Origin of the sequence: Citrobacter sp. Cb031, assembly GCF_030336725.1 — a bacterium.
GTDB classification, from domain to species: domain Bacteria; phylum Pseudomonadota; class Gammaproteobacteria; order Enterobacterales; family Enterobacteriaceae; genus Citrobacter; species Citrobacter braakii.
In genome coordinates this window covers 1-55,728 of record NZ_JAOWDA010000032.1, presented here as the reverse complement: position 1 = coordinate 55,728, position 55,728 = coordinate 1, and the positions used below count along the sequence as shown (strand labels likewise).

60 protein-coding genes and 1 tRNA gene are annotated in these 55,728 nt (G+C 51.2%); 40 read left to right on the top strand and 21 right to left on the bottom strand.

The features are described 5' to 3' along the window. Positions 1 to 30: 30 nt before the first annotated feature. The 7 genes from OGV93_RS13450 to mdtH form a co-directional block, all read right to left on the bottom strand. Positions 31 to 144, bottom strand: a complete 114-nt coding sequence (locus OGV93_RS13450) for a YceO family protein (RefSeq protein ID WP_003036148.1) — start codon at positions 142 to 144, stop codon at positions 31 to 33. Between the two features lie 52 nt (positions 145 to 196). Continuing rightward, entirely contained in the window at positions 197 to 1,315 is a 1,119-nt protein-coding gene (gene solA / locus OGV93_RS13445; protein ID WP_049269882.1) for an N-methyl-L-tryptophan oxidase, read from the bottom strand. A 114-nt stretch (positions 1,316 to 1,429) separates the two neighbouring features. After that, positions 1,430 to 1,684, bottom strand: a complete 255-nt coding sequence (gene bssS / locus OGV93_RS13440) for a biofilm formation regulator BssS (protein ID WP_003036154.1) — start codon at positions 1,682 to 1,684, stop codon at positions 1,430 to 1,432. A 339-nt stretch (positions 1,685 to 2,023) separates the two neighbouring features. Then, a complete protein-coding gene (dinI, locus tag OGV93_RS13435; RefSeq protein WP_003036157.1) occupies positions 2,024 to 2,269 on the bottom strand; it encodes a DNA damage-inducible protein I in 246 nt (81 codons plus the stop codon). 65 nt (positions 2,270 to 2,334) lie between these two features. Beyond that, positions 2,335 to 3,381, bottom strand: a complete 1,047-nt coding sequence (pyrC, locus tag OGV93_RS13430; protein ID WP_137381091.1) for a dihydroorotase — start codon at positions 3,379 to 3,381, stop codon at positions 2,335 to 2,337. 105 nt (positions 3,382 to 3,486) lie between these two features. After that, entirely contained in the window at positions 3,487 to 4,047 is a 561-nt protein-coding gene (locus OGV93_RS13425) for a lipoprotein (protein WP_016152618.1), read from the bottom strand. A gap of 114 nt (positions 4,048 to 4,161) precedes the next feature. Further along, positions 4,162 to 5,370: a multidrug efflux MFS transporter MdtH gene (gene mdtH, locus OGV93_RS13420; RefSeq protein WP_287109615.1), complete on the bottom strand. Its 1,209-nt coding sequence runs from the start codon at positions 5,368 to 5,370 to the stop codon at positions 4,162 to 4,164. A 259-nt stretch (positions 5,371 to 5,629) separates the two neighbouring features. Between mdtH and rimJ the strand changes: the two genes are divergently transcribed. The 4 genes from rimJ (at position 5,630) to murJ (ending at position 9,580) form a co-directional block, all read left to right on the top strand. Beyond that, on the top strand, positions 5,630 to 6,214 hold the full coding sequence (gene rimJ / locus OGV93_RS13415; protein ID WP_006685101.1) for a ribosomal protein S5-alanine N-acetyltransferase: 585 nt from the start codon (positions 5,630 to 5,632) through the stop codon (positions 6,212 to 6,214). Positions 6,215 to 6,248: 34 nt separating this feature from the next. Then, positions 6,249 to 6,896 (top strand): YceH family protein, encoded by a 648-nt coding sequence (locus OGV93_RS13410; RefSeq protein WP_049040969.1) that lies wholly within the window; start codon positions 6,249 to 6,251, stop codon positions 6,894 to 6,896. A gap of 1 nt (position 6,897) precedes the next feature. After that, a complete protein-coding gene (locus tag OGV93_RS13405) occupies positions 6,898 to 7,821 on the top strand; it encodes a Gfo/Idh/MocA family protein (protein ID WP_049282342.1) in 924 nt (307 codons plus the stop codon). Between the two features lie 223 nt (positions 7,822 to 8,044). Continuing rightward, positions 8,045 to 9,580 carry a murein biosynthesis integral membrane protein MurJ gene (gene murJ, locus OGV93_RS13400; RefSeq protein WP_016152622.1) on the top strand — a complete coding sequence of 512 codons (1,536 nt, stop codon included), beginning with the start codon at positions 8,045 to 8,047 and terminating at the stop codon, positions 9,578 to 9,580. A gap of 85 nt (positions 9,581 to 9,665) precedes the next feature. Here murJ and flgN read toward each other — a convergent pair whose 3' ends face one another. From flgN to flgA, 3 genes are all read right to left on the bottom strand, one after another. Continuing rightward, a complete protein-coding gene (gene flgN, locus OGV93_RS13395; RefSeq protein ID WP_016152623.1) occupies positions 9,666 to 10,088 on the bottom strand; it encodes a flagella biosynthesis chaperone FlgN in 423 nt (140 codons plus the stop codon). Positions 10,089 to 10,091: 3 nt separating this feature from the next. Beyond that, positions 10,092 to 10,385: a flagellar biosynthesis anti-sigma factor FlgM gene (gene flgM, locus OGV93_RS13390; protein ID WP_016152624.1), complete on the bottom strand. Its 294-nt coding sequence runs from the start codon at positions 10,383 to 10,385 to the stop codon at positions 10,092 to 10,094. Positions 10,386 to 10,478: 93 nt separating this feature from the next. Beyond that, complete coding sequence (gene flgA / locus OGV93_RS13385; RefSeq protein ID WP_016156187.1) at positions 10,479 to 11,138, bottom strand: flagellar basal body P-ring formation chaperone FlgA; 660 nt, start codon at positions 11,136 to 11,138, stop codon at positions 10,479 to 10,481. A 157-nt stretch (positions 11,139 to 11,295) separates the two neighbouring features. On the opposite strand from flgA, the gene flgB reads away from it, so the two are divergent. From flgB to flgL, 11 genes are all read left to right on the top strand, one after another. After that, positions 11,296 to 11,712: a flagellar basal body rod protein FlgB gene (gene flgB, locus OGV93_RS13380; protein WP_016152626.1), complete on the top strand. Its 417-nt coding sequence runs from the start codon at positions 11,296 to 11,298 to the stop codon at positions 11,710 to 11,712. 3 nt (positions 11,713 to 11,715) lie between these two features. Continuing rightward, on the top strand, positions 11,716 to 12,120 hold the full coding sequence (gene flgC, locus OGV93_RS13375; RefSeq protein WP_006685091.1) for a flagellar basal body rod protein FlgC: 405 nt from the start codon (positions 11,716 to 11,718) through the stop codon (positions 12,118 to 12,120). Between the two features lie 12 nt (positions 12,121 to 12,132). Beyond that, entirely contained in the window at positions 12,133 to 12,831 is a 699-nt protein-coding gene (flgD, locus tag OGV93_RS13370; RefSeq protein WP_016152627.1) for a flagellar hook assembly protein FlgD, read from the top strand. Positions 12,832 to 12,857: 26 nt separating this feature from the next. Next, complete coding sequence (flgE, locus tag OGV93_RS13365) at positions 12,858 to 14,111, top strand: flagellar hook protein FlgE (protein WP_016152628.1); 1,254 nt, start codon at positions 12,858 to 12,860, stop codon at positions 14,109 to 14,111. 20 nt (positions 14,112 to 14,131) lie between these two features. After that, positions 14,132 to 14,887 (top strand): flagellar basal body rod protein FlgF, encoded by a 756-nt coding sequence (locus OGV93_RS13360; RefSeq protein ID WP_016156188.1) that lies wholly within the window; start codon positions 14,132 to 14,134, stop codon positions 14,885 to 14,887. Positions 14,888 to 14,900: 13 nt separating this feature from the next. After that, positions 14,901 to 15,683, top strand: coding sequence for a flagellar basal-body rod protein FlgG (gene flgG, locus OGV93_RS13355; protein WP_003036202.1), 783 nt, complete (start codon positions 14,901 to 14,903; stop codon positions 15,681 to 15,683). Between the two features lie 57 nt (positions 15,684 to 15,740). Then, positions 15,741 to 16,439 (top strand): flagellar basal body L-ring protein FlgH, encoded by a 699-nt coding sequence (gene flgH / locus OGV93_RS13350; RefSeq protein WP_016152630.1) that lies wholly within the window; start codon positions 15,741 to 15,743, stop codon positions 16,437 to 16,439. A 33-nt stretch (positions 16,440 to 16,472) separates the two neighbouring features. Then, the gene (locus OGV93_RS13345) at positions 16,473 to 17,549 is read left to right on the top strand and encodes a flagellar basal body P-ring protein FlgI (protein WP_019076467.1); all 1,077 of its coding nucleotides are present in this window, start codon (positions 16,473 to 16,475) and stop codon (positions 17,547 to 17,549) included. Next, entirely contained in the window at positions 17,549 to 18,499 is a 951-nt protein-coding gene (flgJ, locus tag OGV93_RS13340) for a flagellar assembly peptidoglycan hydrolase FlgJ (protein WP_016152632.1), read from the top strand. Before OGV93_RS13345 ends, flgJ begins: the two co-directional genes overlap by 1 nt. A 64-nt stretch (positions 18,500 to 18,563) precedes the next feature. Beyond that, positions 18,564 to 20,222 (top strand): flagellar hook-associated protein FlgK, encoded by a 1,659-nt coding sequence (gene flgK, locus OGV93_RS13335; RefSeq protein WP_046274758.1) that lies wholly within the window; start codon positions 18,564 to 18,566, stop codon positions 20,220 to 20,222. A 14-nt stretch (positions 20,223 to 20,236) separates the two neighbouring features. After that, entirely contained in the window at positions 20,237 to 21,190 is a 954-nt protein-coding gene (flgL, locus tag OGV93_RS13330; RefSeq protein ID WP_016152634.1) for a flagellar hook-associated protein FlgL, read from the top strand. A 242-nt stretch (positions 21,191 to 21,432) separates the two neighbouring features. Here flgL and rne read toward each other — a convergent pair whose 3' ends face one another. Then, complete coding sequence (gene rne, locus OGV93_RS13325) at positions 21,433 to 24,681, bottom strand: ribonuclease E (protein WP_287109614.1); 3,249 nt, start codon at positions 24,679 to 24,681, stop codon at positions 21,433 to 21,435. Between the two features lie 698 nt (positions 24,682 to 25,379). Between rne and rluC the strand changes: the two genes are divergently transcribed. Continuing rightward, entirely contained in the window at positions 25,380 to 26,333 is a 954-nt protein-coding gene (gene rluC / locus OGV93_RS13320) for a 23S rRNA pseudouridine(955/2504/2580) synthase RluC (RefSeq protein WP_049259723.1), read from the top strand. 91 nt (positions 26,334 to 26,424) lie between these two features. On the opposite strand, the gene OGV93_RS13315 is transcribed toward rluC, so the two are convergent. After that, on the bottom strand, positions 26,425 to 27,009 hold the full coding sequence (locus OGV93_RS13315) for a Maf family protein (protein WP_016152637.1): 585 nt from the start codon (positions 27,007 to 27,009) through the stop codon (positions 26,425 to 26,427). Between the two features lie 197 nt (positions 27,010 to 27,206). Here OGV93_RS13315 and yceD point away from each other — a divergent pair, with 197 nt between their 5' ends. The 14 genes from yceD (at position 27,207) to ptsG (ending at position 39,699) form a co-directional block, all read left to right on the top strand. Next, entirely contained in the window at positions 27,207 to 27,728 is a 522-nt protein-coding gene (gene yceD / locus OGV93_RS13310; protein ID WP_003036239.1) for a 23S rRNA accumulation protein YceD, read from the top strand. A gap of 16 nt (positions 27,729 to 27,744) precedes the next feature. Next, a complete protein-coding gene (rpmF, locus tag OGV93_RS13305; RefSeq protein ID WP_003036242.1) occupies positions 27,745 to 27,918 on the top strand; it encodes a 50S ribosomal protein L32 in 174 nt (57 codons plus the stop codon). 122 nt (positions 27,919 to 28,040) lie between these two features. Then, positions 28,041 to 29,120 carry a phosphate acyltransferase PlsX gene (plsX, locus tag OGV93_RS13300; RefSeq protein ID WP_071601761.1) on the top strand — a complete coding sequence of 360 codons (1,080 nt, stop codon included), beginning with the start codon at positions 28,041 to 28,043 and terminating at the stop codon, positions 29,118 to 29,120. Positions 29,121 to 29,197: 77 nt separating this feature from the next. Further along, entirely contained in the window at positions 29,198 to 30,151 is a 954-nt protein-coding gene (gene fabH, locus OGV93_RS13295; RefSeq protein WP_016152639.1) for a beta-ketoacyl-ACP synthase III, read from the top strand. Positions 30,152 to 30,166: 15 nt separating this feature from the next. Then, positions 30,167 to 31,096, top strand: a complete 930-nt coding sequence (gene fabD, locus OGV93_RS13290; protein ID WP_019076478.1) for an ACP S-malonyltransferase — start codon at positions 30,167 to 30,169, stop codon at positions 31,094 to 31,096. A gap of 12 nt (positions 31,097 to 31,108) precedes the next feature. Further along, on the top strand, positions 31,109 to 31,843 hold the full coding sequence (fabG, locus tag OGV93_RS13285; RefSeq protein WP_016152641.1) for a 3-oxoacyl-ACP reductase FabG: 735 nt from the start codon (positions 31,109 to 31,111) through the stop codon (positions 31,841 to 31,843). 155 nt (positions 31,844 to 31,998) lie between these two features. After that, complete coding sequence (gene acpP / locus OGV93_RS13280) at positions 31,999 to 32,235, top strand: acyl carrier protein (protein WP_000103754.1); 237 nt, start codon at positions 31,999 to 32,001, stop codon at positions 32,233 to 32,235. A gap of 85 nt (positions 32,236 to 32,320) precedes the next feature. Next, complete coding sequence (fabF, locus tag OGV93_RS13275) at positions 32,321 to 33,562, top strand: beta-ketoacyl-ACP synthase II (RefSeq protein WP_003036260.1); 1,242 nt, start codon at positions 32,321 to 32,323, stop codon at positions 33,560 to 33,562. 135 nt (positions 33,563 to 33,697) lie between these two features. Further along, entirely contained in the window at positions 33,698 to 34,507 is an 810-nt protein-coding gene (gene pabC / locus OGV93_RS13270) for an aminodeoxychorismate lyase (protein ID WP_200084568.1), read from the top strand. 2 nt (positions 34,508 to 34,509) lie between these two features. After that, positions 34,510 to 35,532, top strand: a complete 1,023-nt coding sequence (yceG, locus tag OGV93_RS13265) for a cell division protein YceG (RefSeq protein ID WP_019076480.1) — start codon at positions 34,510 to 34,512, stop codon at positions 35,530 to 35,532. Then, positions 35,522 to 36,163 carry a dTMP kinase gene (gene tmk / locus OGV93_RS13260; protein WP_016156195.1) on the top strand — a complete coding sequence of 214 codons (642 nt, stop codon included), beginning with the start codon at positions 35,522 to 35,524 and terminating at the stop codon, positions 36,161 to 36,163. Before yceG ends, tmk begins: the two co-directional genes overlap by 11 nt. Beyond that, positions 36,160 to 37,164: a DNA polymerase III subunit delta' gene (gene holB, locus OGV93_RS13255; RefSeq protein ID WP_016152653.1), complete on the top strand. Its 1,005-nt coding sequence runs from the start codon at positions 36,160 to 36,162 to the stop codon at positions 37,162 to 37,164. The genes tmk and holB overlap by 4 nt, the downstream gene beginning before the upstream one ends. A gap of 10 nt (positions 37,165 to 37,174) precedes the next feature. Next, positions 37,175 to 37,972: a metal-dependent hydrolase gene (locus OGV93_RS13250; RefSeq protein WP_016156196.1), complete on the top strand. Its 798-nt coding sequence runs from the start codon at positions 37,175 to 37,177 to the stop codon at positions 37,970 to 37,972. Between the two features lie 293 nt (positions 37,973 to 38,265). Then, positions 38,266 to 39,699, top strand: a complete 1,434-nt coding sequence (gene ptsG / locus OGV93_RS13245; RefSeq protein WP_016152655.1) for a PTS glucose transporter subunit IIBC — start codon at positions 38,266 to 38,268, stop codon at positions 39,697 to 39,699. Positions 39,700 to 39,754: 55 nt separating this feature from the next. Here ptsG and OGV93_RS13240 read toward each other — a convergent pair whose 3' ends face one another. The 5 genes from OGV93_RS13240 to OGV93_RS13220 all read right to left on the bottom strand — a co-directional run bounded on the left by OGV93_RS13240 (position 39,755) and on the right by OGV93_RS13220 (position 44,988). Continuing rightward, positions 39,755 to 41,533 carry an aminopeptidase P family protein gene (locus tag OGV93_RS13240; protein WP_019076481.1) on the bottom strand — a complete coding sequence of 593 codons (1,779 nt, stop codon included), beginning with the start codon at positions 41,531 to 41,533 and terminating at the stop codon, positions 39,755 to 39,757. 15 nt (positions 41,534 to 41,548) lie between these two features. Beyond that, entirely contained in the window at positions 41,549 to 43,003 is a 1,455-nt protein-coding gene (locus tag OGV93_RS13235; RefSeq protein WP_019076482.1) for an AMP nucleosidase, read from the bottom strand. Between the two features lie 118 nt (positions 43,004 to 43,121). Beyond that, positions 43,122 to 44,438 carry a shikimate transporter gene (shiA, locus tag OGV93_RS13230; protein ID WP_287109613.1) on the bottom strand — a complete coding sequence of 439 codons (1,317 nt, stop codon included), beginning with the start codon at positions 44,436 to 44,438 and terminating at the stop codon, positions 43,122 to 43,124. Between the two features lie 208 nt (positions 44,439 to 44,646). After that, positions 44,647 to 44,722 (bottom strand) — tRNA-Asn (locus tag OGV93_RS13225). Positions 44,723 to 44,835: 113 nt separating this feature from the next. Next, a complete protein-coding gene (locus OGV93_RS13220; RefSeq protein ID WP_016156199.1) occupies positions 44,836 to 44,988 on the bottom strand; it encodes a hypothetical protein in 153 nt (50 codons plus the stop codon). A 60-nt stretch (positions 44,989 to 45,048) separates the two neighbouring features. Between OGV93_RS13220 and nac the strand changes: the two genes are divergently transcribed. From nac to OGV93_RS13190, 6 genes are all read left to right on the top strand, one after another. Then, a complete protein-coding gene (nac, locus tag OGV93_RS13215; protein ID WP_016156200.1) occupies positions 45,049 to 45,966 on the top strand; it encodes a nitrogen assimilation transcriptional regulator NAC in 918 nt (305 codons plus the stop codon). 101 nt (positions 45,967 to 46,067) lie between these two features. Beyond that, positions 46,068 to 47,018 carry an HTH-type transcriptional regulator Cbl gene (cbl, locus tag OGV93_RS13210; RefSeq protein ID WP_016152661.1) on the top strand — a complete coding sequence of 317 codons (951 nt, stop codon included), beginning with the start codon at positions 46,068 to 46,070 and terminating at the stop codon, positions 47,016 to 47,018. Positions 47,019 to 47,361: 343 nt separating this feature from the next. Next, the gene (locus tag OGV93_RS13205) at positions 47,362 to 48,204 is read left to right on the top strand and encodes a DUF6387 family protein (RefSeq protein ID WP_131381090.1); all 843 of its coding nucleotides are present in this window, start codon (positions 47,362 to 47,364) and stop codon (positions 48,202 to 48,204) included. Positions 48,205 to 48,380: 176 nt separating this feature from the next. Then, the gene (locus OGV93_RS13200) at positions 48,381 to 48,599 is read left to right on the top strand and encodes a helix-turn-helix transcriptional regulator (RefSeq protein ID WP_103928095.1); all 219 of its coding nucleotides are present in this window, start codon (positions 48,381 to 48,383) and stop codon (positions 48,597 to 48,599) included. Between the two features lie 24 nt (positions 48,600 to 48,623). After that, the gene (locus OGV93_RS13195; RefSeq protein WP_103928096.1) at positions 48,624 to 48,929 is read left to right on the top strand and encodes a hypothetical protein; all 306 of its coding nucleotides are present in this window, start codon (positions 48,624 to 48,626) and stop codon (positions 48,927 to 48,929) included. A 140-nt stretch (positions 48,930 to 49,069) separates the two neighbouring features. Then, the gene (locus OGV93_RS13190) at positions 49,070 to 49,363 is read left to right on the top strand and encodes a hypothetical protein (RefSeq protein ID WP_103928097.1); all 294 of its coding nucleotides are present in this window, start codon (positions 49,070 to 49,072) and stop codon (positions 49,361 to 49,363) included. Between the two features lie 47 nt (positions 49,364 to 49,410). Here the strand turns inward: OGV93_RS13190 and OGV93_RS13185 are convergent, their stop codons facing one another. From OGV93_RS13185 to OGV93_RS13175, 3 genes are all read right to left on the bottom strand, one after another. Beyond that, positions 49,411 to 49,863 (bottom strand): DUF4756 family protein, encoded by a 453-nt coding sequence (locus OGV93_RS13185; RefSeq protein ID WP_131381092.1) that lies wholly within the window; start codon positions 49,861 to 49,863, stop codon positions 49,411 to 49,413. Positions 49,864 to 49,968: 105 nt separating this feature from the next. Next, positions 49,969 to 50,214 carry a hypothetical protein gene (locus tag OGV93_RS13180; RefSeq protein ID WP_230852498.1) on the bottom strand — a complete coding sequence of 82 codons (246 nt, stop codon included), beginning with the start codon at positions 50,212 to 50,214 and terminating at the stop codon, positions 49,969 to 49,971. Next, positions 50,211 to 50,633: a hypothetical protein gene (locus OGV93_RS13175; RefSeq protein ID WP_230852499.1), complete on the bottom strand. Its 423-nt coding sequence runs from the start codon at positions 50,631 to 50,633 to the stop codon at positions 50,211 to 50,213. Before OGV93_RS13175 ends, OGV93_RS13180 begins: the two co-directional genes overlap by 4 nt. A 923-nt stretch (positions 50,634 to 51,556) precedes the next feature. Here OGV93_RS13175 and OGV93_RS13170 point away from each other — a divergent pair. The 4 genes from OGV93_RS13170 to OGV93_RS13155 all read left to right on the top strand — a co-directional run bounded on the left by OGV93_RS13170 (position 51,557) and on the right by OGV93_RS13155 (position 54,526). Next, on the top strand, positions 51,557 to 51,826 hold the full coding sequence (locus tag OGV93_RS13170) for a hypothetical protein (RefSeq protein WP_103928099.1): 270 nt from the start codon (positions 51,557 to 51,559) through the stop codon (positions 51,824 to 51,826). A 203-nt stretch (positions 51,827 to 52,029) separates the two neighbouring features. After that, complete coding sequence (locus tag OGV93_RS13165; RefSeq protein ID WP_206164821.1) at positions 52,030 to 53,565, top strand: S-type pyocin domain-containing protein; 1,536 nt, start codon at positions 52,030 to 52,032, stop codon at positions 53,563 to 53,565. A 3-nt stretch (positions 53,566 to 53,568) separates the two neighbouring features. Continuing rightward, positions 53,569 to 54,015, top strand: coding sequence for a hypothetical protein (locus tag OGV93_RS13160; RefSeq protein ID WP_103928100.1), 447 nt, complete (start codon positions 53,569 to 53,571; stop codon positions 54,013 to 54,015). A gap of 97 nt (positions 54,016 to 54,112) precedes the next feature. Further along, entirely contained in the window at positions 54,113 to 54,526 is a 414-nt protein-coding gene (locus tag OGV93_RS13155; RefSeq protein WP_131381094.1) for a hypothetical protein, read from the top strand. Positions 54,527 to 54,537: 11 nt separating this feature from the next. Here OGV93_RS13155 and OGV93_RS13150 read toward each other — a convergent pair. Further along, a protein-coding gene (locus OGV93_RS13150) for an IS3 family transposase (RefSeq protein ID WP_103928102.1) occupies positions 54,538 to 55,649 on the bottom strand; the annotation gives its coding sequence in 2 pieces (ribosomal slippage) (positions 54,538 to 55,388 and positions 55,388 to 55,649; 1,113 coding nt in all). Positions 55,650 to 55,728 lie beyond the last annotated feature (79 nt).

The following is a 55,728-nucleotide window of genomic DNA, read 5'->3' as shown; positions in this document are numbered from 1 at the left end:
TTTATGTCAATTAGTGTCAGCGTTGCGGGTTCAGAAAAACATAATATATATCACATCCATAATTGCCAGCAGCGACCATAAAATAATGTAGAGCATAAGATGCTCGCGAATATTATTAACCAGATAGTGAAAGATGCGGCGCATCAACGTTATTCCTGTCATTAAAAATGGCCTCACCAACGAGGCCATTCATTTATTATCGCTTAAAACGATTTAGCCTGAAGGGAGTCAGGTCAAAGTCAGACGGTTTGTCCTGGGCGAAGTCTGCCGCAATCTCTCCGAGGACGGAGGCAAACTTAAAGCCATGTCCGCTCAGCCCGGTGATGATCAACGTGTTGTCATGCTCCGGTAGAGTATCAATAATAAAGTCTTCATCTGGTGAGTTATCATAGGTGCAGGACGCACCGTGCAGACAGCAGCCCACGCCTGGCAGAATTGTGCGCAGGAATGGGAAGGCTTCAGAACCATCGCTGGCTACAGCGGCAAACGGCTTGCGCTCTTCTGCCGAATGAATTACCTGTCCGCCATTGTGTTTACCAATTTTTAGCTCGTCGTTTTCTGCCGGGAAACCGTAGAATTGATCGCCATTTGGTAGCTCTCCGGTGAAGGCAGGGAAGTTATTCTTAACGCTGTAACGCCCATCGGCTTGATACCAGGCGAACACTTTGCGTACCGGTTGTATCGGTAGTTCAGGGACTAATGCCTGTACCCAGGTTCCGGCGCTGATCACCGCTTTTTGCGCGTGATAGTCACCATCGGCGGTTTCTACCGTGACGCCATCATCACTATGACGAATTGCGCTGACCGGGCATTTAAATAGCTGCGCACAGCCTGCTTCTTCCGCCAGACGGATCCAGGTTTTAATCGCTAACTCACTACGTAAAAAACCAGACTCCGCTTCAAACAGACCGATATAGTTTTCAGGTACGCGAATCTCTGGCCAGCGCGCCATAATGGCTGCTGCATCCAGTTGTTCAACATTGAGTTGCCACTGTTTTGCGCTTTGCGCCGCGGTCGCTAAGAAGGTTGAATCTGCCGGACCAAGGTTGATGACACCAGAGCGCACAAAAATCGGTTCTTCATTTTGGGTGGATAATTCATCCCATAATGTTTGCGCACGCAGCACCAGCGGAACATATTTTTCACCTTCGCCATAGGCATGACGAATTAATCGAGTGTCGCCGTGGTGGCTGCCCTGCTGATGCGGTGGCATATGCGCATCGATCATCAGAACCTTCAGACCGGCGCGAGTGGCATAGTATCCGGCTGCGGCGCCCACGGAACCGCTGCCAATTATGATTAAGTCGTATTTCATCCGCTTCTCTCTGCAATCGCGATAGTAGCAGGGTAAATAAGTGACCCGGAATATTCAACCTGGAAATAAGAAAGGCACCGGAAAGGTGCCTTTTGATGGTTGGATGTATCAGATTTAATGTCGCTGATACTCATTTACCTGGTAATCGCCGGATTCAATTTTAGCGATTCCTGCTTCTAATATCGAAATAAATTGCCTGGCAACATCAGTGGTTAACCAGAGCGTTTGACCAACTTCAGTCCCATCCGGGTCTGGACGATTCGGGGTCTGGTAGTGCAAACGCAGCATCAGCGCATCGTAGCTATCAACAGTGCTGATGTCCCATCCTACTAACGGATGAGTCTGAATGACTTCATTATTCTTTTCCATCATGCCCCCTAATTCGTGTTACTAGACAACGGTTTTCGAGGTTCAATGCGTTTTTTCTGAAGCAACTTCAGTATATCAATAAATAAGGGTATTCATTGAAAATTTAAAGAGGTAAGCACATAAAATTTTCGTTTTCAGCGTTATCTGACTAACAAACCGACATGTTATTCATTTTTTTTAAGCATGTTGCACAATTATTTTGGTGTTGTGGTTAAAAGATAGCCAGGAATTTATTATTAAAATATCAGTTTGCCAGAAGGAATGAACTATTGATTAAAAGATGGTGTGTATAAAAAAGCCGGGGCGACCCGGCAAACAAACATCACTGCATATCATTATTTATTCATTGATGAACCAGTCATCCGCGCTTTCCCAGGTCTCCTGGAGGATCTCGCTGATGCGTTCTTTATCCTCTTTGGTGGCACCAATAACCGACAGATTGTTTGCGCCGGCATAACGGACGGTAACGTTACCTTCGTTATCCGGAAAATGGTGCTGAATACGGCGGGAGAGTTCACCTGCCAGCGCGTCAATTGCACCAGCAGGTAAAGGTGAAGTTTTGGCAATAGTGACTTCAATACGCATAGTAGCCCCCTGTGGAATATACTGTTTATTTATACAGTTATTCTCACCAGTTGGCTACACTTTTTTTAGCTTTTCACGGACCAGTGTACCGTTTCACCCCCCAGGAAAGGCACCAGCGTATCATCTTGCAGCGCAATGCTCTCCGGGACCTGGTGCTCCACGCGTTCCAGCTCAATAAAGGTTTCATTCACCGACAAACCGTAGAACTGTGGGCCATTAAGTGAGCAGAAGGCTTCAAAATGGTCCAGTGCATTCATCTCTTCAAACACGGTGGCATAACTGCCCAGTGCGGTCGGCGCATTAAAGCAGCCCGCACAGCCACAGCTTGACTCTTTGCGATGACGCGCATGCGGCGCTGAGTCGGTACCGAGGAAGGCGCGGTTAAACCCGCTGGCGACCAGCTCACGCAGCGCCTGTTGATGGACGTTACGTTTGAGGATCGGCAGGCAGTACAGATGAGGGCGAATCCCGCCGACCAGCATGTGGTTGCGGTTAAACATCAGGTGCTGCGGCGTAATGGTCGCCGCCAGAAGGTCATTGCCGTCGCGCACGTATTCGGCAGCATCTTTAGTCGTGATATGTTCAAACACCACTTTCAGCGCAGTTAAGCGCTGACGCAGTGGTTCCATCACCGTTTCAATAAAGCGCGCCTCGCGATCGAAAATATCGATATCCGCATGCGTCACTTCGCCGTGCACCAGCAGAGGCATACCCAATTTTTCCATCCGTTCCAGCACTGGCATGATGGCATCAATAGAGGTTACGCCATGCGTCGAGTTGGTGGTGGCATTGGCCGGATAGAGTTTTGCGGCGGTGAACACGCCTTCGTTGAATCCACGTTCCAGCTCATTGGGATCCAGCGTATCCGTTAAGTAGCAGGTCATTAATGGCGTGAAGTCGTGTCCGGCAGGTACCGCGTCAAGAATTCGCTGGCGGTAAGCGATAGCCGCGTCCACCGTGGTGACGGGCGGAGCCAGGTTCGGCATGACAATGGCGCGGCCATAAACTTCGCTGGTATAGGGCACGACAGTTTTTAACATGTCGCCATCGCGAAAGTGAAGATGCCAGTCGTCTGGGCGGCGGATCTTTAAAACCTGGGATGGTGCAGTCATCAATATGCTCCGGCTGAGGATAGTCTTTTTTGCCGGAAACAAAGGATAAGCGGAAACGTTTTCGTTTGCACGAAAAAAAAGGGCGCATCGGCGCCCTCTGTCATATTAGTCGGTGAACGGGATAATGATTTCTCCCGGTTTCACCTCAATGCCTTTCGCCAGTTTTTTCGCCAGCGCTTCCCCCTGGCTGCTGTCATCCCGCAGAATGTATGCCGGCTGCTGGTTGAAATAGTTGCGCAGCGACTGATTTAAATAAGGCATCAGCGTTTGCAGTACCGACTGCATTTTTTCCGGCGTGACGGTAGCGTCCACGACTTCCATTTCTTGCAGATAAATCGCGCCTTTTTCTTTATTGAAAACCGGTAAGGCTTTTAGCTTCAACTTCATGGTTGCTTTCTGACTGCCAAACAGGGAGTTCATGTCCAGATTGGCGTCTCCGGTCAGCGTCACTTTATTGGGTTCTTCACGGCCTATCTGGCTGGCGAGATTGTTCAGTACGATATGTGCTTCAGCGACGCCAGGCAAACCGATATCTTTTGAAAAGTTATTATTCTTCGCCAGGGCCTGATTAATCTCTTGCTCGCTAACCGTGTATTGCGTGAGTTGATTACAACCAACCAACAGGCCGCTGACAATTAGTGCAGCGGCAAAAAAAAACTTTTTCATGGGGTTCCTCAACATGATGCTTGTGGTGTAATCGTGACACAAAGCATCATCGAGCACCAGCGCTGCGGGTAACAGCAGAAAAAACTGAAAAATGCGCGTACACCAGATTGGCTATCAGGCGTCAGGCTCCAGCATACCACGCGTTGGGCGTTTGAGACTGAATTGCCACCCCAGCGCCAGGAAAGTGATGAAGCCGATAATGCCGAGCATCATCCAGGGCAGCTCCGGTTGTGCCAGGGCTTTACCCATGTCAAACAGCCAGCCGCCGCCGATATAACCAATGGCGCCGCCGATGGCGAGTCCCAGTCGACTGAAACCCATATAGCTTCCCCGGGCCCGTGCATTCGCCAGCGAGGCGCTCAGGGTTTCACGCGCCGGTTCGGCGATGATTGAGCCAATATAGAACGTGCAAATCAGGGTGAACAACTGCTGTAAATTCCCGACCAGGCCGATGGGCATCATGCTTAAAGACATCACCAGCAGACCGGCCATCAGGCGATGCTCAAGGCGAAAGCGTTTTTCACTCCAGCGGGCAATCGGGTAGAGCAACGTTAAAGAGAGGCACGCCTCGATGGCATACATCCATTTCACTGCGGCCGGTGACCCAGCGATGTCGTTTACCATTATTGGCAGCATCAGCATCACTTGTACCGCCAGCATGTAATAGCCCGCCAGCGTCAGCACATAAGTGACAAAGCGCTTGTCATGCATCACATGGCTCATTCCTTCGCGCACCGGAATTTTCACCGTTGACAGCTTCCATGCCGGAAGCAGCCAGGCGTTAAACGCCGCGCACAGAACGAACAAAATTGCGCCGGTGGCACACACCAGACGGAAATCGTATTGCAATAACCAACTGCCGAGCAACGCGCCAACCACTGCCCCGGCGCTATCCTGCATCATCAGAATAGAGAAAAAACGCCCGCGCTTTTCCGGACGGATCAGTTTGACCACCAGCGCCGAGCGGGGAGGGTCGAACAACGTGCCGCCCAGCCCGGAAAGAAAGCAGGAAAACCACAGCAGCCACGGTTCATGGGCCATGCCCATGGTGGCGAATCCGGCAGCGCGCATCAGCATGCCGGTGACGATCATCGGTTTTGCCCCGAAACGGTCAGCAATAGCACCGCCGAAGATACCTAAACCTTGCTGGATAAATTGACGTAATCCTAGCGCGATACCGACCATCACGGCGGCCCAGCCCATTTGATCGACGAAACGAATTGAGATCAGCGGGAAAACGACGAAGAAACCCAGCACGACCAGCATGTTATCGATAAGAAGGAAGTATTTACCCAGGTTCCTTGCCTGCGAGACTTGCGACATTTCCCCTCCAGGGAAAAACTCGTCACTCTGGATAGAGTTTAAAAGATAAGCACCTCCTATTCTGCGGTGTCGTCATCGCTTTTCCCACCCTTCGCGGGACAATATTTTTTTATCAAAAGTCCGTCTTGATAGAGAGTTTTCATCAAAATGTGTGAATAATTCAAAAAATGGCATTTTGCTCTTTTCACAGGGCGTATTTGCGCAGGTATAGTAATGCGAATAGCGTATTGAAGACGTTACGGGAAGGAGTAGGTATAGAATGTTTGGCTATCGCAGTAACGTGCCAAAAGTGCGCTTAACCACGGACCGCCTGGTCGTGCGTTTAGTGCATGAGCGTGATGCCTGGCGTCTGGCAGATTATTACGCAGAAAATCGTCATTTCTTAAAGCCCTGGGAGCCTATTCGCGATGAAAGCCACTGTTATCCATCAGGCTGGCAGGCGCGTCTGAGCATGATCTCTGAGTTTCATAAACAGGGCACCGCTTATTACTTTGCGCTGCTCGATCCGGAAGAAAAAGAGATTATTGGCGTCGCGAACTTCTCGAACGTCGTGCGGGGATCTTTCCACGCCTGTTATCTCGGTTACTCCATTGCGCAGAAGTGGCAGGGGCAGGGGCTGATGTATGAAGCCTTAACCTCGGCCATCCGCTATATGCAGCGCACGCAGCATATTCACCGCATTATGGCTAACTACATGCCACATAATAAACGCAGCGGTGACCTACTGGCGCGACTGGGTTTTGAAAAAGAAGGGTATGCCAAAGACTACCTGCTGATTGACGGGCAGTGGCGCGATCACGTGCTGACGGCGTTGACCACATCAGAATGGACCCCCGGCCGCTAAGTTTCAGATGCAGCCATGATTAATGGAGAAGACGATGAAATACGAATTAACCGCCACCGAAGCACGGGTGATTGGCTGTTTATTAGAAAAACAAGTGACTACACCTGAACAGTATCCGCTCTCCGTTAACGGAGTCGTAACCGCCTGCAATCAAAAAACGAATCGTGAACCCGTGATGAACCTGTCGGAATCCGACGTGCAGGATCAGCTTGATAACCTGGTGAAACGGCATTTCCTGCGTACGGTGAGTGGCTTTGGTAATCGCGTCACGAAATATGAGCAGCGTTTCTGCAACTCTGAGTTTGGTAATCTTAAGCTCAGCGCGGGGGAAGTCGCGCTCATTACCACGCTGTTGCTGCGCGGCGCTCAAACACCAGGTGAACTGCGTAGCCGCGCCTCCCGGATGTACGAATTCAGCGACATGGCCGAAGTAGAGTCGACACTGGAGAAACTGGCAACCCGGGAAGATGGTCCTTATGTCGTTCGCCTGGCGCGTGAGCCGGGCAAACGTGAAAGCCGTTATATGCACCTGTTTTGCGGTGACGTTGATGAAGCGATGACAACGGTAGATGAACTTCCGGCAGCTTCGGGCGATCTACAGGCGCGCGTTGAAGCGCTGGAAACAGACGTCGCGGAGCTTAAGCAACGGCTTGATTCCTTGCTGGCGCACCTGGGAGACTGATGTGAATAAATTACGTATCGGCGTTGTCGGGCTCGGCGGGATTGCGCAAAAGGCCTGGCTGCCCGTGCTGGGCGCTAGTGCAGACTGGACGCTGGAAGGGGCATTTTCACCTTCGCGGGAAAAAGCGCAGCGTATCTGTGATACCTGGCGGATACCCTACGTTGATTCACTGGTTAATCTGGCGCAAACCTGCGATGCGGTTTTCGTCCATTCCAGTACCGCAACGCACTATGCGGTGGTCAGCGAACTGCTGAATGCCGGGGTTCACGTGTGCGTGGATAAACCGCTGGCGGAAAACCTGCGCGAGGCTGAACAATTGGTGGAGCTGGCCGAGCGGAAAAAGCTGACGCTGATGGTGGGGTTTAACCGTCGATTTGCGCCGCTGTATCAGGATCTCAAATCCCAGTTGGGCAATGCGGCGTCCGTACGCATGGATAAGCACCGGACGGACAGCGTCGGGCCGCACGATCTGCGCTTCACTCTACTGGACGACTATCTGCACGTTGTCGATACCGCATTGTGGCTGGCGGGAGAGAAAGCGCAGTTAAATAACGGTACGCTGTTAACCAATGAATCCGGCGCGATGCTCTATGCGGAGCACCATTTTTCTGCCGGGCAAATGCAGATAACGACCAGTATGCATCGCCGCGCCGGTAGCCAGCGCGAGAGCGTGCAGGCGGTGACGGATGGTGGCCTGATTGACGTCACGGATATGCGGGAATGGCGGGAAGAACGCGGGCAAGGAGTGGTGCACAAGCCGGTAGCAGGCTGGCAAACTACCCTGGAACAGCGTGGTTTTGCCGGATGCGCACGTCATTTCATTGAGTGCGTGCAAAATCAGACGGTTCCCCAGACGGCAGGTGAGCAGGCGCTCCTGGCCCAGCGCGTTGTCGAAAAGCTGTGGCGGGAGGCAATGGCTGAATAATCCCCTGTAACATCTGGCGGTAGTAATTCATTGTAATCCAGGTACTATATGCCAACTCAAAAATAACACCTCTTTTCAACCATAGGCTGGTTTGTCGGCCTGATAAGACGCTACGGCGTCGCCATCAGGCACAGCAAAAGTGCCGGATGGCGGCGATCATGCCTTATCCGACCTACGGGCAGGTTTGTCGGGGTTTTGCCTCAGAGTCTGGAATACAACATAGATGAATTTATTAAAGTCGCTGGCAGCCGTCAGCTCGATGACGATGTTTTCACGTGTGCTGGGTTTTGCGCGTGATGCGATTGTCGCCAGAATTTTTGGCGCAGGGATGGCGACTGATGCCTTTTTTGTGGCGTTCAAACTTCCTAACCTGCTGCGCCGAATCTTTGCTGAGGGCGCTTTTTCGCAGGCGTTTGTGCCTATTCTTGCCGAATATAAAAGTAAGCAGGGGGAGGATGCGACCCGCGTCTTTGTCTCTTACGTTTCCGGGCTGTTGACTCTGGCGCTGGCCGTGGTGACGGTCGCCGGGATGCTGGCTGCCCCGTGGGTGATTTTAGTCACCGCGCCTGGGTTTGCCGACACAGCGGACAAATTTGCGCTGACCACTCAACTGCTACGGATCACCTTTCCGTATATTCTGCTGATCTCACTGGCTTCGCTGGTGGGTGCGATCCTGAATACCTGGAATCGCTTTTCCATTCCGGCGTTTGCGCCGACCTTTCTGAATATCAGCATGATCGGTTTCGCGCTGTTTGCTGCGCCTTATTTTCACCCTCCGGTGCTGGCGTTGGCGTGGGCCGTTACCGTTGGCGGCGTGCTACAGCTGATTTATCAGCTTCCGCACCTGAAGAAAATTGGCATGCTGGTGCTGCCGCGCGTGAACTTCCGTGATGCGGGGGCGATGCGCGTCGTCAAGCAAATGGGCCCGGCGATCCTTGGGGTATCTGTCAGCCAGATTTCACTGATCATCAATACGATTTTCGCTTCGTTTCTGGCCTCTGGCTCAGTGTCATGGATGTATTATGCTGACCGTCTGATGGAGTTTCCGTCTGGCGTACTTGGTGTCGCGTTGGGGACTATCCTGCTGCCCTCGCTATCCAAAAGTTTTTCCAGCGGTAATCATGATGAGTATTGCCGTCTGATGGACTGGGGCCTGCGTTTGTGTTTTCTGTTGGCATTACCGAGCGCCGTGGCGTTGGGGATTCTGGCCAAACCGCTGACGGTTTCTCTGTTCCAGTACGGTAAATTTACCGCCTTTGACGCAGCGATGACGCAGCGCGCGCTGGTGGCATATTCGGTAGGTTTGATTGGCTTGATCGTGGTGAAAGTGTTGGCCCCTGGTTTTTATTCGCGCCAGGATATTAAAACGCCAGTCAAGATTGCCATTGTCACGCTGATTATGACCCAGGTAATGAACCTGGCATTTATTGGGCCGCTGAAACATGCAGGGCTGTCGCTGTCGATTGGTCTGGCGGCGTGTCTGAACGCTTCACTGCTGTACTGGCAACTGCGTAAACAGAAAATTTTTACCCCACAACCGGGTTGGGCCTGGTTCCTGGCGCGACTGGTGATTTCTGTGCTGGTGATGTCGGCGGCGCTGGTTGGGATGCTCTACATCATGCCGGACTGGTCGCAGGGAACGATGTTATGGCGTCTGCTGCGTCTGATGGCCGTTGTGGTGGCCGGTATTGCTGCTTACTTCGCTGCGCTCGCGGTGCTGGGCTTTAAAGTGAAAGAGTTTGTGCGCCGGACGGCGTAACAGATTAATGCCGGATGGCGGCATGACGCCGTATCCGGCCTACAAAACGCGTAGGCCTGATAAGCAAAACGTTATCAGGCTAGCATCAGATAGAGAATTTTTTCCCGCCGCGGTGCGCAGCAGAGGTTTGACCGTTTGCGCCATACAGCGCCGGTTCCTGGTGCGGTTTCAGCACTTGAATCGCTTGTTGATTGCGCTCGATCTGCCCTTCCAGCAGCCAACCGTTGTGCTGGTTGAGTTCGCGTAGGTCCTGTGTTTTTCGGGTAATGGTCTGCCAACGCTCGGCAATTTCATCATTGGCGCTGCGCGTGGCGTCATGCTCCAGACGGCGCTGCTGCTCCAGGTAATCAAGGGTTGCCAGCAAAGAGCTTTTTTCTTCTGTAATACGCTGTAGCTGGCTGCCGTTAATATATCCTGCGGAAAGCTGCTGCTGTTCAGCATCCATTACCGTTTTCAGGTCATTGAGGACGGTCGTCATCTGGTCAAGTATTTCTGACAAACGAGTCATACTTTATTTACTCTGTAAGTAGCTCTGCGCCTCGCGGATCAGCGAGTCGGCAATTTTTCCGGTGTCCATTTTCAGCTCGCCATTACGGATTGCGGTTTTGAGTGCTTCCACGCGTTCCATATTGATGTCATTGGTGCCGGGCTGCATCAGTTTGGCCTGGGCGTCGCTCAGCATGACGCTGGTGCTGGTGGTGGCGGTGGTTTTTTCCTTCCGCGTTTTTTGTACCGGCGCATCGCTGGTTTCACGTGGCTGAACGGTACTTACTGGCTTCAATGGTGAGGTACGATCAATGCTCATTTTGTTTATCCTCATCGAGGGGTTACGCTATAGCGGCCCGCTGTAATCATTGGTTGTTTATCTATCGGCACACGCTAAAAAATCTTTAACCTATTATAGGTTAATAAGAATATTCCCATCAGAATCGACGACACCGCTCACCACCTGGCCTGAAATCATCCGTACTCGGGCATTCTGGGCGACGGCGGCATTGTTCAGCGCTTTACCTTCGGCATTCACCCGAAAGCCATCTCCGTTGGCAATAACCAGGACGCGCTGACCGGCCTTGATTCGCCATGCCTGGCGCAACATGGAAAGCTGTATCGGCTGACCTGGCACCAGATCGCGCAAGCTTACGGCATCCTGCACCTGATTCATATCCAGCACGGCGCGCGGAGGGAGTTGGTCCAGTCGACCTCGTTTTAGCGTTACGCTGGCCGAAGTCAGGGCGCTACCCCGAGCGACGGGCGCGGCGGCAACAACGTAGTTTCCCGTGGCCTGCACGTTCACCTGCAGATAACGTTTCTCGTTGGCGCAGCGCGCCAGCACGTTCACATTACCCCACAATTTTGCACTCCCGGACACGCTTAATGCTGGTTGTTCGCAGCTCGGCAATAAGTTTGGCGACGTTCGGATAGTAACGACGACCTCATCGCTAAATCCGGCCAGTCGCTGGGAAAACCATGCCGTCAGCTGTGAATTCAGGTCTTGCGCCAGCGTCATAGGACTGAACAGCAGTGCTGCCACGACGACTCCACGTTTAAACGTTTGCATCAAAACCTCGCGCTTTTTCAGGTAGTGACAGGATTCTACCTGTGTGACGCAGTCATCAACGCAACAAATAGCGACGCATTTTGCGTTTATTCCGGCGATAACGCGCGCGTAATGGGATTTAAGCTGTCGGCTGAATTTTGTCATTTGCGGAGGAGATATGCTCGATAAGCTCGACGCCGCCTTACGTTTTCAACAGGAAGCGCTGAATTTGCGCGCCCAACGCCAGGAAGTATTGGCGGCCAACATAGCCAATGCCGACACGCCGGGGTATCAGGCGCGCGACCTGGATTTCGCCAGTGAATTAAAAAAAGTCATGGTGCGAGGACGGGAAGAAACCGGCGGTGTCTCGTTGACGCTGACCTCTGCACAACACATTCCGGCCCAGACCGTTTCCGCTCCTTCTACGGAACTGCTCTACCGCATTCCTGATCAGCCGTCTCTCGATGGCAACACGGTAGATATGGACCGGGAGCGTACGCAATTTGCAGACAACAGCCTCAAGTATCAAATGGGGCTGACCGCGTTGGGTGGACAAATCAAAGGCATGATGAACGTGCTGCAAGGAGGGAACTAATTCGTGGCGCTGTTAAATATTTTTGATATCGCAGGCTCTGCGCTGACGGCTCAGTCTAAGCGCCTGAACGTGGCGGCCAGCAACATGGCGAATGCGGATAGCGTCACCGGACCTGACGGTCAGCCCTATCGCGCGAAGCAGGTTGTGTTTCAGGTTGATGCCGCGCCAGGTGCGGCAACCGGTGGCGTAAAAGTCGCTGACGTCATTGAAAGCCAGGCGCCGGATAAGCTGGTTTATGAACCCGGTAATCCGCTGGCCGATGCGAACGGTTACGTAAAAATGCCGAATGTGGACGTCGTCGGCGAAATGGTCAACACCATGTCAGCCTCGCGTAGCTACCAGGCAAACGTCGAAGTGCTCAATACGGTGAAAAGCTTGATGCTCAAAACGCTGACGCTAGGCCAGTAAAAGGAGGCGCACATGTCTATTGCTGTAAAAATGAATGACCCGAGCACGACGGGTGTGAATGACGCAACGGGGAAGAGTTCGCTGACGGGCAGCAACGCCGCGGACCTGCAAAGCAGCTTCCTTACGCTGCTGGTTGCACAGCTGAAAAACCAGGATCCAACCAACCCGCTGCAAAACAACGAACTGACCACCCAGTTGGCGCAAATCAGTACCGTGAGCGGAATTGAGAAACTGAACACCACGCTGGGATCGATCTCCGGGCAGATCGACAACAGTCAGTCGCTGCAGGCCAGTACGCTGATTGGCCACGGTGTCATGATCCCAGGCACCACCATCCTGACCGGTAAAGGTACGGAAGAGGGCGCAAAAACCACTACCACGCCGTTTGGCGTTGAACTGCAGCAACCGGCAGATAAGGTTACCGCAACCATTACCGATAAAGACGGCAAGGTGGTACGCACCATTGATATTGGTGGGTTGAAAGCGGGCGTTCATACCTTTACCTGGGACGGCACCATGACCGATGGCACGGATGCGCCAAGCGGTTCTTACAACGTGTCAATTGCTGCCAGTAATGGCGGAACACAACTGGTGGCTCAGCCGCTTCAGTTTGCGCTGGTGCAGGGCGTTATTCGCAGCAACGGCGGTAATACGCTGGATCTGGGCACCTATGGAACCACCACCCTCGACGAAGTACGGCAGATCATTTAAGCCTTCACACTTATCAGGAGTAAGTCATGGCCTTTTCACAAGCGGTCAGCGGTCTGAACGCTGCAGCGACCAACCTCGATGTCATTGGTAACAACATCGCCAACTCCGCCACCTACGGTTTTAAATCCGGTACGGCCTCTTTTGCCGATATGTTCGCCGGTTCTAAAGTGGGTCTGGGCGTTAAAGTTGCGGGCATTACCCAGGACTTTACCGACGGTACCACGACCAACACCGGTCGCGGGCTGGATGTCGCTATCAGCCAGAACGGTTTTTTCCGCATGGTAGACAGCAACGGTTCCGTTTTCTACAGCCGTAACGGTCAGTTCAAGCTCGATGAAAACCGCAATATCGTCAACATGCAGGGGCTACAGCTGACGGGCTATCCGGCTACCGGTACACCGCCAACGATACAGCAAGGTGCTAACCCGGCGCCGATCACTATCCCGAATACGCTGATGGCGGCTAAAACCACCACGACTGCGTCAATGCAGATCAACCTGAACTCCACTGACAAGGTGCCAACGAAGACCCCGTTTAATCCCAGCGATGCGGATTCCTACAACAAAAAAGGCACCGTTACCGTTTTCGATAGCCAGGGTAACGCCCATGACATGAATATTTTTTATGTCAAAAATGCGCAGAGCAACACCTGGGAAGTTCACACACAGGATGCTTCAACCGGAGCCGCTGCAAAATCAGCAGGGTTTATGCGCTTTAATGAAAATGGTGTGTTCTTAGGGATTAGCGCCACAGCCGCCGAGGCGGTACCAACGCCTCCTACCGTCTGGCCAAAGGAAATCAACATCACAACCGGGCAGATTAACGGTGCTGATGCGGCAAATTTCTCTCTGAGCTTCCTCAATTCCATGCAGCAGAACACTGGCGCCAACAACATCGTTGCCACGAATCAGAATGGCTATAAGCCGGGCGACCTGGTGAGCTACCAGATTAACAATGACGGTACTGTGGTCGGTAACTACTCCAACGAACAGCAACAGGTTCTGGGGCAGATCGTGCTGGCAAACTTTGCCAACAACGAAGGTCTGGCTTCTCAGGGTGACAACGTCTGGGCAGCTACTCAGTCTTCCGGCGTGGCGCTGCTGGGTACCGCAGGCGAGGGTAACTTCGGCAAGCTGACCAACGGCGCGCTGGAAGCATCAAACGTGGATTTGAGTAAAGAACTGGTGAATATGATCGTCGCCCAGCGTAACTATCAGTCGAACGCGCAGACCATCAAAACCCAGGACCAGATCCTCAACACGCTGGTCAACCTGCGCTAAGCGCCTGACGGGATGGCTTAATGGATCACGCAATTTATACCGCCATGGGCGCGGCCAGTCAGACGCTGAATCAACAAGCGGTGACGGCCAGCAACCTGGCAAACGCCTCAACGCCGGGTTTTCGTGCGCAGCTCAATGCGCTGCGCGCGGTTCCCGTTGAAGGATTGTCTTTACCGACGCGTACGCTGGTGGTGGCCTCCACGCCGGGGGCCGATATGACGCCGGGTCAGATGGACTATACCTCACGTCCGCTGGACGTGGCGCTGCAACAGGATGGCTGGTTGGCTGTGCAGACCGCGGACGGTAGCGAAGGATATACCCGAAATGGCGCCATTCAGGTAAGCCCTACGGGGGAACTGACCATTCAGGGACACCCGGTGATTGGCGAAGCCGGACCAATAGCCGTACCGGAAGGTTCAGAAGTCACCATTGCGGCAGACGGCACGATCTCGGCGCTCAACCCTGGCGATCCGGCTAACACCGTTGCGCCAGTTGGGCGACTGAAACTGGTGAAGGCCACGGGGAGTGAAGTGCAACGTGGCGATGACGGTATGTTCCGTCTGACCCAGGCCGCGCAGGCTACCCGTGGCGCTACGTTACAGGCTGACCCCAGCATTCGCGTTATGTCGGGTGTGCTGGAAGGCAGTAACGTTAAGCCGGTAGCCGCGATGAGTGACATGATCGCCAACGCCCGTCGTTTCGAAATGCAAATGAAGATTATCAGTAGCGTGGATGATAACGCGGGTCGCGCCAACCAACTGCTGTCGATGAGTTAATACAGGACATTTTATGATCAGTTCATTATGGATCGCCAAAACCGGCCTGGATGCGCAGCAAACCAACATGGATGTGATTGCCAACAACCTGGCAAACGTCAGCACCAACGGATTTAAGCGTCAACGTGCCGTGTTTGAAGATCTGTTGTACCAGACGATTCGCCAGCCTGGCGCCCAGTCTTCTGAACAAACCACACTGCCGTCTGGTTTGCAGATTGGTACCGGTGTGCGCCCGGTCGCGACTGAGCGTTTACACAGCCAGGGGAACCTGTCGCAGACCAACAACAGTAAAGATGTGGCGATTAAAGGGCAGGGCTTTTTCCAGGTCATGCTGCCTGATGGCACGTCCGCCTACACCCGTGACGGTTCTTTCCAGGTGGATCAGAACGGTCAACTAGTGACTGCGGGTGGTTTTCAGGTTCAGCCGGCTATCACCATCCCGGCTAACTCGCTCAGTATCACCATTGGACGCGACGGTATCGTCAGCGTAACCCAGCAGGGCCAGGCAGCACCGGTTCAGGTTGGGCAGCTTAACCTGACTACTTTTATGAACGATACCGGTCTGGAAAGCATTGGTGAGAATCTGTACACCGAAACGCAGTCATCCGGTGCGCCGAATGAGAGCACTCCGGGGCTGAACGGCGCGGGTCTGCTGTACCAGGGTTATGTTGAAACCTCTAACGTCAACGTGGCGGAAGAGCTGGTAAACATGATCCAGGTTCAGCGCGCTTACGAAATCAACAGTAAAGCGGTATCGACCACCGATCAGATGCTGCAAAAACTGACGCAACTCTAAAGTGTGGCCCGGTGGGGTGAAAGCCTCACCGGCACACTGATTTTGAAGATGACCGCAATGCGAAAATACGCGCTTCACCCATACCCAATTTTAGCCCTGTTGGTGGTTTCATTGACAGGATGCGCCTGGATCCCGGCCACGCCCCTCGTGCAGGGCGCAACATCTGCCCAGCCTGTTCCTGGCCCGACGCCGGTGGCGAATGGATCTATCTTCCAGTCGGCCCAACCGATTAACTACGGTTATCAGCCGCTATTCGAAGACCGCCGTCCGCGCAATATTGGCGATACGTTGACCATCGTATTGCAGGAAAACGTCAGCGCGAGCAAAAGTTCTTCGGCTAATGCCAGCCGCGACGGCAAGACCAACTTTGGTTTTGATACCGTACCGCGTTATTTGCAAGGACTGTTTGGCAACGAGCGTGCTGACGTAGAAGCTTCAGGCGGTAACACCTTTAACGGTAAAGGCGGCGCGAACGCCAGCAATACCTTCAGCGGTACGCTGACCGTAACGGTCGATCAGGTACTGGTGAATGGCAACTTACATGTTGTGGGTGAAAAACAGATCGCCATTAATCAGGGCACTGAATTCATTCGCTTCTCCGGGGTCGTTAACCCGCGCACCATCAGTGGCAGCAACTCCGTACCGTCAACTCAGGTTGCGGACGCACGTATTGAGTATGTCGGCAACGGCTACATCAATGAAGCGCAGAATATGGGCTGGTTGCAGCGTTTCTTCCTTAACTTGTCGCCGATGTAAGCGAGGTAGCCAGTGTTTAAATCTTTAGTTGGAATGGTACTGGTGCTGATAACCACCTTTGCGCATGCCGACCGTATTCGGGACCTGACCAGCGTTCAGGGCGTGCGGGAAAACTCGTTGATCGGTTATGGGCTGGTGGTCGGTTTGGATGGCACGGGTGACCAGACTACGCAGACGCCGTTTACTACGCAAACGCTCAACAACATGCTTTCGCAGTTGGGAATTACCGTGCCAACCGGCACCAATATGCAGTTGAAAAACGTGGCGGCGGTGATGGTAACCGCGCAATTCCCGGCCTTTGGTCGTCAGGGGCAAACCATTGACGTGGTGGTCTCTTCCATGGGGAACGCCAAAAGCCTGCGCGGCGGAACGTTGCTGATGACCCCGCTGAAAGGGGTCGATAGCCAGGTATATGCGCTGGCGCAGGGGAATATTCTGGTAGGCGGTGCAGGCGCGGCTGCGGGTGGCAGCAGCGTGCAGGTAAACCAGCTCAATGGCGGACGTATTACCAACGGCGCGACCATCGAACGTGAATTACCCAGCCAGTTCGGCGGCGGTAACACCATTAATCTGCAGCTCAATAATGAAGATTTCACTATGGCGCAGCAGATAACCGACACCATTAACCGTTCGCGCGGCTTTGGTAGCGCCACTGCGCTGGACGCCCGGACGATTCAGGTACGCGTGCCAAGCGGCAACAGTTCGCAGGTGCGTTTCCTTGCTGACATCCAGAATATGGAGGTGAATGTCACGCCGCAGGATGCGAAAGTGATTATCAACTCGCGCACCGGATCCGTTGTCATGAACCGTGAAGTCACGCTGGATAGCTGTGCCGTCGCGCAAGGCAACTTGTCGATAACGGTAAACCGCCAGGCGAACGTCAGCCAGCCGGATACACCGTTTGGCGGTGGACAGACCGTGGTGACACCTCAAACCCAGATCGATCTGCGCCAGAGCGGCGGTTCGCTGCAAAGCGTGCGTTCCAGCGCCAACCTGAACAATGTTGTGCGTGCGCTTAATGCGCTAGGGGCAACGCCGATGGATCTGATGTCCATTCTGCAATCGATGCAGAGCGCGGGATGCTTACGCGCCAAACTGGAAATCATCTAATGATTGGTGACAGCAAACTGCTGACCAGTGCCGCCTGGGATGCGCAATCACTGAACGAACTGAAAGCGAAAGCGGGTCAGGACCCGGCGGCGAATATCCGCCCGGTTGCCCGTCAGGTTGAAGGGATGTTCGTACAAATGATGCTGAAAAGCATGCGTGAAGCGCTGCCGAAAGATGGCGTTTTTAGCAGTGATTCAACACGTTTGTATACCAGCATGTATGACCAACAAATTGCGCAGCAGATGACCGCAGGTAAAGGTCTGGGACTGGCTGAAATGATGGTTAAGCAGATGACTGAAGGGCAGGCGCAACCCGCAGACGATGCGCCGCAGGTGCCAATGAAGTTCTCTCTGGAAACGGTGACCAGCTATCAAAACCAGGCGCTGACGCAACTGGTCCGTAAAGCCATTCCCCGCGCGACGGAAAGCAATGATGAGCCGCTGTCAGGTGACAGCAAAGACTTCCTCGCCCAGCTATCGCTGCCGGCTAAGCTGGCAAGTCAGCAAAGCGGGGTTCCACATCATCTGATTCTGGCGCAGGCGGCGCTGGAGTCTGGATGGGGGCAGCGACAAATCCGTCGTGAGAACGGTGAACCGAGCTTTAACATTTTTGGCGTGAAGGCTTCGGGAAGCTGGAAAGGCCCAACCACCGAAATCACCACCACCGAATATGAAAACGGCGAGGCGAAAAAGGTGAAAGCCCGATTCCGCGTCTATAGCTCTTACCTTGAGGCACTGTCGGATTATGTCGGTCTGATATCGCGTAACCCGCGCTATGCGGCGGTAACCGCCGCAGCTACCGCCGAGCAGGGGGCACAGGCTTTGCAGAATGCCGGTTACGCGACTGACCCTAACTATGCGCGTAAATTAACCAGCATGATCCAGCAGTTGAAATCGATGAGCGAAAAAGTGAGCAAAACCTACAGTACGAATATCGATAATCTCTTTTAAATAGCTCAAGTCTACCAACCTGCTGCCGATAATAACGAGTATTGAAGGATTACAAGGAACCTCCATGTCCAGCTTGATTAATAACGCGATGAGTGGACTCGCCGCAGCGCAGGCCGCGTTGAATTCTGCCAGTAATAACATCTCCAGCTATAACGTTGCCGGATACACCCGTCAAACGACAATTATGGCACAAGCGAACAGCACGCTGGGTGCGGGGGGCTGGGTTGGCAATGGCGTCTATGTTTCTGGCGTACAGCGCGAGTATGACTCCTTTATCACGAATCAGTTACGTGCCGCGCAGAACCAAAGCAGCGGCCTGACAACGCGCTATGAACAAATGTCGAAAATCGACAATCTGCTCTCCAGCAAAACCAGTTCCATTTCGACCTCAATGCAGGACTTTTTTACCAGCCTGCAAACCCTTGTCAGTAACGCGGAAGACCCGGCGGCGCGCCAGGCGCTGATCGGTAAAGCTGATGGTTTAGTCAACCAGTTCAGAACAACCGACCAGTATCTGCGCGATCAAGACAAGCAGGTTAATACTGCGATCAAGGCCAGCGTTGACCAGATCAACAACTATTCAAAACAGATTGCCAGCCTCAACGATCAGATTTCCCGTCTGACCGGCGTCGGCGCGGGCGCATCGCCTAACGATTTACTCGACCAGCGCGACCAACTGGTCAGTGAACTGAACCAGATTGTCGGTGTTGAAGTCAGCGTTCAGGACGGCGGGACTTACAACATTACCATGGCGAACGGCTATTCACTGGTGCAGGGCAGCAATGCACGCCAGCTGGCGGCTGTGCCCTCCAGTGATGATCCCAATCGAACCACAGTGGCCTACGTCGACGGGGTTGCCGGCGAGGTTGAAATTCCCGAAAAACTGTTGAATACCGGTTCACTGGGCGGGCTGTTGACCTTCCGTTCTCAAGAGCTTGACCAGACGCGTAACACGCTGGGCCAACTGGCGTTGGCGTTCGCCGATGCGTTTAACACCCAGCATAAAGAGGGTTTTGACGCGAACGGCGATCAGGGTAAGGATTTCTTTGCTATCGGTAGCCCGGCAGTATTCAACAACGCTAAAAATACAGGAACAGGATCGTTAAGCGCGAAGATTACCGACAGCTCTGCTGTACAGGCGACCGATTATAAAATCGTTTATGACGGGACGGACTGGCAGGTTACTCGCCTGGCGGATAATACCAGCTTCAAAGCTACCGTTACCGGTGGGAAGATGTCCTTTGACGGGATGGAAATCACCGTAAATGCTGGCGCAAAAGCAAATGACAGCTTCACAGTGAAACCTGTCAGTAACGCCGTTGTTGATATGAAAGTCATGGTGACCGATGAGTCGAAAATCGCCATGGCCCAGGTCTCAAAAAATGATCCGGACCCGGATATTGATAAGGGAAAAAGCGATAACCGTAACGGTCAGAAACTGCTGGATCTGCAGACCAAAGCTACCGTGGGTAATAAGACCTTCAACGATGCCTATGCCACGCTGGTAAGCGATGTCGGGAACAAAACCGCGACGCTGAAAACCAGCGCCATTACCCAGAATAACGTGGTAACGCAGCTTTATAAGCAGCAGCAGTCTATTTCCGGCGTCAACCTCGACGAAGAATACGGTAACTTACAACGCTATCAACAGTATTACCTGGCTAACGCGCAAGTGCTGCAAACCGCAAATGCGCTGTTTGATGCACTGATTAATATTCGCTAAGGGAGAGGGACACAATGCGTATCAGCACCCAGATGATGTACCAGCAGAATATGCGTGGCATCACTAACTCTCAGGCTGAATGGATGAAGTTCGGCGAGCAGATGTCAACGGGCAAACGTGTGATCAACCCATCTGACGATCCGATCGCCGCCTCGCAGGCCGTGGTGCTTTCTCAAGCACAGGCGCAGAACAGCCAATATACGCTGGCGCGTTCATTTGCGACGCAAAAAGTGTCGCTGGAAGAGAACGTACTGAGTCAGGTAACGACGGCAATTCAGACCGCGCAGGAAAAAATTGTCTATGCCGCGAACGGCACGTTAAGCGATGACGACCGTGCATCGCTGGCCACCGACCTGCAGGGGATCCGCGATCAACTGATGAACCTGGCGAACAGCACCGACGGTAATGGACGCTATATTTTTGGCGGATATAAAACAGAATCTGCACCGTTTGCTCAGGCAGATGGCGCTTACAGCGGCGGTACAACAAATGTGACCCAGCAGGTCGATGCCTCCCGTACCATGGTGATTGGTCATACTGGCGATAAAGTATTTGTTAATCTGACCAGCAATGCCGTACCGGAACCAGGCGGCGGTACTCAGGAAAAGAACCTGTTCAAAATGCTGGATACCGCTATTGATGCGCTCAAAACCCCGATTGAGGGCAATGACGCGGCAAAAGCTACCGCCTCTGCAGCCATTGATAAAACCAGTCGTGGCCTGAAAAATTCATTGAATAACGTGCTTTCTGTTCGTGCAGAATTAGGGACTCAGCTCAGCGAGTTAAGTTCACTGGATTCACTGGGCGCCGATCGCGCATTGGGCCAGACTCAGCAGATGAGCAATCTGGTGGATGTTGACTGGAACGCAGCGATTTCGTCCTACGTGATGCAGCAGGCCGCACTGCAGGCATCGTACAAAACGTTTACCGATATGCAGGGAATGTCGCTATTTCAACTGAACCGGTAACACCTTTTTGAACATATCATGAAACTGGATATGTTTGTCTGCCCGCTCCTTTAACACCCCGGAGCGGGCATTTTTTTAGGCCACTGTTATTTTCTCAGCGACAGATTCCCCGTTAGTCTTATTACCCGCGCAATCGCACCGCTAAAGATTGCCAGCGTAACCACGCCTTCTCAGTTTGCCAGTGCGTAGAGCAGAGATAAAAAAAAGCCGACCCGAAGGTCGGCTTTGATGTTGCTTATGACTTACTCAACGGGCTGCGGGCGCGTTGCTGGCGCAGTCGCCTGGTGCGTGGCGCTGTGTCCACCTGCGGCACCTTTACCTTCAAAGGTGAATTCCGGGCGTTGCCAGTCACTATGACGCGGCGCTTCAGGCACATACTCTGGTGCCGGAGCACGGGTCATCGGGGCGGCCGCGTGGCTGTGAAGATGTTCTGCGTCAACGCGGGTTGCGACAACTTCAGCCTTAGCGACTGCGTCTTCGACGACAGGTGCGGCAACAACCTCTTGCGGCGCGGCAACTTCTTCAGCCACTGGCGCTGTTTCCACAACCTCGGCAATCTCTTCAGCCACTTCAGGCTGAGAAATAACAACCTCCGCAGATTCTTCGACAACCGGCGCAGCCACTATTTCAGCGACAGGTTCGGCTTTCGCCGCGGTATCCTCAGCAACAGGCGCGTCAGATTCAGCGATAATTTGCGGTTGTTCCTCGACCGGAGTAGCGATGACTTCCGGATGGGTGGTTTCAACGACGGTAGCCTGAGGTTCAGCAATGACCACCTCTGGCTGTACGGTTTCAACCGACGCAGGGGCGTTCACAATATGCTCAACGGCAGCTGCAGCAACCTGAGGCTCTACGGCGACAGGTGCAGTTTGCCCCTGAACCGTTTCCTGCTCGCGCTGCTCTGCAACCTGCTGATCCTGAGGACGAGCAACAGGGTAGCGGATCCAGACTTTACCGGACGCTAATTCTGGAGATGCGCAGGCAACCGTTAACGGCATCGGCGACTGAACCGGGTAACGCTCATCACGATAGCGACGACGGCGTTGTCCACTGACGCGCAGATGGCGAGGTGAGCGACGGGAACGACGCGGCATACCATTGGAGTCACGCGCTTCGCTGTTGTCTTCCTGCTCAGTCGCAACGACGGCAGGCAGATCAACTTTCGCCAGTTCAGTACGCTGTGCCGGTACGGGCTGTTCAGTTGGCTGAGCGACAGCCGTTTCAGCGACCACCTCGACAGTAGCGACTTCGGCTTCAACAGCCGGGCTGTCTGTGTAACGAACTTTCTGAGTCAGCTGACGCTGTTTACGGCGAGTCTGAGGCTGACGAACGCGCTCTTCCTGCTCGGTATCCTGCGCAGGTTGTTCTGCCAGGTTCAGCTCTTTAACTTCCTGCTGCGCCTGACGCTTATCATCGTTGCGACGGCGGTTGCGCTCGCGACGCGGAGCCTGCTGCTCATCACCGGATTTCGCTTTGTCAGCGACCTCAGTAGACTGCTGGCGGTTATCGCGCGCTTCCGCATTTTGCTGCTGCGACTGACGGCGGTTACGGCGGTTATCTTCACGGTTTTCGCCGCTTTCTGAACGCTCGTTACGGTTATCACGCTCGCCACGGTTGTCGCGATTATCACGACGATCGTTACGGTCGCGACGATTGTTCTGACGCGGTTTACGACGATCCTGCTGGCGATCGGTTTTCTCTTCAGCTTTCGGCGCAGGTTGTTCAACCGGTTTCACTTCTTCGCTACCGCTGAAGATGGACTTCAGTGCGCTGAAGAAACGGCTAATCAAACCTGGCTGCGCGGCGACGGCCGCGGTCGCTGCTGCGGCTTTAGGCGCGGCGGCCTTCGCAGTAGGTTCCTGCAAAGCAGGGGCTGGCGGCACCTCTGGCATTGCAAAGGTGGCCAATGCCGGCTGCTCTGGCTGTTTACGCTCGACGAACTCTTCTTCCGTCGGCAATGCCATCGCTTCTTCATGCAGTTTCGGCAGCAGGTAGCTCAGGGTTGGTGTTTCTTCCCCTTTGCGTACGCGCAGCACGGAGTAATGCGGGGTTTCCATCTGATCGTTTGGCACAATCACACAGCGCACGCCATTCTGACGCGTCTCGATGGCATTTACCGCGGTACGTTTTTCGTTGAGCAGGTAGGATGCGATCGGCACAGGAACAATAGCGTGAACTTCCTGCGTATTTTCTTTCAGCGCTTCTTCTTCGATCAGACGCAGAATAGACAGCGACAGTGATTCGTTATCACGTACGGTACCCGTGCCGGAGCAGCGTGGGCATACGTGATGGCTGGATTCACCCAGCGACGGGCTCAGACGCTGACGGGACATCTCCAGCAGGCCGAAGCGAGAAATATGGCTGATTTGAATACGCGCTCTGTCCTGACGCACGGCTTCACGCAGACGGTTTTCAACCGCACGCTGGTGACGAACCGGCGTCATATCAATGAAGTCGATTACAATCAGGCCGCCGAGGTCGCGCAGACGCAGCTGACGAGCAATTTCATCGGCTGCTTCAAGGTTGGTGTTGAACGCAGTTTCTTCGATGTCGCCGCCGCGGGTCGCGCGTGCGGAGTTGATATCGATGGCGGTCAGCGCTTCTGTGCTGTCGATAACGATTGAGCCGCCGGATGGCAGACGCACTTCGCGCTGGAACGCGGACTCAATTTGAGATTCGATTTGATAGTGGCTGAACAGCGGAATTTCACCGGTGTACAGTTTGATTTTGCTGCTGAAATCCGGACGACCCAGCGCGGCGATGTGCTGACGCGCCATCTCCATAACTTTCGGGTTGTCGATGAGGATTTCGCCGATGTCCTGACGTAAATAGTCACGGAATGCGCGAACGATAACGTTGCTTTCCTGATGGATCAGGAACGGAGCAGGGCGGCTGTCAGCGGCTTTTTGAATCGCTTCCCAGTGCTTCAGGCGGAAACTCAGGTCCCACTGCAGTGCTTCGGCAGATTTGCCGACACCTGCGGTACGCACGATAAGCCCCATGCCGTCAGGCAGTTCCAGGCTTGCCAGCGCTTCTTTTAATTCGGTACGGTCGTCGCCTTCAATGCGACGGGAGATACCGCCCGCGCGCGGGTTGTTCGGCATCAGAACCAGATAACTACCTGCCAGGCTGATAAAGGTGGTCAGCGCAGCGCCTTTATTGCCGCGTTCTTCTTTATCGATCTGAACAATGACTTCCTGACCTTCGCGCAACACGTCTTTAATGTTGGGACGACCATGGGAGTTGTAGCTAGCGGGGAAGTATTCGCGGGCAATTTCTTTTAACGGGAGGAAACCGTGACGTTCAGCGCCGTAATCAACAAAAGCAGCTTCCAGACTCGGTTCAATACGGGTAATTTTGCCTTTATAGATGTTGGCTTTTTTCTGTTCGTGTCCAGGACTTTCGATATCCAGATCGTACAGACGCTGCCCATCTACAAGGGCGACACGCAACTCTTCCTGCTGAGTCGCGTTAATTAACATTCTTTTCATCGTAACTTACTCATTATTCTTACATTGACGACTAAGCTGCGGGCAGAGTAATGCCTTTCCGGGTGTGAACCGATGGCCTCGTGTCTATTCGCGTCGCCAACCTCACGGTTATCGTCAGCTCAAAGAGGCGCAGAGTGTCGGTTGCCTGTATTTCATACGGAAACACAGCGCAATTATCAGGGGAACAGTCTGGGTGTTACTCTCCAGAGAAGCTTCCATTGTGCTTATCGTCTTTCACGCTGTGGGTGCGTTGGCTTCATCTTCTTACCCCAACCACTTACAGGAGTAAGCACCTGGGGTTCCCAGACTTGCCGCCTTCCTACAACGCGAAATCTATAGAGCACTTACCGGTAAGGACTGCAACCCGCAGCCCGCTAACTGCCTGAAAGATCAATACGTCTTACGCCATTGCTGCGTTGATGATCGGTCGGGCAAAATTGGGTCATTCCGGAAAAGTTCTTGTTTTAACAAGATTCAACACGGAAACAACCTCATTATTCCACTGCTAACCTTGTTATAGCAAGATGACTTTTGCCATTTATCACCCGGTTACTCACAGTTTTTTCACTTCCGCGTAGTGATTGCTTTAATAACCACCAAATCGGCTATGTCAAACTTAAGTAATAAGGTATAGCAGTTAATATAAGCATAGAAAAATGTGTGGCGCGAATCTTGATGGCTATTTAAAATCGGCCCCCATGAAAACAGAGACTCCAGCCGTAAAAACAGTTGCCATTACTGCCGACGAAGCAGGGCAACGCATCGACAACTTTTTGCGCACCCAGCTCAAGGGCGTGCCGAAAAGTATGATTTATCGCATTTTGCGTAAAGGCGAAGTGCGGGTGAACAAAAAACGCATTAAGCCCGAGTACAAACTCGAAGACGGGGACATTGTGCGTATTCCACCTGTACGTGTCGCTGAACGTGAAGAAGAGGCCATTTCACCGAATTTGCAGAAGGTCGCGGCGCTGACCGATGTCATTTTATATGAAGATGACCACATTCTGGTGCTTAACAAGCCTTCAGGTACGGCCGTGCATGGTGGAAGCGGGTTAAGCTTTGGCGTCATTGAAGGCTTACGAGCGCTGCGCCCGGAAGCGCGTTTCCTTGAGCTGGTGCATCGCCTCGACCGGGATACCTCCGGCGTGCTGCTGGTGGCCAAAAAACGATCTGCCTTGCGTTCGTTGCATGAACAACTGCGTGAAAAAGGCATGCAGAAAGACTACCTCGCGTTGGTACGCGGCCAGTGGCAGTCCCATGTCAAAACCGTGCAGGCCCCGCTGTTAAAGAACATTCTGCAAAGCGGCGAGCGTATCGTGCGGGTGAATCAGGAAGGCAAACCATCGGAAACACGCTTTAAAGTGGAAGAGCGTTACGCGTTTGCTACGCTTGTGCGCTGCAGTCCCGTGACTGGACGCACGCACCAGATTCGCGTGCATACACAATATGCCGGACATCCGATTGCCTTTGACGACCGCTATGGCGATCGTGAGTTCGATAAGCAACTGGCGGATACCGGACTGAGCAGGCTCTTTTTGCACGCCGCAGCGTTGAAATTTACTCATCCGGGGACGGGTGAAGTAATGCGTATTGAAGCGCCAATGGATAAGCAGTTGAAGCGCTGCCTCGAGGTGTTACGCAGTAAAGGCTGATGCGCATTGATATTATCGCGCATTACCTGTAGACCTGATGGCGTTGTGCCTATCAGGCCTACAGGATTAGGCCTAAACAGCCGTCAACCCGTCAGGCTTTTAACGGGTTCATATCTTCTCGTCGCAGCATTTGACACAGTGCGATTAGCGGTAAACCGATTAAAGTATTTGGGTCACGACCTTCCAGGCGCTCAAAAAGTGCAATGCCCAATCCTTCGCTTTTAAAACTACCGGCACAATGCAGCGGGCGCTCTTTGCGCACGTAATCTTCAATTTCCGTTTCGCTTAAGTGACGAAAATGGACGTCGAACGGTTCAACTTCAGTTTGTAAATGTCCGGTCGCAGAATTATACAGCGCCAGTCCGGTATAAAACGTCACAATATTGCCACGGGCTTTGAGTAACTGCTGGCGTGCATTTTCTTCTGTTAACGGTTTGCCGGTTATTTCACCATCGAGAACACAAATTTGATCGGAACCAATAATAAGGTGCGATGGATAACGGTGGGCGAGAGATTGCGCTTTTTTCTGCGCCAGTCGCAAGACTAAGTGCCGGGGGGCTTCGCCCGGTAACGGCGTTTCATCAACCTCTGGTGCTGCGCATTCGAACGGGATTGCCAGTTTTTCTAGTAAAGCGCGACGCCAGGGAGAGGTAGAAGCAAGAATAAGTTGAGGCATATTTTTTCCCTCGCATATAGCGTATTGATGAGAGCCATTTTAAACTATGGACTTCGTCCTACAAGCTGGCTGTAATGGCTTGTGTTGAGCGATTTTAAGTCGATGACCCGCAATGTGTGCGAATTATTGGCAAAAGGCAACCACAGGCTGCCTTTTTCTTTGACTATATGACGTTACAAAGTTAATATGCGCGCCCTATGCAAAAGGTAAAATTACCCCTGACTCTTGATCCGGTTCGTACGGCTCAGAAACGCCTCGATTATGAAGGTATCTATACTTCTGATCTGGTTGAGCGTGTCGCCGATTCTGTAGTCAGTGTGGACAGTGATGTGGAATGCTCCATGTCGTTCGCTATCGATAACCAGCGCCTTGCCGTTATAACCGGTGATGCAAAGGTGTCGGTTACGCTCGAATGTCAGCGTTGCGGGAAACCGTTCCCACTTCATGTTCACACAACATATTGTTTTAGTCCTGTCCGTTCTGACGAGCAGGCTGAAGCACTCCCGGAAGCGTATGAGCCGATTGAGGTTAACGAATTCGGTGAAATCGATCTGCTTGCAATGGTTGAAGATGAGATTATCCTCTCCTTGCCGGTAGTTCCGGTGCATGATTCTGAACACTGTGAAGTGTCCGAGGCGGACATGGTCTTTGGCGAATTGCCTGATGAAGCGCAAAAACCAAACCCATTTGCCGTATTAGCCAGCTTAAAGCGTAAGTAATTGAGGAGTAAGGTCCATGGCCGTACAACAGAATAAACCAACCCGTTCCAAACGTGGCATGCGTCGTTCTCATGACGCTCTGACCGCAGTCACCAGCCTGTCTGTAGACAAAACTTCTGGTGAACAACACCTGCGTCACCACATCACTGCCGACGGTTTTTACCGTGGCCGTAAGGTAATCGCTAAGTAATCACGCATGACTCAATGACTTTCCTGCTACGGTGAGAAAGACAAAGAGTACACGCGTGATGAAGCTTAGTGAGGCTTTCCCCGGGTAACTGGGGAAACACCTAACCGGGCAGCGACGATACCTTGACACGTCTAACCCTGGCGTTAGATGTCATGGGGGGTGATTTTGGCCCTACCGTGACAGTGCCTGCAGCATTGCAGGCACTGAATTCTAATTCGCAACTCACACTTCTTTTAGTCGGGGATCCCGATACAATCACGCCATTACTTGCCAAAGCTGACTTCGAACAACGTTCACGTCTGCAGATTATCCCTGCTCAGTCAGTTATTGCCAGTGATGCCCGGCCCTCGCAAGCTATTCGCGCCAGTCGTGGAAGCTCAATGCGCGTTGCCCTGGAGCTCGTGAAAGAAGGACGAGCGGAAGCCTGTGTGAGCGCCGGTAATACAGGCGCGCTAATGGGACTTGCGAAGTTATTGCTCAAACCCCTTGAGGGGATTGAGCGTCCTGCGCTGGTGACGGTTTTACCCCATCAGCAAAAGGGCAAAACGGTGGTGCTGGATTTGGGCGCCAACGTGGATTGTGATAGCACGATGTTGGTGCAATTTGCCGTCATGGGTTCCGTGCTGGCAGAAGAGGTGGTTGGAATTGCCAATCCCCGTGTTGCGTTGCTCAATATCGGTGAAGAAGAAACCAAGGGTCTCGACAGTATTCGGGATGCATCTGCAGTGCTAAAAACAATCCCTTCTATCAATTATATCGGCTATCTTGAAGCCAATGAGTTACTGACTGGCAAAACTGATGTGTTGGTCTGTGACGGCTTTACAGGTAATGTCACATTAAAGACGATGGAAGGTGTTGTCAGAATGTTCCTTTCACTGCTGAAGTCTCAGGGTGAGGGCAAAAAACGGTCGTGGTGGCTGCTGTTATTAAAACGTTGGTTACAAAAAAGCCTGACAAGGCGATTTAGTCACCTCAACCCCGACCAGTATAATGGCGCCTGTCTGTTAGGATTGCGCGGCACGGTGATTAAGAGTCATGGTGCGGCCAATCAGCGAGCATTTGAAGTCGCGATTGAACAGGCAGTGCAGGCGGTGCAGCGACAAGTTCCTCAGCGAATTGCCGCTCGCCTGGAATCTGTATACCCAGCTGGATTCGAACTGCTGGACGGTGGCGAAAACGCAAACTCGCGAGCACACAGATAACGGTGCGTTTGTGAATGCTGCCAACGTATCAGCGATTTGCTCGTGGCGGTATATAACCAAAAAGTGACTGAGCGTACATGTATACGAAGATTATTGGTACTGGCAGCTATCTGCCTGAACAAGTGCGTACTAACGCCGATTTGGAAAAAATGGTTGAGACATCTGATGAGTGGATCGTCACTCGCACAGGTATCCGTGAACGCCATATTGCAGCGCCAAATGAAACAGTTGCGACGATGGGCTTTGCCGCCGCAAACCGTGCAATTGAAATGGCGGGCATCGACAAAGAACAAATTGGTCTGATTGTGGTTGCCACCACATCATCCACACACGCATTTCCAAGTGCGGCATGCCAGATCCAAAGTATGCTGGGGATCAAAGGCTGTCCGGCGTTTGACGTTGCAGCCGCTTGTGCCGGTTTCACCTACGCCCTGAGCGTTGCTGACCAGTACGTTAAGTCTGGCGCAGTGAAGCATGCTCTGGTGGTTGGCTCAGATGTCCTCGCTCGTACCTGTGATCCAACCGATCGCGGAACGATCATTATTTTCGGTGATGGCGCAGGGGCGGTTGTACTGAGCGCATCAGAAGAGCCTGGCATTCTCTCTACGCATCTGCACGCTGATGGTCGCTATGGCGAACTGTTGACGCTGCCTAATGCCGATCGCGTGAACCCGGAAAACCCGATTCACCTGACGATGGCGGGTAACGAAGTATTTAAAGTCGCGGTGACCGAGCTTGCACACATCGTTGATGAAACGCTGGAAGCAAATAATCTCGATCGTTCTGCCCTGGACTGGCTGGTGCCGCATCAGGCAAACCTCCGCATTATTAGCGCAACCGCGAAAAAGCTGGGTATGTCGATGGATAATGTTGTCGTGACGCTCGACAGACATGGCAATACCTCCGCGGCCTCCGTACCGTGCGCGCTGGACGAAGCCGTCCGCGACGGGCGTATTAAAGCTGGGCAGTTGATATTGCTTGAAGCCTTTGGGGGTGGATTCACCTGGGGCTCTGCGCTGATTCGTTTCTAGTATAAGGATTTAAACATGACGCAATTTGCATTTGTGTTCCCGGGGCAGGGTTCCCAGACCGTTGGGATGTTGTCTGAAATGGCAGCAAACTACCCAATTGTTGAAGAAACTTTTGCTGAAGCATCAGCTGCGCTGGGCTATGATCTGTGGGCGTTGACTCAGCAGGGACCGGCCGAAGAGCTGAATAAAACCTGGCAGACGCAGCCAGCACTGTTGACTGCCTCTGTTGCGCTTTATCGCGTATGGCAGCAGCAGGGTGGTAAAACACCTGCGCTGATGGCTGGTCACAGCCTGGGCGAATACTCTGCGCTGGTGTGTGCGGGTGTTATCGGTTTTGCCGATGCCGTACGTCTGGTTGAACTGCGTGGCAAATTCATGCAGGAAGCGGTACCGGAAGGCACTGGCGGCATGTCTGCTATTATCGGTCTGGACGACGCTGCTATCGCTAAAGCGTGTGAAGAGTCTGCCGAAGGCCAGGTGGTTTCACCGGTAAACTTTAACTCACCGGGTCAGGTGGTTATTGCCGGGCACAAAGAAGCCGTAGAACGTGCCGGCGCAGCCTGTAAAGCTGCTGGCGCTAAACGTGCTCTGCCACTGCCGGTCAGCGTTCCTTCTCACTGCGCGCTGATGAAGCCTGCTGCTGAGAAACTGGCCGTTGAACTGCAAAAAATCACTTTTAACGCGCCGACTGTTCCGGTTGTGAACAACGTCGACGTGAAGTGCGAAACAGACGCAGACGCTATTCGCGATGCGCTGGTTCGCCAACTGTACAGCCCGGTTCAATGGACTAAAACCGTTGAATTTATGGCGTCCCAGGGCGTAGAGCACCTGTATGAAGTTGGTCCGGGCAAAGTTCTGACCGGTTTGACGAAACGTATTGTTGACACCCTGACTGCTTCGGCACTGAATGAGCCGGCGGCATTTTCTGCGGCGCTAGAGCAATAAAAGAGGAAGACCATGAGTTTTGAAGGAAAAGTCGCGCTGGTTACCGGTGCAAGCCGTGGCATTGGCCGCGCAATTGCTGAAACACTCGTTGCCCGTGGCGCGAAAGTTATCGGTACTGCAACCAGCGAAAGCGGTGCGCAGGCCATTAGCGATTACTTAGGTGCAAATGGTAAGGGTCTGATGTTGAATGTGACCGATCCGGCATCTATCGAATCTGTTCTGGGAAATATTCGCGCAGAATTTGGTGAAGTCGATATCCTGGTCAATAATGCCGGGATTACTCGTGATAACCTGTTAATGCGCATGAAAGATGACGAGTGGAACGATATCATCGAAACCAACCTGTCATCTGTTTTCCGTCTGTCAAAAGCGGTAATGCGAGCTATGATGAAAAAGCGTCATGGGCGTATTATCACTATCGGTTCTGTGGTTGGTACCATGGGAAATGCGGGTCAGGCTAACTACGCTGCGGCGAAAGCGGGTCTGATCGGCTTCAGTAAATCACTGGCGCGCGAAGTTGCGTCTCGTGGCATTACTGTAAACGTTGTTGCTCCGGGCTTTATTGAAACGGACATGACGCGTGCGCTGTCTGATGATCAGCGTGCGGGTATTCTGGCGCAGGTTCCTGCGGGTCGCCTTGGCGGCGCTCAGGAAATCGCCAGTGCGGTTGCATTTTTAGCTTCTGACGAAGCAAGTTACATCACAGGTGAGACTTTGCACGTCAACGGCGGGATGTACATGGTTTAACCACGAGATAAAAAAATTTGCGTTATTAGGGTGAATGCCCTCAAAATAACGTAAAATCGTGGTAAGACCTGCCGGGATTTAGTTGCAAATTTTTCAACATTTTATACACTACGAAAACCATCGCGAAAGCGAGTTTTGATAGGAAATTTAAGAGTATGAGCACTATCGAAGAACGCGTTAAGAAAATTATCGGCGAACAGCTGGGCGTTAAGCAGGAAGAAGTAACCAACAATGCTTCCTTCGTTGAAGACCTGGGCGCAGATTCTCTTGACACCGTTGAGCTGGTAATGGCTCTGGAAGAAGAGTTTGATACTGAGATTCCGGACGAAGAAGCTGAGAAAATCACTACCGTTCAGGCTGCCATTGATTACATCAACGGCCACCAGGCGTAAGTGAACATCTCCAGGCGGTCATTCGACCGCCTGAGTTTTATCTTTTTATCCCACTTGAATTATTTTCCCTCCCTGGAGGACAACCGTGTCTAAGCGTCGTGTAGTTGTGACCGGACTGGGCATGTTGTCTCCTGTCGGCAATACCGTAGAGTCTACCTGGAAAGCTCTCCTTGCCGGTCAGAGTGGCATCAGCCTGATCGACCATTTCGATACTAGCGCCTATGCAACGAAATTTGCTGGCTTAGTAAAGGATTTTAACTGTGAAGACATTATCTCGCGCAAAGAACAGCGTAAGATGGATGCTTTCATTCAATATGGAATTGTCGCTGGCGTTCAGGCCATGCAGGATTCTGGTCTCGAAATTACGGAAGAGAACGCTCACCGTATTGGCGCCGCTATCGGCTCTGGTATTGGCGGTCTCGGATTGATCGAAGAAAACCACACCTCTTTGGTGAATGGCGGTCCACGTAAGATCAGCCCGTTCTTCGTTCCGTCAACGATTGTTAACATGGTGGCAGGTCACCTGACCATCATGTACGGCCTGCAAGGGCCAAGCATCTCCATTGCGACCGCCTGTACTTCAGGTGTGCATAACATTGGTCATGCAGCACGTATCATTGCATACGGCGATGCAGACGCGATGGTTGCGGGTGGTGCAGAAAAAGCCAGTACCCCGCTGGGCGTGGGTGGTTTTGGTGCGGCACGTGCGCTGTCTACACGTAATGATAACCCGCAAGCGGCAAGCCGTCCGTGGGATAAAGAACGTGATGGCTTTGTGCTGGGCGACGGCGCAGGCATGGTGGTACTGGAAGAGTACGAGCATGCGAAAGCGCGCGGTGCAAAAATCTATGCTGAAGTCGTTGGTTTTGGCATGAGCAGTGATGCTTACCACATGACATCACCACCTGAAAACGGTGCGGGCGCTGCGCTGGCAATGGTCAACGCACTACGCGATGCGGCTATAGAAGCGGGTCAGATTGGCTATGTCAACGCGCATGGCACGTCTACTCCTGCTGGCGATAAAGCCGAAACCCAGGCAGTGAAATCTGTCTTTGGCGATGCGGCAAGCCGTGTGATGGTAAGCTCCACTAAATCCATGACCGGACACCTGTTGGGTGCGGCGGGCGCGGTAGAGTCTATTTTCTCTATCCTGGCGCTGCGCGATCAGGCTATTCCGCCAACCATCAACCTGGATAACCCGGATGAAGGTTGTGACCTGGACTTCGTACCTCACGAAGCGCGTCAGGTTAGTGGTCTGGAGTACGCACTGTGTAACTCCTTCGGCTTTGGCGGGACTAACGGTTCGTTGATCTTTAAAAAGATTTAAGTCTGCCAGGTGGTGCGTTAGCATCGATAGCAATTTAAAAAGGTCCGCTTGTCGGGCCTTTTTTTATTCGGTTTTCCACCCTTGTCCTGTGTTGTTCATCCTGCCAAACTAGCGGACCAGAAATAAGGAGCCACCATGTTCTTAATTAATGGCTGCGAGCAGAATATGCTGGCCGCAAGCGATCGAGCGACCCAATTCGGTGATGGCTGTTTTACCACTGCGCGTATTATTGACGGCGAAATTTGCCTCTTTGCAGCGCATCTTGCGCGTTTACAAGACGCCTGCCAAAAATTGCTGATCTCTTTCGAAGATTGGTCAGAGCTGCAAAGTGAAATGAAAATGCTGGCGCAAGGGCATGCGCGGGGCGTGTTAAAAGTGATTATCAGCCGTGGTAGCGGTGGCCGTGGTTACAGCGGCGCAAACTGTCGCAGTGCCACACGTATTCTCTCTGTTTCAGCCTGGCCCGATCATTACGATCGTTGGCGACTGGAGGGGATAACGCTGGCGTTAAGTCCAGTGCGTCTGGGGCGTAATCCGTTGCTTGCCGGACTTAAGCACCTGAATAGACTGGAACAGGTGTTGATTCGCTCTCATCTTGAGCAGACGGCAGCTGATGAAGCACTGGTTCTTGACAGTGAGGGATGGGTTACGGAATGCTGTGCGGCTAATTTGTTCTGGCGTAAGGGGGATGTGGTTTACACTCCCCGGCTGGATCAGGCCGGAGTGAACGGCATTATGCGACAATTCTGTATCCGGATGCTGGCACAATCGCCGTTCAGCATTGTCGAAGTGTATGCCGGGTTGGAAGAGGTTATGCAGGCCGATGAAATCGTCGTCTGTAATGCGTTAATGCCTGTTATTCCCGTACGCACTTGTGGCGACACGCTGCTGTCTGCACGTATGTTGTTCGATTTTTTAGCCCCACTTTGTGAGCACCCGAATTAGTCATGAAAAAACTGTTACTTGTTGTCCTGTTATTGCTGGTTGTGCTGGGCATAGCTGCGGGAGTGGGAATGTGGAAAGTTCGCCATCTGGCGGACAGTAAGTTATTGATTAAAGAAGAGACGATTTTTACGCTGAAAGCAGGTACGGGCCGTCTGGCTCTCGGTGAACAGTTGTATGCGGACAACGTTATCAATCGTCCGCGTGTGTTCCAGTGGCTGCTGCGTGTGGAGCCCGAACTGTCGCATTTTAAAGCCGGAACCTACCGTTTTACGCCCGACATGACGGTACGGGACATGTTGCAGCTGCTGGAAAGCGGTAAAGAGGCGCAGTTCCCGTTACGTCTGGTTGAAGGGATGCGTCTGAGCGACTACCTCAAGCAACTGCGCGACGCCCCGTACATCAAACATACGCTGAGCGATGATAATTACGAGACCGTTGCTCAGGCGCTGAAGCTGGAGAACCCGCAATGGGTAGAAGGCTGGTTCTGGCCAGATACCTGGATGTATACCGCCAATACAACCGACGTGGCGTTGCTAAAACGCGCGCATCAGAAAATGGTTAAAGCGGTAGACTCGGTCTGGGAAGGGCGCGCTGAAGGCCTGCCTTATCAGGACAAAAATCAGCTGGTAACCATGGCCTCTATTATCGAAAAAGAGACTGCGGTTGCCAGCGAGCGTGACCAGGTGGCTTCCGTCTTTATTAACCGCTTACGGATTGGCATGCGTTTACAGACCGATCCGACGGTGATTTACGGGATGGGGTCACGGTATAATGGCAAGTTGTCGCGTGTGGATTTAGATACCCCGACCGCCTATAACACTTATACCATTACGGGGCTGCCGCCTGGCCCGATTGCCATGCCGGGAGAGGCCTCATTGCAGGCCGCGGCGCATCCGGCAAAAACGCCGTACCTCTATTTCGTGGCTGACGGTAAAGGCGGTCACACGTTTAACACCAATCTTGCCAGCCACAACCGGTCCGTGCAGGATTACCTGAAAGTGCTTAAGGAAAAAAATGGGCAGTAACTATATCGTCATCGAGGGCCTGGAAGGCGCCGGAAAAACCACTGCGCGTAACGTGGTGGTAGAGACACTTGAGCAACTCGGTATTCGTGACATGGTTTTTACCCGCGAACCGGGGGGAACTCAGCTCGCGGAGAAACTAAGAAGTCTGGTGCTGGACATTAAGTCGGTGGGTGACGAGGTCATCACTGACAAAGCTGAAGTTCTGATGTTTTACGCCGCGCGCGTACAGCTGGTCGAAACCGTTATTAAACCTGCGCTGGCAAAAGGCGCATGGGTAATTGGCGACCGTCACGATTTGTCGACCCAGGCGTATCAGGGGGGCGGACGCGGCATCGATCAAAACATGCTGGCAACCCTGCGCGATGCTGTGCTCGGTGATTTTCGCCCGGACCTGACGCTCTATCTGGACGTGACTCCAGAAGTCGGATTGAAGCGTGCCCGTGCGCGCGGCGAGCTGGATCGTATTGAGCAGGAATCTTTCGATTTCTTTAATCGCACCCGCGCGCGCTATCTTGAACTGGCTGCCAAAGATGCCAGCATTCGTACCATCGACGCTACGCAGCCGCTGGAAGCTGTGATGGCTGATATCCGCAATACCATCACCCAGTGGGTGCAGGAGCAGGGCGCATGAAATGGTACCCATGGTTACGGCCAGATTTTGAAAAACTGGTAGCCAGCTACCAGGCGGGTCGTGGTCACCATGCGTTACTGATTCAGGCATTACCCGGAATGGGTGACGACGCGCTGATTTACGCGCTCAGTCGCTATTTAATGTGCCAGCAGCCGGAAGGGCATAAAAGCTGCGGACACTGCCGGGGCTGTCAATTGATGCAGGCGGGGACGCATCCTGATTACTATTCGCTGCTGCCGGAAAAAGGCAAAAGCACGCTGGGGGTTGATGCGGTACGTGAAGTGAGTGAAAAGCTGTACGAGCATTCACGCCTTGGCGGTGCGAAAGTGGTGTGGATCCCTGATGCTGCCCAGTTAACTGATGCTGCTGCCAATGCTCTGCTAAAAACGCTGGAAGAACCGCCTGCACAAACCTGGTTTTTCCTCGCCAGCACAGAGCCTGCGCGATTGCTGGCGACATTGCGCAGCCGCTGCCGGTTACACCATCTTGCGCCGCCGGCTGAGTCGTACGCAATCTCCTGGCTCGCCCGCGAAGTGACCGCATCTCCAGAAGCTCTGTTGAGCGCATTACGCCTGAGCGCGGGTTCGCCTGGTGCGGCACTCTCGTTGTTACAGGCTGAAAGCTGGGCGCATCGCACAGATTTTTGTGCGGCACTGGCAAACACATTAAACGCAGGTGACTGGTATATCCTGCTCGCGGCGTTAAACCACGATCAGGCCGCCGCCCGTTTACACTGGCTGGCAACGTTGTTGACGGATGCCTTGAAGCGTCCGTATGGGGTTTCCCATTTAACCAATCCTGATGCGCTGGACCTGATATCTTCTATCGCAGAACGGTTATCCGTCGCCCGGATACAGGCGATACTCGGTGACGTTTGTCATTGCCGTCAGCAGTTGCTGAACGTAACAGGCGTAAACCGTGAACTGGTGTTAACCGATCTTATCCTGCGTATTGAGCATTACCTGCAACCAGGCACCGTACTGCCTGTTCCCCATCTTTGAGAGAGACATTATGTTTTTAGTCGACTCACACTGCCATCTTGATGGCCTGGATTATCAATCTCTGCATAAGGACGTGGATGACGTGCTGGCGAAAGCAGCCGCACGCGATGTGAAATTCTGTCTTGCCGTCGCGACCACTCTGCCAGGATACCGCAGTATGCGCGAACTGGTCGGTGAACGTGACAATGTGGTGTTCTCCTGCGGCGTGCATCCGTTAAATCAGGATGAAGCCTATGATGTTGAAGACCTGCGCCGTTTTGCCGCCGAAGAGGGCGTTGTGGCGATGGGGGAAACCGGGCTGGACTATTTCTATACGCCGGAAACAAAGGTGCGCCAGCAGGAATCTTTTATCCATCATATTCAGATTGGCCGTGAGTTACAAAAGCCAGTTATCGTACATACCCGCGATGCGCGGGCCGATACGCTGTCTATTCTGCGCGAAGAAAAAGTGACGGATTGTGGTGGCGTACTACACTGTTTTACAGAAGACAGAGAAACGGCGGGCAAATTGCTGGACCTCGGATTTTATATCTCGTTTTCCGGCATCGTCACGTTCCGTAACGCAGATCAGCTCCGTGATGCCGCCCGCTATGTTCCTCTGGATAGGTTGCTGGTTGAGACGGATTCTCCCTACCTTGCGCCTGTACCGCATCGTGGAAAAGAGAACCAGCCTGCCATGACCCGTGACGTTGCGGAGTATATGGCCGTAGTGAAAGGTGTTGCCGTTGAAGAACTGGCGCAGGCAACCACTGATAACTTTGCCCGCCTGTTTCACATCGACGCTTCTCGCCTGCAATCCGTTCGTTAACTGACTTTTTTTAAAGCTCGTAATTAATAAGCAAAGCGAGTAAAGTTCACCGCCTCAAAATGGGCGGTGAATAACCGGTTTGACACATTCAGAAACGCATTTTATCGGAATGTGCGGATTTTACGGCCATCCACGACTGAATTGTGATAGCCGTCAAACAAAAACAAACTGAATTATTTTACTCTGTGTAATAAATAAAGGGTACTTAGATGCCCTGTACACGGCGAGGTTCTCCCCCCTCGCTAATGCGTGAGAACGTAGAAAAGCACAAATACTCAGGAGCACTCTCAATTATGTTTAAGAATGCATTTGCTAACCTGCAAAAGGTCGGTAAATCGCTGATGCTGCCGGTATCCGTACTCCCGATTGCAGGTATCCTGCTGGGTGTCGGTTCCGCTAACTTCAGCTGGCTGCCAGCCGTTGTATCGCACGTAATGGCAGAAGCAGGCGGTTCTGTTTTTGCAAACATGCCGCTGATTTTTGCCATCGGTGTCGCGTTAGGCTTCACCAATAACGACGGCGTATCTGCACTGGCATCCGTTGTTGCCTACGGCATTATGGTTAAGACCATGGCTGTTGTTGCGCCGCTGGTTCTGCATTTACCTGCTGAAGAGATCGCAGCTAAACACCTTGCTGATACGGGTGTTCTCGGGGGGATTATCTCCGGTGCGATTGCAGCGTATATGTTCAACCGTTTCTACCGTATCAAATTGCCTGAGTATCTTGGCTTCTTTGCGGGTAAGCGCTTCGTTCCTATCATTTCTGGTCTGGCCGCTATCTTCACCGGTGTGGTTCTGTCCTTCATTTGGCCGCCGATCGGGACTGCTATTCAGACGTTTTCCCAGTGGGCTGCATACCAGAACCCGGTCGTAGCGTTCGGTATCTATGGCTTCATTGAACGCTGCCTGGTGCCGTTTGGTCTGCACCATATCTGGAACGTTCCATTCCAGATGCAGATCGGTGAATACACCAACGCTGCGGGCCAGGTATTCCACGGCGATATCCCTCGCTATATGGCGGGTGACCCGACTGCGGGCAAACTGTCTGGTGGCTTCCTGTTCAAAATGTACGGTCTGCCGGCTGCCGCTATCGCTATCTGGCACTCTGCTAAACCAGAAAACCGCGCGAAAGTGGGCGGTATCATGATCTCCGCGGCGCTGACCTCGTTCCTGACCGGTATTACCGAACCGATCGAGTTCTCGTTCATGTTTGTGGCACCGATCCTGTACATCATCCACGCAATTCTGGCTGGTCTGGCATTCCCGATCTGTATCCTGTTGGGTATGCGTGACGGTACGTCGTTCTCCCACGGTCTGATCGACTTTATCGTTCTGTCCGGTAACAGCAGCAAACTGTGGCTGTTCCCGATTGTCGGTATCGGTTATGCGATTGTTTACTACACCATCTTCCGTGTGCTGATCAAAGCGCTGGACCTGAAAACTCCGGGTCGTGAAGATGCTACCGAAGACACCAAAGCGGGTGCGTCCGGCGAAATGGCTCCGGCCCTGGTTGCGGCATTCGGCGGTAAAGAAAACATCACTAACCTCGATGCGTGCATCACTCGTCTGCGTGTCAGCGTCGCTGACGTTGCCAAAGTGGATCAGGCTGGCCTGAAGAAACTGGGTGCGGCGGGCGTTGTAGTGGCGGGTTCCGGTGTTCAGGCTATCTTCGGTACTAAGTCCGATAACCTGAAAACTGAAATGGATGAGTACATCCGTCACAGCTAAGCAGTAAAAAGTTGGGGAGAATTAAGGCAGCCTGCGGGCTGCCTTTTTTAATGCATTAATTGGCCTGAACGCGAATCGGCGCAGTGGCGGCGAACAACCACGGACGAGCCTCTGCGTTCACGCGTGGGGATAACGTCTCTCTGACCTGCTGGTGGTAATCATCAATCCACTGCTTTTCAGCCTCACTTAGCAGATGCAGTTCAACCAGACTTAAATCAATCGGCACCAGCGTCAGCGTTGAGAAGCGACAGAAGCCAGGACGACTGTTGATAATCTCCACCTGATTCTCAATACGGATCCCATATTCTCCGGCCAGATAATAACCCGGCTCGATGGTAATGATATTGCCCGCGACCAGAGGCCAGGGGTTTACTTTTTTGGCAATGCGATGGGGCTGCTCATGGATCAGGAGCTGATGGCCTACGCCGTGTCCCGTACCGTGATCAAAATCCAGACCCAGATCCCACAGCGCCCGACGGCTAAAGGCATCCAGTTGATGACCCTGAGTGCCGCTGGGAAATTGCAGTGAGATAAGCGACAAAAAGCCTTTCAACACAGCGGTGTAATGCAGACGACGCTGCGGATCCTGTGGACCAAACGCGAGGGTGCGCGTTGTATCCGTCGTACCATTATGGTACTGGCCGCCGGAATCATTCAGATACATGGCCTGAGAGGTAATGGGCGTATTGGTTTTTTCGCTGGAATGGTAATGGCACATTGCGGCATTGCTGGCTGAGGCCGAAATCGTGTTGAAGCTTTGCTCGATAAATCCCGGCTGCTGCTGGCGAAATTCCAGTTGCCTGGCCTGCGCTTCCAGCTCAGTGACCGGATTGCCTGCCGCTTCGCGCAAGGGAACTTCATGCGTAAGCCATGCCAGAAAGTTAACCCAGGCCGCGCCATCTTGTTCATGGCATTCCCGATAACCCGCCAGTTCAACGTCATTCTTGTGCGCTTTCATCAAGGTGATGGGATCGGGTGCCCATAAGACTTCGCCGCCGTGTTCTACAATGGCAAAACGCAGCGCGACCGGGGCGTAGTCTTTATCGACCAAAAAGCGTTTCCCTTTGGCTAACTGCTGGCAGCGGGCAAGAAAACTCTCTTGTGGGGCCAGCGTGAGCGTATTCAGCAGTGCAGCAGGGAGCTGCTGTGTTTTGTTGCTATCCACAAACCATTCCAGCTCGCCGCTGCGATGGAGCAGGGCGAACGAAAACGGCACTGGCACCATTGGCAGATCGGAACCGCGCACATTCAGCAGCCAGGCAATGTTATCCGGCAACGTGATCGCCAGAACGTCGGCCTGTTGTTGCGTGAGCAGATCCACGACGCGGGTTCGTTTTTGTGTGCTGCTTTCCCCGCTGATTTCAATGGGCATTTCACGAATGATGCCGCAGGGTGCAGCCGGGCGGTCAAGCCATACCTGGTCGAAAGGATCTTGCTCAAGAGACACCAGCTCGCAATGGGTCGCCGACAGTGCTTCAAACTGGCTGTTGACCATCAGCAACGGTTCAAAGCCGATACGCGCGCCGGCAGCAACGTGAGACTGCAAATAATCGGCCAGCGGTTCGTCATGTAAATGGTGAATTTCAAAATCATCCAGCGAGACTTCATTGCGCACCTGGACCTGATAGCGTCCATCGACAAACATTAATGCGCGGTCGCGCAGGACCAACGCGAGACCAGCGGAGCCGCTAAAACCGGTCAGCCAGGCCAGCTTATTGTCATGCGGTGTACAATCTTCGCTTTGGTGAGCGTCGGCGCGCGGAACAATCATGCCATCCAGCCCTTGCGCTAACAGCAGGTTGCGCAGAGCGGAAAGAGGAGTTGAGTTGTGCATAGTTACCTTCAGGCCTTAACGGAACGGCGGTTCGTTGAACGTACGTAATTTACGGGAGTGCAGTCGATCGCCTTCAGCACGCAGACGATCGATTGCCCGGATACCTATTTGCAGGTGCTCGGAAATGGCACCTTCATAAAAACGGTTGGCCTGACCAGGCAGTTTGATCTCGCCGTGCAGCGGTTTATCGGAAACGCACAGCAGTGTGCCGTAAGGGACGCGGAAGCGGTAGCCCTGGGCGGCGATGGTGGCGCTTTCCATATCAATAGCCACCGCGCGACTGAGGTTAAAACGCAGCGCAGAAGCGGAATAGCGTAACTCCCAGTTGCGATCGTCGGTGGTGACGACGGTACCGGTACGCAGGCGCTGTTTAACTTCTTCGCCGGGCATGCCGCTGACTTCTTTGGTGGCGTCATACAGTGCGCGTTGTACTTCCGCAATGCTCGGAATCGGAATATCCGGCGGTAGTACGGCATCCAGCACATGGTCGTCACGCAGATAAGCGTGGGCCAGAACATAGTCGCCAATCGCCTGACTTTCGCGCAGGCCGCCACAGTGTCCAATCATCAGCCAGACGTCAGGGCGCAGTACGGCCAGATGATCACAAATGGTTTTAGCGTTAGACGGGCCAACGCCGATATTGACCAGCGTGATCCCCTGACCGTCGGCGGTGATTAAATGCCAGGCGGGCATCTGATGTTTCTTCCAGGCGAGATCGGAGATGGCCTCTTCCGGAGCTTCCGTTTCAGCGGTGATCCAGATCCCGCCTGCGCATGACAGCGCGATATAGGGGCTGTTCGGATCGAGGATCTGGCTGCAGCCCCAGCGCACGAACTCATCGACATAGCGGGTGTAGTTGGTGAATAGCACAAATGGCTGGAAATGTTCAACCGGCGTTCCCGTGTAGTGACGCAGTCGTGCGAGCGAAAAATCTACTCGTCGGGCGTCGAAGTGCGACAGCGGGGAGAATTCCGCCGGATGATAGGTACCGTCGGCTGTTTCGTCGCCGATTTGTGACAACTCGGTAGTGGGGAAATGGCGCGTTAATCCGGCGCTCATTGAGCGGTCGAGCGTCAGTTCAGAACCGTCGATCACATAGGGATAAGGGATTTCATGCTGCGACGGATCGACGGAGATATGCGCATCATAATCCTGATACAGCAGCGTGAGTTGTTCTTCAAGATAGGGACGAAAAAGCGACGGACGGGTGATCGTAGTGGTATAGCTGCCCGCATGGGTAAAACGGCCATAGGCACGGGTTTTCGGGGGATTGGTGGCGCTGCCATCCCAGGTGACACAAAGCGATGGGTAAACAAAAAGACCATTATGGCGGGCGATTATGTCAGGGAGCGTCCCTGTTTCAATGTACTTACCAATGGCGCTACGCAGTGCTTTAACCGACTGCTCGTACAGCGCGTCCAGTTTATCCAGTGCCTGAGTTGGGGTCAGGCTGGAGCCCTTATTGTTCATGTCTGTCTCCTTGTTCCACAGATGTACTGCTCTCCCGATAGTATGTCACAGGAATATGAAACAAAAGTCAGACGTAGAGGAAGATTGTGCGAAGGTCGAATGACCTTCGCATCAGGGCTTAACTGTGCTGCTTATCCCGCATCAGCAATGCAGTGGCGGCGGAAATAAGACACCCGGCCATCAGATAAATGGCCACGCTGTGCCATTCTCCTCCAGAGAATGTCACCAGTGCCGCAGCAATGAAGGGGGTAAAACCACCGCCAACCACACTTGCCACCTGATAGCCAACGCCTGCGCCGCTGTAGCGATAACTTGCGCCAAACAAACCGGTAAACATAGGCTGTTGTACGCAGACCACCATATCGTGCGCAATATTGGCCAACATAATCGCGAAGAACACGATCCAGAAAATAGACTGTGCTTCCAGCGCCATAAAGAACGGGAAGGCGCTCAGCGTACCGACCAGTGCACCGGTAATGTACACGCGCCGTCGACCAAAGCGGTCGGCAAGCCAGGCAAAGCAGGGGATGGTGAGACAACTCAGTCCTCCCACTAACAAACCGATATTCAGAAACAGCTCGCGGGGTAGGCCCAGGTTCTGCGTAGAGTAATTAAGGGCAAACGCGGTGACGATATACATCGTCAGTAGTTCACATAAGCGCAAGCCGATAATTTTTAAGAATGAGCCCGGATGGCGGATTAACGCCTCGACCACCGGTAACCGCTTTTTCTCTGGTTGCGCTGCCTGTTGCTGCTGTTCGAATTCGGCTGATTCATCCATTCTGTTACGCATCCACAACGCGCCCAAAACCAGTACGATGCTGAACAGGAACGGAATACGCCAGCCCCAGCTCAGGAACTGCTCATCGGTAGTTTGCGAGCTAATCAGTGAGACCAGACCGGTAGAAAGCAGCAGTCCGACGCCGTAACCGACCTGAACGCCACTGCTGTAGAAGGCTTTTTTATTTTTCGGCGCGCTTTCGACCGAGAGCAACGCCGCGCCGCCCCATTCACCACCAACGGCGAATCCCTGAATGGCGCGTAGCGTCACCAGCAGCACAGGGGCCCACCAGCCAATAGTGTCAAAAGAAGGAATAATCCCTATCAGCGCAGTGGCAATCCCCATCATCCAGACGGTGAGCATCAGCATGCGTTTACGGCCAAGGCGATCGCCAAAGTGGCCGAAGATAACCCCGCCTAACGGACGGAACAAAAATCCGACGCCAAAGGTGGCAAATGCGGCAAGTGTTCCCATTGCCGGGCTAACCTGCGGGAAGAACTCGCGATTAAAGACCAGTGCGGCGGTGATGCCATAAAGCAGAAAATCATACCAGTCGACCACGGCGCCAGCGAAGCTACCAAGCGCAGCGCGTCGGGCACGGTGAAGCGAAGAGACGTCCTCTTGGGGACCCGCGGAGGTGAGAGTGGAATCCATAGTTATCCTGTCTGTACTGTCTTTTAGTTATTAGTATTTGAATTGGGCTACACACATTGCAGTCGATATATTAACGACCGTTATGAGATTACCGCGACAGACGGGAAGAGAAAACGATTATCTCCCTCACCAGAGGGCTACATGAAAAATAAGACGAATGAAAAACAGAAAAGCAAAAAGCCCGCTTAAAAGCGGGCTTCTCTAAATTTGGCTCCTCTGACTGGACTCGAACCAGTGACATACGGATTAACAGTCCGCCGTTCTACCGACTGAACTACAGAGGAATCGTTTGAACGAGGCGCATATTAGCGAGGGCGATGAGGCTTGTCAAAGGGGGAAATACATTTGTGCGTTCGTTTGCTGACAAAATCAGCAAAGCGGCGATCTTTCCGTCTTTTTATGCTTTTGCCCCATTCTGGTGCGCGTCTACCTCTTCCAGGGCAGCCAGAATGAGAGATTCAGGTGTGCAAAAAGTCCATTCTTCACCTTTGAGCCTGACTTTACGCGGTTTTAACCGTAAAACACGGCTGCTGACTAAACTGGCAAGCATCTTGCAATCCTGAATTTAATGACTGCCAGCACGGGTTCTGGTATTCCGACAGGAGGCAAAATGAACTTCAGACGACTGAAATATTTCGTGAAAATCGTCGATATAGGTAGCCTGACCCAGGCAGCGGAAGTGTTGCATATCGCGCAACCCGCGCTGAGCCAGCAGGTTGCTACGCTGGAAGGCGAACTGGATCAGCAACTGCTGATTCGCACCAAACGCGGCGTCACACCGACGGAAGCGGGGAAAGTGTTGTATGCCCATGCGCGGACGATTTTACGCCAGTGCGAGCAGGCGCAACTTGCGGTCAATAACGTAGGTCAGACCCTGGGGGGACAGGTCTCTATTGGCCTGGCGCCGGGGACGGCGGCGTCAGCCATCACTATGCCGTTATTACAGACAGTACGAGCAGAGCTGCCCGATGTGCTGGTCTATTTGCATGAAAACAGTGGGGCGGTGCTGAATGACAAGCTGCTCAGTGGGCATTTAGACATGGCGGTGCTCTACGAGCGCTCACCCGTGGCGGGTATCAGCAGTCAACCGTTGCTTAAAGAGGATTTGTACCTGGTCGGGACGCGTGATTGCCCAGGGCAAAGCGTCGATTTAGCCGCGGTGGCGCAGATGAATCTGTTTTTGCCACGGGATTACAGCGCAGTTCGCCTGCGTGTAGATGAAGCTTTTTCGCTTCGTCGCCTGACGGCAAAAGTGATTGGCGAAATTGAATCTATCGCCACCTTAACGGCTGCCATCGCCAGTGGGATGGGCGTCACAGTGTTGCCTGAGTCAGCGGCCCGTTCATTATGTAATGCAGCGAACGGCTGGATGGCGCGGATAACAACCCCGTCGATGAATCTGCCATTATCGCTGAACGTCTCAGCCAGAGGGAGCTTATCGCCGCAGGCACAGGCCGTGAAGGAGATCCTGTTGTCGCTGGTAAGCCGTCCGGCACTGGAAAACCGCGAGCTACAGCTGGTCAGCTAAACCTTATTCCCTCCAGGAATAAGATGCGGGTTTTTATTATTTGTTATGCCGGGCATCAGACTTTAACAATAGCGTAATGTCTGATGCGCCCGGAGCGAAAAGTGAATTTCCAGCAACTTAAAATAATCCGCGAGGCGGCCCGTCAGGATTACAACCTGACGGAAGTCGCGAATATACTGTACACCTCGCAGTCGGGAGTCAGCCGACATATTCGTGAACTTGAAGATGAACTTGGCATTGAGATTTTTATCCGTCGCGGTAAACGCCTGCTGGGCATGACCGAACCGGGCAAAGCCTTGCTGGTTATTGCCGAGCGTATTCTGAATGAGGCCAGCAACGTTCGCAGACTGGCGGATCTGTTTACCAATGACACGTCCGGTGTACTGACGATTGCCACCACGCATACACAGGCGCGCTATAGCCTGCCCGCGGTGATTAAAGCCTTTCGTGAGCTCTTTCCTGAGGTACGTCTGGAACTGATCCAGGGTACACCGCAGGAGATTGACGTACTGCTGCAAAACGGTGGGGCAGACATCGGGATTGCCAGCGAGCGACTGAGCAGCGATCCGCTGTTGGTAGCTTTTCCCTGGTTTCGTTGGCACCACAGCCTGCTTGTTCCTCACGATCATCCCTTGGTGAAAACGTCTCCTCTCACACTGGAATCTATCGCCCACTGGCCATTAATTACGTATCGTCAGGGGATTACGGGGCGTTCCCGTATCGATGAGGCATTTGCCCGTAAAGGGTTAGTGCCGGATATTATCCTCAGCGCCCAGGACTCGGATGTGATTAAAACCTATGTGTCGCTGGGGCTGGGAATCGGGCTGGTGGCAGAACAATCCAGTGGAGAGCAGGAGGAGGGGAGCTTAACCCGTCTGGATACCCGGCACTTATTTGATGCAAATACCGTCTGGCTGGGCCTGAAACGCGGGCAACTGCAGCGCAACTATGTCTGGCGATTTATTGAGCTATGCAACGCAGGGTTATCCGTCGATGAAATCAAGCGCCAGGCGATGGAGCCAGATGAAGCCGTGATTGATTATCAGATATAATGCAAGAAGCCTGCTTAGTTTCCTAAGCAGGCTTCTTAAATATGGCTCCTCTGACTGGACTCGAACTTCATTTGTACCCTCTGTTGTTAGTGGCATTGAAATGATGGAGTGATTTTTTACCATCATATTTACCAACGTTTTTAATCTTGTTTCGCTAAAATGTCAATTATATTCAATTGGTTATGTCAACATGCTTTGCTGAGCCTCACTGAACGATCTTCATGTCTGGACTGATTATCCCACTGCTTTTCCTGCTCTGTTCAATAGATTACCGCCACCAAATCCGATATGTTTACTCATAACATATCAAAGCGATAAGTAAAGCCAGAAGGATAGATGCCTCATGACCAAAGCGGAGATCGCCAGCGCTGTTAATGAATGGTTCAACATTGAAAATTACAGCGTGCTCCATGATTTGACGGTGGAACAGCTTTTCCAAGAGATAGAGAACAGGATTATCGCCTATCGTATGGAGCAAAACCGGGCTGAGTTGTCTCCTGAAAGCCTTAACAGGCATCAGAAATATTACGAAGAGCTGATTGAAGGGAAAGTCGTCTTTGGTGATGTTTTCGGTGGACCAGAAAAAAGACTGTCTACGAGCTATGCCGTCAAGCCTGTCACACACCAAGGGCTATGGGAGGTGGCGGGTTATGTTGCTGCTTTCGATAAATACGTAAACCCGGAAGGAAAACCCCTACCTCATATGGAAGTCTCGCACTATCTGAAGGAAGCCGGGGTAAACAATGAGGGGCTGATGCTGGTTCAAATTAATCTGGCGGAAACGTCATCTGAAGAAATCATCAATCACCTGAAAGTCATGGTTCCTGAGTGGAAAGAACAGCTACAGGCTCCTGAGCCTCCAGCCAGAGATTTCCGTTTTGGGGTCAGCAACCTCAAAAGGATACTGGATTACAACATCATCCCCATCATGGATCTGCTGTTCTGGGCGCAGGACGAAAACGTCAGGATTGGTATGCCGCAACTAACCAGCTTTATCTACCCGTACGAGTTTAAAAATGGCATTCGTGACGTTGAAAAAATGAAGTCTACGGACCATCCGCTGGCAGTAAAGTATCTGACAGACCTTGTTCGCTATCGCTCTTTTGTCGATTTTACCTATAAATATGACGACAGAAGACACTGGAAGGTTCAGGATCTCATCACTGATGAACTCGGCGAGGACTGACATTCTCGGAGGCGGTGTGTTGCGCAATGCAGATATCGCCTACATTCACTCAACCTGAATATACCCTATTTTTATCCTCCAAAAAAATCTGCGTAAAAAACTCTTTTCTGAACATCTCTCTTAAATCACAAGAAAAATCCATACAATTATCTCATCGAACAACACAGGAGATAAATATGATTCAAACCAATAAAGAAAAACATCCAAAGCTTATTCGTTTGCCCGAGGTAATGAACAGAACCGGATTCGGCAAAACGTGGCTCTATGAACTTATTAAGGCAGGTCGTTTTCCCGCACAGATAAAAACAGGTATCAGGGCGATTGCTTTTATTGAGAGTGAAGTGGACGAATGGATCGAACAGGCTATTACGGCCTCACGTGAAGTTTCAATGTAAAACGTTAACAATAAGGTGGTTATTATGATTTTAGAAATAAAAACAACAAAGCAGTTTAATGCAGTGGCAGAAAGGCTATTTAATGAGAACATAAATAAGCTGAGGGGAGATATGCCGGGGTTTTATAAGTCGCTGATGGCAAATAGGAAAGAAATGGACAGGTTTATTGAGATTATTATCGATCTGACGAAAGATCATTTTTATAAAGGACATGATGAACAAAGTAGATATTGTCTGTTCAGAAATGTAAGCCAGATAAAAGCAAGAGCATTTTTACATTCACTGGCATTCACTCACCGGTATATGTATAAAAATATCTTCTTACTGTAAACAGGTAAATCCTGACGACTAAATAATCATGATAAGTTCCTGCCATCATTTAATGATGAGGGTTGCTTATACCTGATATTAATGGCGTCATAAAAAAATCAGATGTTAACAACAAACCTTAATGAAAGAGAGGTAATAATATGTTCAGTTTTAAAAATGAAGCAACGGGTATGTTCTTTGGTATGTCATTGCAAATCTATTCAGATATGTTTAACTTGGCAGATGAAGAGACGCAACGTGTGATATATACCAAGGTAATGGACCCGGAATTTATCAACAGTTTTATCGGGCTGGCAGTTATCATGGCTGAAAAATGTTTTCGGGATTCTGTCTGGAAAGAAAATACAGAAGAAAAACTGGCAGAAGTCGATTTCAGAGAAGTAAAGCAGGCGTTGTTCAAAACGCATTATGAAGTGCTGGCTGAGTCGTTATGATGTCGCTCACCGTATTAGCCCCTGCAACGGGGCTGATAAGCGTGTTTTTAAGGCGAGATTTTACGGCGTGGTGTTTGCTGATGCTCACGGGCAGAAGTCAGTTCTGCAAGTTTTTCAAGGCCCTGCTCAACAGCACGTTGAAGCTCAAGGGCTGCTTCTGTGCGTTGGTTTATAAGCATAGAGACGATCTCATCATCACTTTTCTCACGGATAAGCGCTCTGGCTAATGAGCGGCGCTCTACGCTCTCTAAGGTATGTTCCCTTTTCACCGGATTGAGTTCAGAAATAAATGAACCTAACAGATTGTTTTTCTTTTTATCCAGACGACGCAACATGGTATGAGCGGAATAAAATTGCTTTGTCACTGCGGTCGGGGCGTTATCTCGTCGTAACTCACCATATTGCTGTCTGTATTCAGCCATAGATGGGTATTTCTTTAACTCCTCAATGGTCTTTAAATAATCAATGATGTCGCTGTTATCTAATTGTATGTTTTTCATGAATACCTCATAAATAAAATAGTGATATATTTATACTACGAGATATAAAATAACTGTCAAATTAAGGTGAGCTACTCGGTATAAGCCACAATGGTTAAATAGCATTTATTCAACCTCATCAAATAAGCTATCATTAATAACAGCAGGCTGTAGCACTAAGCCTGCATTATCAGTAATACTTTGGTTTTTATCCTCTTCATCACTACACTCATCAGTATTTGGCTGAAAAGTATAAACGTTCTCGAATGCCTCCTTTTCATCAACAACAAATCCCTGCGCTTTTTTGACGTTAGGTCGTTGTTTGGCGTTGATAGAATGCGCTTGCCCCTTAAGGAATATGTTGGAGTTCATAAAAAGGTCTCCGTCCTTATCAATAATGATCCCTTTCTTTTTAAGCTTTTTAAAAACAAGAGACATGTTTGATTTTTGATATCTAAATCGCGGCATAGCTTTGCCTGTGAGATATGAAAGCAGTTCCCAAACTCCATGATATTTAAAATCCTTGCGATGACTTTTAGCTCATTCTTTGAAATATCCAGTTCTGCGAGCTGCTGGAAGTTTTTCGTAAACATATGAACATAATCAACATCTTTCTTTATAGATTTAATATTTTCTTTTCTTGAATAGATGTTGGTCGTATCTTTATGTGTGCTGTGATAATGCTCAAATATCAACACCTTTTGTTCACTGGTGAAATGATGGTCATCAATATACTGTGTTAGCTGGAACGGTGATAAATCACTGAGGGCGTTAAAATCGATCTGTGTCATTGTATTTTTCCTTTTGTTATTGTTTTTATTAATACATAACAGATTAAACACTATGATCAATAACAAAGTCAAAAATAAGTGGAAAAAGTTTTGAAATAATGGAGAGCTATCCATAGATCATGGTCAATAGAAATGGTCATGGAGTCGTCCAGACTGGAATAAGTTTATTGAGAGTGGAATGTCCGCCAGTTTTAAATAATAGTTTCAGTATGGAACTATAGTTATAGTTTTTGCTAACAGGGGTTATAGGAAACTATAACCTGAGTTATAGATATCGATAACCTTAGTTATAGGAAGCTATAACCTTTTTTCTGTAATCCATTGTTTTACATTGAAAATAACGACTGTAATATAGTAATAGGTTTAATATAGTAAAAGGGATGTGTGCCTGTTGAATGGCACCTGTTGTTTTATGGATGGTGTTAAAAGTTTTTCAATAATGAAAATGAGTGGCATTGGATTTTTCTTAATTGATCTGTTCAAAAACGTTTTACGTTGAAGTTTGTTTGTGCCTTATGAAAATGGCACCTGTGGTGTTATCTGCGTGATTTTCCTTACTCTGTTATTACAGCGAAGTGATTGTTTTGAACAATCACGAAGTACTGCTACTGTTTATATTGTTTTCCTGTAAGCTTAAGAATAAATGCTATATATCGAAAGAAGGGTCTGATCTTCAGTAAAAGGAACATTTCCGTATTTATAATTAAATAATGGAAAATGCGCCAGTCATTAAATCCAATTTTACATCAGAGTCAGGGCGTAGCCGTGCGGCAGCACATGAGCGTTAGCTCATAAGATAAATATCTTTTCAAAAAAGAATGATAAACAAAAAGTAAACCTGTGCTGAATGATAAGTTGAATTTGATTTTTCAATGGGAAGTGGTATTTAAATATATAACAAACACAGTAAAGGGAGGTAAACAATGAAAAGCATAAAAATAATAAGTGTCTTCAAAATAAACGAAAAAGTACCCTTCATGACATGTATCGCAAACGATATGGAAGTAAATAAAGACGGAATAAAGCTCATGCTGGAAAGTGGTGAAAGCTTCTGCATTAAAGATTACGGTTATTACTTCCTGTCAGAGGTTGACGGTGATTTGGACAGAGAACAAATGATAAACAGCTACAGAAGGTTATTTTCTGAACTCAGCGGGATAAGTAAAGTGACAGTAAATTCATTAATGTCCTGAGCTAAATCAATCACCATTGTTCCGTGTCTGATTTTCGTAACATAATGACAAACATCTCTTTTAAGTCAAATTACAAATCGGTTATTATTGCATCAACTAACCCACATAAATGACAAGGAAAAGGAAATGGATCGTCAATACACTAATGAGCCTACTCCGGAAATTTTGGCAGGTAATGTCGTTAAGGACAGGAGAACAGACTAATGGGAGCGATGGGGTTTTACCTGCGGGTAGGAGATCCGACTACCTGTGGGGGAAAGATACTGACCGGGGATGAAACGCTAAGTTGGTATGGTGTGGCGGGTGCGCGGGAAGGTGACGCCGTGTCGTGCGGTCAGCATCCGGGAACGTATAAAATTCTGGGTGGCACATCTGATACATGGGACGAAGGCAGAAGGCTGGCAGGAACGCTGGACAGCGTAAGTTCCTGTCCGTGTGGGGCAAGGTTCATTCAGTCAATCCCGGATTGCTATATCAAGGATGATACGCCCGAAGAGCAGGCAGAAAAAGCGCGATTGCTTGCTCTTGTCACTTTGCGGGAAAAGCAAGAACAGCAGGAAGTTGAAGAAAAGCGACTGGCGGAAGAACGTGAACACAATCGGGTATTCGCCAAATCCTGCCTTCGTGGTGAAGGTTGTAATGATGCCGGGGAAGAGCAGGAACCTCATACTAATTTTGCTGCAATGGCATTTTATCAGGCAGTTCCACCTGCTGATCTAGCTTCCGATACTGATGTTCCCCAACATGCTCAGACCGCCAAGAAAAAGAAACCTGCTGAAGATATTCCAAAGCCGAAAAAGCGAAGCGCCCTGTATAAATGGCTGAATGGTAATCATGAAGAAATCGAATACCAGCGGGCAACAGCCGCAGCGACGAGTGCTGCCAATGTTCAGACGGCTGTTGAAGGTGCCAGTGTCCTTGGGTTGGTAGGTGGAAGTGCCATTACGTCAGGAACGTGGGCGGTAAAACTGGGTGAGATGGCTACAGGACTTGGAAGGATTGCTGCCAGTGGCCCCGGTGCTCCCATCGCCGCAGTCGTGATGGGAATGATGCCCGGAAGGCTCAATGACGGTGAGCAGGATTTCATTGACCGTATGCGTCTGGAACAGATGCGTGAAGCACCAAGCCGTGTGCGTTATACATGGGAGCAGGATGATAAAGGTAATCCGGTTCCTCATGGCTGGCATACGCCACCCGGTAAGGATATGGTGCGTGTGCGTAAAATGGAGTGGGACAGCAGCCGAAAAGCGTATACGTTCACCACAGAGGAAGATCCGGGTATAACAATCATCTGGACGCCAGACAGTTCAGGTGTCAATGTTCCTTCAAATACAGGCAACCAGAACCCGGTAAGGATACCAAACCCTGTTATTGTTGATCCGTTGCCGGAAGATACCAGTATTGGGGCTACAACCACTCCGGCACCGGAAGAGAAGAATTTTGCGGATTATATTCTTGTTCTGCCACTGCCTAATATTCCACCAATTTATATTTATCTTAGTTCTGTTCTTAAAGGGAAAGAAGCGGCGGAAGCAGCCAGAAAGCTTGGTTATGACCGCCGCATTTCAGCGGATAAAGTGCCATTTAACTCGCACGGACAACCTACATTCTTTAATGGAAAAGATTACATAACTCCTGACGTTGATGGACACAACGTATCTTATGGTTGGAAAAAAATTAGTAAAAAAGGCGTTCGTTTAGGAACATATGATAAAGATTTAAATAGAATAAAGGGGTGAAATATGTTTGGTATTTTTACAGAAGCTAAAGCTATTCAATCTGCATTTGATGAGATGGTTTTGCCAGCTAAAATAATTATTGGTGATTTTGATGAAGGAATGCAAATACCATTAACATATTGGAATATTAAGCAATATCAAGAGAGCTGGGTTGAGACTATTAAACAAGGTTTAAAGAAAGGCGATCATTCAGTTCTGGCTGTATCTATGTATAATCCAGAGACAGTTAATTTTATATTTTCATGGGTTCTTTATTATAAGAATACACAAGTTATCATTCAGAACAAAATGATTTTTGCTGGTGAGATACAAGATTTTTCCATTCGGAAGTTAAATGAATATGCTGGAGAATATGATGCGTATTCAGATGGGGAAAAGGTCTCTGAGTGGTATACTACTATTGATGAGGTAAAAGAATTTATGTCATATCTTGAAAGCAAGATATCATAAAACTATATATTGAGCAGTGCTTTAGAACATGTGCTGCTTTGCTATCTTCGAATTGAAAATTCTTAAAAAGTATGATTTTTATCTTGAGGGCTAATTTGTGAGTGATTTACTTTCTGACCTGCAAAATGAATTTAAGAAACTATCAAATAATATGAAAATACCGAAGGAAATCGAGCAGTTGTATCAGTGGATAGATGAAAATGGCCTTGTTGAATCTCATGATGGCCTTATTGAAACGCCAAAAGGAATGATGGGGGATCCTACAGTTTATTCTTATGGAAGGATTAGTTCAGATTATGAGATTAATCCAGATATAACTTTTACAACATCAGGTCAGAAAGGAATTCACTATTGGTTTGACCTCACTGAAATTACAGAGGAAATTTCATCAAGGCTCGTATCATTTGCAGAAAGTGGGTTTGATGGTTCTCAACTTGCCTTTTGGCTGGATGATAGCAACTCTCTTAGAATTGTTCATATGGGATCAGGTTCCGGTTCGATGTTATTGTAAATAGACCCGTTTTAGTTCCATGCATTTTTTGAGAGCCCGGCCAAATAATGGTGCTGTCGGTATTCCTCCGGTGTCATATTGTTCAGTGATTCATGCGGGCGTTCACAGTTATATTCTGACAACCATTTTTCCGTGATTTCCCGCACTTCACTCAGCGTTCTGAACAGATAAAAATCGAGTATTTCTGTACGGTATGTCCGGTTAAAGCGCTCAATGAAAGCGTTCTGCGTCGGCTTACCTGGCTGGATAAACTCCAGTTTTACTGCATGTTTCTCTGCCCATTCGGCCAGTGCCAGAGAGATAAATTCCGGACCATTATCCATGCGCAGCATGACCGGATACCCGCGATTTGCCGCGATCCTGTCGAGTACACGGACCACTCGCTGAGCTGGCAGATTCAGATCGATTTCAATCGACAACGCCTCACGGTTAAAGTCATCAACGACATTGAACGTGCGAAAACGACGGCCACAGACCAGGGCATCATGCATAAAATCGACAGACCAGCTCTGGTTCAGCGCTTCCGGCGTGGCCAGTGGCGAAGGATTACGCACCGGCAACCGCTGTTTGCCCTTACGGCGAAAATTCAGTTTCAGCAGACAGTAAATACGGTGGATCCTTTTGTGATTCCACGGGTGTCCCTGCCGCCTCAGAACCTGAAAAAGTTTCGGAAAACCGTATCGTGGGTATCGCTCGGCCACTGCCTGCAACGCGACAATAACGGGTTCGTCACGCGTGGTGTCCGGACGGTAATGGTAAACCGTTCTGCTCAGGTTAAGACTCCGGCAGGCCTGACGGATACTGAGTCCAAATGTCGTTATCAGATGAGAGACCTGCTCACGCTTAAAGGCTGGTTTTAAAGCTTTTTTTCGATAACGTCTTTCAGCGCCCGGTTCTCAAGGCTCAGGTCGGCAAACATCTGTTTGAGACGTCGGTTCTCGTCCTCAAGATCCTTGATCTTTTTAATATCAGAAGCCTCCATGCCGCCGTATCTGGACTTCCAGTTGTAGTAGGTGGCTTCAGAGATACCGGCCTCCCGGCAGACATCGTTAACAGTTCGTCCGGCTTCAACCGACTTAATCACAGCGATGATCTGATGCTCAGTAAAACGGGCTTTACGCATAGCGATCTCCTTCGTTGGCAGATTGATTATGCCGGATGATCTCTAAATGTGGATGGCACGATTATGCGGGATACTTACA

What these genes read in the sequence shown, in the direction of transcription:
- fabD (WP_019076478.1), top strand. Translation starts at nt 30,167, where the DNA reads ATGACGCAATTTGCATTTGTGTTCCCGGGGCAGGGTTCCCAGACCGTT.
- OGV93_RS13360 (WP_016156188.1), top strand. Translation starts at nt 14,132, where the DNA reads ATGGATCACGCAATTTATACCGCCATGGGCGCGGCCAGTCAGACGCTG.
- rne (WP_287109614.1), bottom strand. Translation starts at nt 24,681, where the DNA reads ATGAAAAGAATGTTAATTAACGCGACTCAGCAGGAAGAGTTGCGTGTC.
- flgE (WP_016152628.1), top strand. Translation starts at nt 12,858, where the DNA reads ATGGCCTTTTCACAAGCGGTCAGCGGTCTGAACGCTGCAGCGACCAAC.
- flgN (WP_016152623.1), bottom strand. Translation starts at nt 10,088, where the DNA reads ATGACTCGTTTGTCAGAAATACTTGACCAGATGACGACCGTCCTCAAT.
- flgH (WP_016152630.1), top strand. Translation starts at nt 15,741, where the DNA reads ATGCGAAAATACGCGCTTCACCCATACCCAATTTTAGCCCTGTTGGTG.
- OGV93_RS13195 (WP_103928096.1), top strand. Translation starts at nt 48,624, where the DNA reads ATGATTTTAGAAATAAAAACAACAAAGCAGTTTAATGCAGTGGCAGAA.
- pabC (WP_200084568.1), top strand. Translation starts at nt 33,698, where the DNA reads ATGTTCTTAATTAATGGCTGCGAGCAGAATATGCTGGCCGCAAGCGAT.
- shiA (WP_287109613.1), bottom strand. Translation starts at nt 44,438, where the DNA reads ATGGATTCCACTCTCACCTCCGCGGGTCCCCAAGAGGACGTCTCTTCG.
- OGV93_RS13175 (WP_230852499.1), bottom strand. Translation starts at nt 50,633, where the DNA reads ATGACACAGATCGATTTTAACGCCCTCAGTGATTTATCACCGTTCCAG.
- OGV93_RS13170 (WP_103928099.1), top strand. Translation starts at nt 51,557, where the DNA reads ATGAAAAGCATAAAAATAATAAGTGTCTTCAAAATAAACGAAAAAGTA.
- acpP (WP_000103754.1), top strand. Translation starts at nt 31,999, where the DNA reads ATGAGCACTATCGAAGAACGCGTTAAGAAAATTATCGGCGAACAGCTG.
- flgG (WP_003036202.1), top strand. Translation starts at nt 14,901, where the DNA reads ATGATCAGTTCATTATGGATCGCCAAAACCGGCCTGGATGCGCAGCAA.
- bssS (WP_003036154.1), bottom strand. Translation starts at nt 1,684, where the DNA reads ATGGAAAAGAATAATGAAGTCATTCAGACTCATCCGTTAGTAGGATGG.
- flgB (WP_016152626.1), top strand. Translation starts at nt 11,296, where the DNA reads ATGCTCGATAAGCTCGACGCCGCCTTACGTTTTCAACAGGAAGCGCTG.
- OGV93_RS13205 (WP_131381090.1), top strand. Translation starts at nt 47,362, where the DNA reads ATGACCAAAGCGGAGATCGCCAGCGCTGTTAATGAATGGTTCAACATT.
- flgA (WP_016156187.1), bottom strand. Translation starts at nt 11,138, where the DNA reads ATGCAAACGTTTAAACGTGGAGTCGTCGTGGCAGCACTGCTGTTCAGT.
- OGV93_RS13200 (WP_103928095.1), top strand. Translation starts at nt 48,381, where the DNA reads ATGATTCAAACCAATAAAGAAAAACATCCAAAGCTTATTCGTTTGCCC.
- yceD (WP_003036239.1), top strand. Translation starts at nt 27,207, where the DNA reads ATGCAAAAGGTAAAATTACCCCTGACTCTTGATCCGGTTCGTACGGCT.
- OGV93_RS13450 (WP_003036148.1), bottom strand. Translation starts at nt 144, where the DNA reads ATGCGCCGCATCTTTCACTATCTGGTTAATAATATTCGCGAGCATCTT.
- OGV93_RS13220 (WP_016156199.1), bottom strand. Translation starts at nt 44,988, where the DNA reads ATGCTTGCCAGTTTAGTCAGCAGCCGTGTTTTACGGTTAAAACCGCGT.
- OGV93_RS13235 (WP_019076482.1), bottom strand. Translation starts at nt 43,003, where the DNA reads ATGAACAATAAGGGCTCCAGCCTGACCCCAACTCAGGCACTGGATAAA.
- OGV93_RS13345 (WP_019076467.1), top strand. Translation starts at nt 16,473, where the DNA reads ATGGTACTGGTGCTGATAACCACCTTTGCGCATGCCGACCGTATTCGG.
- OGV93_RS13250 (WP_016156196.1), top strand. Translation starts at nt 37,175, where the DNA reads ATGTTTTTAGTCGACTCACACTGCCATCTTGATGGCCTGGATTATCAA.
- solA (WP_049269882.1), bottom strand. Translation starts at nt 1,315, where the DNA reads ATGAAATACGACTTAATCATAATTGGCAGCGGTTCCGTGGGCGCCGCA.
- OGV93_RS13165 (WP_206164821.1), top strand. Translation starts at nt 52,030, where the DNA reads ATGGGAGCGATGGGGTTTTACCTGCGGGTAGGAGATCCGACTACCTGT.
- flgK (WP_046274758.1), top strand. Translation starts at nt 18,564, where the DNA reads ATGTCCAGCTTGATTAATAACGCGATGAGTGGACTCGCCGCAGCGCAG.
- OGV93_RS13410 (WP_049040969.1), top strand. Translation starts at nt 6,249, where the DNA reads ATGAAATACGAATTAACCGCCACCGAAGCACGGGTGATTGGCTGTTTA.
- OGV93_RS13185 (WP_131381092.1), bottom strand. Translation starts at nt 49,863, where the DNA reads ATGAAAAACATACAATTAGATAACAGCGACATCATTGATTATTTAAAG.
- rluC (WP_049259723.1), top strand. Translation starts at nt 25,380, where the DNA reads ATGAAAACAGAGACTCCAGCCGTAAAAACAGTTGCCATTACTGCCGAC.
- flgJ (WP_016152632.1), top strand. Translation starts at nt 17,549, where the DNA reads ATGATTGGTGACAGCAAACTGCTGACCAGTGCCGCCTGGGATGCGCAA.
- mdtH (WP_287109615.1), bottom strand. Translation starts at nt 5,370, where the DNA reads ATGTCGCAAGTCTCGCAGGCAAGGAACCTGGGTAAATACTTCCTTCTT.
- OGV93_RS13315 (WP_016152637.1), bottom strand. Translation starts at nt 27,009, where the DNA reads ATGCCTCAACTTATTCTTGCTTCTACCTCTCCCTGGCGTCGCGCTTTA.
- tmk (WP_016156195.1), top strand. Translation starts at nt 35,522, where the DNA reads ATGGGCAGTAACTATATCGTCATCGAGGGCCTGGAAGGCGCCGGAAAA.
- flgM (WP_016152624.1), bottom strand. Translation starts at nt 10,385, where the DNA reads ATGAGCATTGATCGTACCTCACCATTGAAGCCAGTAAGTACCGTTCAG.
- rimJ (WP_006685101.1), top strand. Translation starts at nt 5,630, where the DNA reads ATGTTTGGCTATCGCAGTAACGTGCCAAAAGTGCGCTTAACCACGGAC.
- murJ (WP_016152622.1), top strand. Translation starts at nt 8,045, where the DNA reads ATGAATTTATTAAAGTCGCTGGCAGCCGTCAGCTCGATGACGATGTTT.
- nac (WP_016156200.1), top strand. Translation starts at nt 45,049, where the DNA reads ATGAACTTCAGACGACTGAAATATTTCGTGAAAATCGTCGATATAGGT.
- OGV93_RS13240 (WP_019076481.1), bottom strand. Translation starts at nt 41,533, where the DNA reads ATGCACAACTCAACTCCTCTTTCCGCTCTGCGCAACCTGCTGTTAGCG.
- rpmF (WP_003036242.1), top strand. Translation starts at nt 27,745, where the DNA reads ATGGCCGTACAACAGAATAAACCAACCCGTTCCAAACGTGGCATGCGT.
- ptsG (WP_016152655.1), top strand. Translation starts at nt 38,266, where the DNA reads ATGTTTAAGAATGCATTTGCTAACCTGCAAAAGGTCGGTAAATCGCTG.
- flgL (WP_016152634.1), top strand. Translation starts at nt 20,237, where the DNA reads ATGCGTATCAGCACCCAGATGATGTACCAGCAGAATATGCGTGGCATC.
- OGV93_RS13160 (WP_103928100.1), top strand. Translation starts at nt 53,569, where the DNA reads ATGTTTGGTATTTTTACAGAAGCTAAAGCTATTCAATCTGCATTTGAT.
- OGV93_RS13190 (WP_103928097.1), top strand. Translation starts at nt 49,070, where the DNA reads ATGTTCAGTTTTAAAAATGAAGCAACGGGTATGTTCTTTGGTATGTCA.
- OGV93_RS13425 (WP_016152618.1), bottom strand. Translation starts at nt 4,047, where the DNA reads ATGAAAAAGTTTTTTTTTGCCGCTGCACTAATTGTCAGCGGCCTGTTG.
- fabG (WP_016152641.1), top strand. Translation starts at nt 31,109, where the DNA reads ATGAGTTTTGAAGGAAAAGTCGCGCTGGTTACCGGTGCAAGCCGTGGC.
- pyrC (WP_137381091.1), bottom strand. Translation starts at nt 3,381, where the DNA reads ATGACTGCACCATCCCAGGTTTTAAAGATCCGCCGCCCAGACGACTGG.
- flgD (WP_016152627.1), top strand. Translation starts at nt 12,133, where the DNA reads ATGTCTATTGCTGTAAAAATGAATGACCCGAGCACGACGGGTGTGAAT.
- fabH (WP_016152639.1), top strand. Translation starts at nt 29,198, where the DNA reads ATGTATACGAAGATTATTGGTACTGGCAGCTATCTGCCTGAACAAGTG.
- dinI (WP_003036157.1), bottom strand. Translation starts at nt 2,269, where the DNA reads ATGCGTATTGAAGTCACTATTGCCAAAACTTCACCTTTACCTGCTGGT.
- OGV93_RS13180 (WP_230852498.1), bottom strand. Translation starts at nt 50,214, where the DNA reads ATGAACTCCAACATATTCCTTAAGGGGCAAGCGCATTCTATCAACGCC.
- yceG (WP_019076480.1), top strand. Translation starts at nt 34,510, where the DNA reads ATGAAAAAACTGTTACTTGTTGTCCTGTTATTGCTGGTTGTGCTGGGC.
- holB (WP_016152653.1), top strand. Translation starts at nt 36,160, where the DNA reads ATGAAATGGTACCCATGGTTACGGCCAGATTTTGAAAAACTGGTAGCC.